This window comes from Bacteroidales bacterium, from assembly GCA_012517825.1.
Lineage (GTDB): Bacteria > Bacteroidota > Bacteroidia > Bacteroidales > JAAYUG01 > JAAYUG01.
The window spans coordinates 1-47,476 of sequence record JAAYUG010000147.1 but is presented as its reverse complement, the minus strand read 5'-3'; the positions used below and the strand labels follow the sequence as shown (position 1 = coordinate 47,476).

Genomic DNA, 47,476 nt, shown 5'->3' with positions numbered 1-47,476 from the left:
CCTTTGGTGGGGGTACGTGTCCCTACGGCAAATCCTCCCTTTCCTCCCTTGGCAATCTGCTCTTCCAAAGTTATTCGCACACTGTCAGGCGTAACCAGCATAATATCACCCGTGAGGGCTCCCTTGGAAGGAGACCGGCCACCGATAGCAAAACCACCCTTGCCCCCTTTTCCCGGAAGGTCTTCAATATAAATTCTTACCCCCTGCTCATAAACAACAAAAACAGGCTCTCCATTACGGTTTTTCACAACAAAAAGCGCCGAATCAGCGTTCATCGATGCATCACCCTGAATCTCAAACTTACCCTGGGGTGTTGAACTGCCAATACCTATCCACCCGTTATCCAGAAGAGCAAAATTTGTTTTACCGGCACTGTTCTGAAAATAAAAGCCATTCCCCGCATTCCTGGTGCGAAACTTCATTCCCTGGGAATCATAGAAAATATTGCCGTAATACCCTCCTGTGTTGGCCTCCAGCCGCAGGTAGTTGTCAGGCTGGCTTCCGGTTCCTTTTATATGCAATAAAGCAGAAGGCACCGTCTGATTGATGCCAATGTTCCCGTTGTTATCGACAACCAATGCATTGGAAGGACTTCCGTCAGGCGCTGTCAGGCTCGAAACGCCAAACGAAAGCAAGCTCACCCAGGTTGTGCCGTTGAACATATATACGGCATTCGCCGTGGTATTGAATACAAGCAAACCCACGGAAGGAGCGCTGATAGCATTCATCTGCGCTGTGGTAAGCCGGGGAAGCAAAAAGCCCCTGGAGGTAGAATTCACGTCCAGTATGGCTGAAGCATGCGGACTGTAGCCATCGACATCGGTTACAGCAACATTCTGCCCGAAAGTCACACCTGAATGCAACAAAATACAGCAGAAAACTATTGCCGCGAATGTCGAACCTGATAATAAACGGTAAATGTTTTTCATATCCGGAAATTACAGTTTGTTTAAAAGTACCCAAACTGCCTCGTTTTCTATCCGTCATTCGTAAAAAATTCGGTCTAAATTAATTTAAATACTAAAATACTTATTTTCAGTACATTACCTCAAAAAACCTATTGGAATTTAATTTTCATTCAAATACATATTTACGATGTTCGTCACATTAGGGCTGGTTTTATGGTCAAATTTCCCAAAATGATTTACATTCGTAAAGGTTCTGTTGCTGTTTATGATATTTCTGTCCAGAAAAGCGGTCTGTTTTATCCTGTTGCATTTCCTGTTACTTGCTGTGAATGGCCAGGGAATCAAGATTTCGGCAGGAAGTGAACAGGCTGTCTTGCTAAAGGAAAATGCAGCGACAGGCAAGGAACTGGTGTTTTTAACTCCCTCCCTGATCCTGGATACTGTTAAGGTTTCGGGGCAAACTTACTTCACAGTGCATAGCCGGGGCATGGGAAAAGACGACCTTCCGGGGCAGCCTTTTTTGCCTGTCTTTCATCAGCTGATATCGTTGCGGAACATAAAAAACTTTCACTTTGTAATTGAGTCTGATACACTCCTTTCCCTGCCGGTACCCGCTGTTCCGCTGCTTCCCATTCCTCAGCCGGTGTTAACCGGAGCCGAAAGCAGTTCACCTCTTTTTACCGCAGATATCAGAACCTACCAGCGGGATGCATGGTACCCTGACTCCGCCTGTGTGACAATGATAAAACAGGGCACCTTGAGCGGGGAGCCCATAGGATTGCTTACCATCAGGCCGGTATATTACAATCCGGTACAAGGCACGCTCCGTATTATCCGAAAAATAAGAATTCAGCCGGAAGAAGGCTTCACGCCCTCAGAAGGTGCAAAGTCGGCTCTCATTAACAAGATGCTGCAGCACAAGATATTATACCTGGGGCAGCAACTGAAAGACACCATGACGCGTATGCCCATATCCTACGTAATTCTGGCCGACACCATGTTCCGGCAGGTTCTGCAGCCCTTTATCAAATGGAAGAAACAGATCGGATACCACATAACCGTGGTGTACAAAGGAGAAAACGGGGTCGGGAATACCGCGGAAGCTATGCACGAAAAGCTCAGGGAAATTTTCATGAATTCCTCTGCCGACAATCCGCCCCCCACCTACCTCCTGATCTGCGGAGACCATGAGGTAATTCCTGCCTTTTACGGAAAAACATCAGGCCATCTGACCGATCTCTATTATGCAGAATATAACGGAAACAACGATTATCTGCCGGAAGTCTATTACGGACGCATGTCAGCCCGCACGCCTGAGCAACTTAAAAATCAGCTCGATAAGACAATTGAATACGAAAAATGCCTCCTTCCTTCAACAGAGTATCTTGATACAGCCATGCTGATAGCCGGGGTTGACTATACCTATGCTCCTACTTATGGAAACGGACAAATTAATTATGCATCCGCAAATTATTTCAATTCCTCCAACGGGGTGAATGCCCACCTATTTCTTCATCCCGAATCCGGCTCCCTGCGCGATTCCATTCTTAAGCTGATGAACCGGGGAGTCGGGTTTATTAATTATACCGGGCATGGAGAAGACGACCGCTGGATGAATCCCAACATCACCACCACCGACCTGGATTCCCTGAAGAACTGGCATAAATACCCGGTAGTAATTACCAATGGCTGCAGAACCAATGCATTCGGGTATGAACAGAGTTTCGGCGAGGCACTTCTTCGCCCGGCCGGCAGAGGAGCTGTGGGCCATATCGGAGGGACCAACGACACATACTGGGATGAAGACTATTACTGGGCGGTGGGAGTTGGCACCATATCGGCCCATCCCGAATATGAAAGTACTTCGCCGGGGGCATTTGACCGTCTTTTCCATACGCATGGAGAGGATATCACGGAGTGGTATACAACTCTGGGGCAGATCATTTTTGCCGGGAATCTGGCCGTGATGGAAAGCGGATCATCCCGTACACGGTATTACTGGGAAGTTTACCATCTTCTGGGTGATCCCTCCCTGCCGGTATATCTTCGCAAACCTGAACCTCAGGCTTGTCTTTATCCGGAATCCCTTCCGGAAGGCATTAACAGCCTGACCCTTCCTGCAGAACCGGATGCCTATGCATCTCTTAGCCTGAACGGGGAACCATTTGATGCCACAACCACCGGGAAACAGGGGCTTGCGTCCTTTTCCTTTGAGCCGTTGCATGCAGGCGATACAGTGACTCTCTTTGTCAGCAAACCAAACCGGAAACCCGTCATTGCAGGGATTCCGGTTACCAGTCTTTCCGGTGCCTGCATTGTTTACACCGGTGACACACTGAACGAACTGCAGAGCGTTTCTTACAACCATAGGGCCGAACGCGGCGAAGTCCTCTCCATGGGAATCCGCATAAAGAACATTGGCAAGAGCGAAGCAGCCAACCTGAAACTCACCCTTCATTCGAACGACAGCCTGCTTCGTGTAATTGATTCCGTCCTTGTGATCAATTCCATAATGGCCGGACAGGAACTTTTTTCCGATACCGGCTTTCGGATCAAGGTTTCGGATATTGTACCCAACAAGCATGCCGTATTGATGCACCTCACAGCATCCGCTACTGCCGGGTCATGGACATCCCTGTTCCCGCTTACCCTGTACGCACCCAAACCCGAAATTTGCCGGATCATTTATGACGACAGCCAGACAGGCAACGGAAATTATTCACCCGATCCCGGAGAGCATTTCTTCCTGAACGTCCTTGTGACCAACACCGGAAGCAGTCTGATGAACTCCTGGCCATTTGCTGTTGCTGCACTCAACGACGGAGTAACACTTCTCTCCCAGACAATTACGGTACAATCACTTGCGTCCGGCGATTCTGCCCTGCTAACGACCGGGGGCGTTGTTCATGAAAGCCTCTCAGAAGGCGATTCCGTACAACTTAAGGTTTCATCCGACGTGGACGGATACCCAACCGAAAAGACCCTTACCCTTTTCACCGGCGGTATCAGCGACGACTATGAATCGGGTTCACTGCATCATCTTCCCTATGTTATGGGAGGTGATTCCGACTGGATGCCTGACACCTGGATGCCCTATGAAGGCCGCTACTGTGCCAGATCGGGAGTAACCGGCGATTCGAAATCCTCTGTCATGCAAATCCGTGTATTTTATCCTGAAAACGGAAAGATTGCTTTTGCCTATCGCGTATCATCAGAATCAGGCTATGATTTCTTTGATTTTCTGATGGACGAGGAGAAAGTCCTCCGCAGGAGCGGAACTATCCCCTGGACCAGCGCATCATGGCCGGTAAGTCAGGGATGGCATACTTTTACCTGGAAATACAGCAAAGACAATAACACCAGCCGGGGAAAGGATGCTGCATGGATTGACAATCTGCTGATGGTTCCCGCCATTACCGATACCACAGCCAATCTGCGCCTCGCTGAAATACTCCGGCCGGCAAAAGACTCCTCCTGGGGCGAATTTGTCCGTCCTCTAATCCGTATTCTTAACCGAAGTCAGGTACCTGTCAGCAATCCGACAGTTTACATATCCATTAACAACGGTGACCCTATGATGGCCGTGGCGGAACTGGAGCTTCTGCCCGGAAATTCCTACGATTTTGAGTTTCCTCAACCCGTTGAACTCACTGTCGCCGGCGATTATCTCCTTACAGCATGGCTTAGCCATCCCCGGGATGCCTTCCCGCAGGACGACACATTGCAGGTAACCTTCAGAAGAACCGGCATTACTCCGCCGCCTGACACCACCCCATTTACCCTCTGGCCTGTGCCTGTTTCGCAGGTACTGTATGTCTCCACCAGCGGACTGAACGAAAAACTGCTGTTCCGGATCATCAGCATTACCGGAAGAACCATACTGGAAGGAAATCTCCGCGAAAACTGCCTTTCCTATCCAATCTATGTCGGAAATCTTCCCAACGGGATTTACCTCTTACGGCTGAATACCTCGCAGGGAAAAACGCTGAAGAACAAATACTTTGTTGTACAGCATTAACCCTTCACACTGCTTTTGCCTCAGAAATACTTTGCCAATGCTGCCGGAGAAGTGCAACCCGACATTTCCAGCAGCTTGTCCATCGGCAGGTTTTTTTGCTTTAACCGGTACAAAAAAGTTCGCCGGGCAGATTCCATGGTGACCAGTTTCCAGAAAGGAAATTCCCTCACCTGTGGCTCTCCCAGTTTATTCCGGATCTGGGTAACATTTCTTTGCAACCCGGCCTTCAGGGCACCACTGCGCAGCATTGCATTCAGTTTTGCCTGATAAGGACGGCCGTAATATCCGTCGGCAAGAAACCCCAGAAACAATCGTATGGTATCTTTTTCATTTTCTGAAAGATAAATATTTCTTTCCCTCTTTCCCGGCACATGGAGCACTGCATCCGAAAGAGAATCCCTTTTCAACAGCCGGATTTCTTCAGCCCGTAAGCCTGTATAGCAGACAGTGAGAAGAAGAACTGCCTCCGGTTGATTTACCCCGCTTTGAATGAACTCCTGCAATCTGGTCACTTCCTCTTCAGTAAGCCAGATCTGTTCGTTCTTATTATATCCGGCAGGATAGAGCAATCCGCGAACATCGTGACGCGGAGTATCTGTCATGTACCCGTGCTTTCCCGCCCATTCCAGAAAGGAGCCCAGCATTCTGAAATAAGCTGCTACAGTTTGGTCACTCTGATCACAGACATGAAAAAGATAGGAACGGAAGGATGTAAGAAACGATGCATGCATGCCGGGAAGAGTCAACGTTCCACCTGACGTTGAGGCGAATTTTTCCAGCAAGCCCAGCAGGGATTTCCACTTCCGTACGGTTGAAAGCGTATAACCCCTGCTCCTTTGCTCAAGAAAGTTCAGAAAGGCTTCATGAAAGTCGGTCTGCCTCCGGGCAATTTCTTCCTGCAAGAGCTTATGAAAGGTTTTTCTGTATTCCAGCGCGGACGGATGTTGAACACAGATTGCTCTGATGGATTGTTCAGCCATATTAAGATATCCGTTGATCAGGGGAGCTCCGGGGACCCGACCGGAAACCCTTCCCGACTTTCGGTCCCAATGTTCCACCTGTACCTCCCTGTTCAAACTGAATACACGAACTCTTTCTCCGCATCTTACCCGGCAGTAAATCTTTTTTGTACCCTTTTTGGATGGTATGTTGGAAGAATAATATAAAAAATAGCTTATTTTCGTATTCATTTTATATTATTTAAATAATTTATATAACAAAAATAAAAATTTATATTTTGATTTATAATATTTTATAAAATTTTTCTTAAATATTTTATTAGATTTTTATAATCTAATAATTTATCATTAAATCAGCATCTTTCGTAAACAAACTGCTGCCAGCTCTTTCCTTAGTCTGACCAGGATGTTTACATTTGCAGTTCAATGGCTCATTCAGATCAGCAAAAAATAGTACTGACGGCTGATGGCTCACACAGTATTGCCGACAGCCGGACGGGGGAAACCTATCATTCCGTCCACGGAGCCATTACTGAGTCGTTACATGTATTTCTCCGGCATGGTTTTCAGGCAATTAACAAAAAAGAAATTTTTCTGCTGGAAGTTGGGTTCGGGACGGGACTAAATGCATTGCTGACCCTTCAGGAGGCAGCCCGAACAGGGCAGAAGGTGCACTATGTGGCACTTGAACCTTTTCCTTTATCCATGGAAACGGTTCGCCTGCTGAACTACCCTGCCCTGCTGCCTGGTGATCCGTCTGCCTGGTTTATTAAGCTTCATGAGGCACCATGGGAAACAGAAGTATCTATTGTTCCTGATTTTTATCTGATAAAGCACAAAACCCGGCTGGAACATTTTGAGACGAATCACCGTTTTGACCTCGTGTATTTTGATGCCTTCTCACCGGTTGTACAGCCTTTATTATGGCAGAAGCCCATTTTTGACCGCCTGCATTCCCTCATGGCGTCTTCCTCCATTCTGGTTACCTATGCTGCCAAAGGCCAGGTAAGGAGGAATATGCAGGAAGCAGGATTCCGGACGGAGCGCCTGCCAGGGGCGCCCGGAAAGCGGGAAATGCTGAGAGCAAGAAAGATATAGCCAATGGTTGAAGGAAGAGGAAAAAAAACAGCCGACTTTCTATAAAATCCCGAATAAATTCGCTTCCTTTACATCTTCATTTTAAATGCTACTTGATTCATGAAAAAATCCATCATCCTCATGCTTCTGATGGTTCCCTGCATCCTCTTTGCGCAGAAACCATCAAAAAAAGGGACCATCCAGCTTAAGAACGAACTCGATTCCGTTTCGTATGCCCTTGGTTTAAGTCTGGGAAACAGTCTTAAGCAAAACAACCTCAGCAATGTCAATACAGATTTGCTGGTAACCGGAATCCGGCAAATGATTTCGCAGGATGCAAAGCCTTTGTTTGACGAATCGGCTGCCAATGATATCATCCGGGCTTATCTTACAAAAACTTTTGCTGCTGAAAATGCTGCCTATCTGAAGGAAAGCAAAAAGTTTCTTGAGGAAAACAGCAAGAAAGAAGGCGTGGTAACCCTTCCCAGCGGATTGCAATATATGGTTCTTAAGGAAGGTACCGGTGAGAAACCTCTGGAAACAGACTATGTAACCACGCATTATACCGGCATGACCACCGACGGGAAGGTTTTTGACAGCTCTGTGGAACGCGGCGAACCCGTTACTTTCCCTCTGAACGGAGTAATCCGTGGCTGGACTGAAGCACTTCAGCTGATGAAGGTTGGATCCAAATGGAGAATTTTCATTCCTCCCGACATGGCCTATGGAGAAAATCCTCCGCCAAACAGTGGCATTAAGCCCAATCAGGTGCTCATTTTCGATGTCGAACTCATTTCGGTTCAGAAGAATGAAACACCTGTCGAAGAAGAACAATCACCAAATCAATAATCTGTAATTAAAATTTCAACGTATTATGAAGCATTATTCTCTTATTCTGGTATCATTATTGGTATTAAGTTCCTGCGGCAATAAAAAGATTCCCAGTGTAGCCCTTAAAAATGCAGAAGATTCTGTAAGCTACTACATTGGTGTTCATCTGGCCAATCAGTATCTGCTTACCAATGGAACGGACTCCTTTATTAACATTAACGCCTTTGCTATGGGGGCAAAGGATGCTCTTGATAAAAAGGTGACCACCGACAAGTCGCAGGTATTAATGTACATTCAGGAGTACTTCACCAAGAAGTTCTACAAACAGGCTGATGACAATAAAAAGGCTGCCGAAGATTTTCTGGCAAAAAATAAGGAAGCAGAAGGTGTTATGACTGATTCAACAGGATTGCAGTACAAAGTTGAACGGCTTGGTACCGGGCCCAAACCAGGACCTGAGGATCTGGTAACCGTGAAATATGAAGGTTCTCTTTTGAACGGCGAGGTATTTGACAGCAATATGAACGATTCTGTCCCGGCCCAGTTTCATTTGAACCAGGTTATACCCGGCTGGTCGCGCGGACTTCAGCTGATGCCTGCCGGCTCACGCTACAAATTGTTCATTCCTCCTGATATGGCATACGGAATGAGACCTCCTACGGAAAAAATTGCACCCAACTCCCTGCTTATTTTTACCGTTGAACTGCTTGATGTAAAAAAAGCTGAAACACCTAAAAAGAAATAAATAGCCTGACACTTTAAAAAACGCTCCGGGAACCTGCCAGAGCGTTTTTTATTTAATGTTTTCTCCTAATGAATTGCCTTATCAGATAATCTTCAGAAAGGTATACAATCAACGATACAAAGCTCAGAAATACCGGCCAGAGAGGAAAATCAGGCAATGGAATTCTGACCACCGGCAGGTTCTGCAGTACGTTATTTATGAAACCGGTGATGAAACCGGACGAGCCGGAAGTGTTTTTCCCGAAGAAACCCGCCAGAAGCAGGCTCAGAGTTGCCAGGAGTGCTATGCTATACCAGATGCCGCGGCTGATGACAGGAGAATCTGTTTTTACCGGTTTCTCTGATTCAGCCGCAATCAGGTTCATGAGCCTCCCGGAAAATCCCTCAGGAGCTTCCCGTATTCCCGCATTAAGGAAGATTTTTCTCAATTCATCATCCATATCCCTGGTTTTTTGGCTATTTTTCATAAACATAACAGGATAAAATTTCGTACAGCTTTTTTCTGGCTCTGAACAAACGAATCTTTACGTTGGAAGGAGAGAGTCCTGTAACCCCGCACAAAGTCCTGACATCGTAATCCTGAAGATAGTACAGGGAAACAATTACCCGGTCCGTCTCATCAAGCTTCAGCAGGGCCTTATCCAGTTGATCCCGGCCAATCTCGTCCGTACCATCCCCCTCGTCCTCGGTCAGCTCGCTCAGATTAGTGTTTCCTTTCTGCTCGATGGAAACAAAATGAATTTTCCGTTTCCGCACGGCCGAAATAGCTGAATGATAAACAATACTGTAAAGCCAGGTTGAAAAATGCGCATGGTTTTTCAGGCTTCCGAGTGATTTGTAGGCTTTCAGAAAGGCATCCTGACATACCTCTTCTGCTTCCCCTTCGTCATTAAGCACCCTGTATGCCAGCGTAAATGCCATATGCTGGTAGCGATCAATCAGATACTTCAACGCTCCGGTATTGCCGGCAAGAACCTGACCAATATAATATGCATCAGACTGCTTTTCCATTCTCTCAGTATAGACGCATAAAAATTCTTCCGGTTACACTTCTCTTTCAAAGGTACGCAATATCCTCCCAAAACGTTGAAATTATGAAAATGCATTCCGTTTGAGGAATGTCTCAAAACTTTTTTCGACTTCAGACCCCTGCCAAAGTGTAATGCCCATCGACAAAGGCCTGCATTAAAGAACGAAAGCCGAAAACCAAACAATGTAACCAAACCGGAAAAGATGCGTCAAATAGGCAAAACCATTAAAACATATAACTATGGATCATGTTGTTGCAGTACTTGTTTCGCTGGCTTTTTTTGCCACGATTTTCGGATGGGTTTATGTGTATTATACCACACGGCACAGAGAAAGGATGGCTTTGATAGAAAAAGGGGCTGATGCAAGCATCTTTTCCGGAAAGAACACTTCCTTCTTTGGCCCTCTTTCTACCCTTAAACTGGGTATGTTTTTAACCGGTATTGCTCTTGGTATTCTTGCCGGCAGTCTTCTTACAACGTATACCGGTATAGAAGAGGGTATTGCATATATATCCATGATTTTCCTCTTCGGCGGTCTGTCGCTGGTATTGTTTTACTTCTATGCCAGGAATAAAGAAAAGTAAGCTGTGTAAAACAATCAGAAAACTTTCTGAACAGCCTCCGGTTTTTCAGAAAGTTTTTTATTTCTCCAGCCATCAGTTGTCTGAGATAAAATTCACCATGCGGGTAATGGCTCTTTTGCATACCGGGCAGAAGCCATCGTTCACCACCCCGCGCATGGAACAGTTAATCCATGGACGGTAGATGCCTTTCGCCATGTATCCACCTCCCTCAAAAACACCTATCTTGTTTTTATACTGATCGGAAGGCGGTGTCGGAACAGGGGTTCCCGGTTCGAGCATGTCCTTCCATTTCTTTTCAAATTGAACCAGGGTTGTGATATTGGGTTCCCATGGTTCCTTTTTCAGGTTATAAAAACCCTCGTAGGCAACCTCCGAATCATAATACTCATCAGCCAGGCCGGCAAACGCATGACCAAATTCATGACAAAAAACAAAATAAGAAGCGTTGTTGTCGGCAGTACAAACGGTGTAAAAATTAAAAATACCTCCTCCCCCGTATTTTGTGGTATTAACCAGCACGCAAACAGCATCGTACGGAACCACGGCAGCCACATCATGCATCTTCCAGATATTTTTCACAGAGAGATACCGTTCCGTGCCAAATGTATAAAAATGGGTATCAAAAAGGGTTCGCTTCCATATGGAATCACCCGGAACATCGGTGCCGGATTCATCAGAAGGAGCAAAAACATAGCGAAAGCGTATCTTTTTGCGTAAATCCCTGTATGGAGCCCACGAAAGTAAATTATCAGCAAACCGGGTTGCGTCTCTGATGAATTTTTCCTTTTCGGCCGATGTATACCCCTCGGGCAGAATCACTATATCGAGGGTATTTTCAGCAAGTCCTTCACCGGTTATCGTTCCTGAGGAATAGGCAGGAAGCTGATCCCGGATAATGGCCGGTGAACCCGGATCAATAACCGTTGAGAACAAAGGCTGAAATTCCTGTTCCTTATCGCGCTGGTAGAGAACCACTTTTACCTTTTCCCTGGGGAACGGCAAAAGGATACTTTCCTCAAAAGCAAAAACTTCCGTCCTGGCCTGAGGGGTTGTAAGCCACTCATTAAACAATGTGGAAAATCCACGGCTGTATAACAATGCATTCGTATTCAGATCAAACATTTTCACCATGCATTCGCCGTAGTTGAATGTATCGATCAGGTTTTTCACAGGTCCTCCCCAGAAAGGCTCTTCGATGAGCCGGTACAATGAAATTTCTGATTTCCCGGAAGAACCTGAATGGATATAATCCATGCGCAACGTCCGGCGCAGGAACCGTGCATCAAAGTTCTGGGCGGCAAGAACCGAAAAAACAAGGATTCCGCTCAGTAAGGCCGCAATTCTTGGCCAGGGTATTCTTCTCATAAGAAATTTATTTATCAGGTTTTCTATTCCTTTACCGGTAATGCAAGCCAAATCCAAAAGGAAAGAGCGGATTTTCCGAATCATACGGGAGATCCTCCTTCTGATTTCTCACTGCTTCCATTGAAGAGGGCAACTCAAACGGCAATTTTCCCTCCGGCTGGAACTTGCCGAATATCACATCCAGTACAGCCTCATCATTGGCGCCAAAGTCAGCCAGCAGGGCTACGGCATCAGCCGCAATTTCAGGAATTACGGCCGGCCGGTCAAGATATATGTCAACTATGGTCGGCACCTTGTTCAGTAATCCGAGGATTTCTTCCTTTTGTTTCCCTTTAAAATCAAGATCACCATGATGAAACATCTGTTCGAGAAAACCTTTGCGGGGTTCATAAGGAGCATCAAGGCGAAGAATTGCTATATCGGCCATTTTGGGATCATCCACTACCTCAGCATAACGCGAAGCCACCGCGGGACTGATATTCCGGACGTATATTTTCAGTTTCCCTTTCAGGGGGAGAATGTTGCCTTCACCCACAGTATCATTTTTCAGCAAGGTAATAGCCTTTCGCTGGGAAAGTTCAGCCCATCTGCGGAACTCTTTGTTCCCGACGATCTCAGAAGCTTTTTCCACGTCCACAAAGGGCTGGTCGAACAAACCCAGCTGAAATTTCATTCTCAGCAGGCGTCTTACGGAACTGTCGATGCGGGCTTCGCTGATTTTGCCTTCCTTCACCAGTTTAACCAGAACTTCAGGAATTGCCTCACCGCCAAACTGATCTACTCCAGCTTCTATCACTTTGAGCATGCGTTCTTCGACCGTCTTGTGCATCATACCGTGTGCCCTGGCAGGCAGGATGGTAATGCCAAAAGCTTTGGAATCGGTAAGAAGACCCCAGTCGGTGCAGACAATACCATTAAAATGGTATGTATTTCTGAGCAAGCCGGTAATGATATCCTTGTTGAATCCCATCCCAACGTCTTCTGAAGTTTGGCCAACGGGAATACCGTAATAAGGCATGATTTCAGCCGTTCCTGCCCTGAAAGCGGCTTCGAAGGGGATTAAATGGTATTTGAAATTATTTCCTGGATAAACCTGACCTTTGGTGAACTGAAAGTGGGGATCAAGACCTTCTTTCTGAGGGCCGCCTCCGCTGAAGTGTTTGGTCATGCAGGCTACGCTCCCCGGACCGATACTATCGCCCTGAAACCCTTTGATATACGCATACACCATGCGCGAAGCCAGGGTGGCATCCTCTCCGAAGGTTCCGTTGATACGCGGCCAGCGAGGTTCGGTAGCCAGATCAGCCATAGGATGAAGGGCTACACGGATTCCCACAGCCAGGTACTCCTGCCGTGCAATATCACCATGCTTCCAGGTAAGGAATGAATCACCAATGGCAGCAAAGCCAATGGGCTCGCACCATTGCGAAAAAGAACCTGCCGGTGCTCCGGCCAGAAAATTCTTTGTATAGGCATTCCTCGGGTCCGAAGCAATGGTGACCGGAATCCCCAGACGGGTGCGTTCGGCCAGTTTCTGCAGCCGGTTATACCATACTGCCATGGACCGGGGATCCATGGAGGTATAAATATTAAAATGATTCATGCGCTTTGTGAGCACCATTTCCGAGGTGGGCGGCAAAGCGAACGAAAACGGATCACTGAGAGTGGGTTTTTCCAGCAGGTTTCCATTCTTCCCCATCCCGATCATGGTAATGAACATACATCCGGCCTTTTCTTCCAGTGTCATCTGTGCCAGAAGATCATCCGTACGCTCATCAATTGTACGACGGCTGTCTTCATATACATCCAGCTTCCCGTTCTTGTTCAGGTCGCGGTATTGAAAACCATCATCGGCGGTACGGAACGGCGCCTCAGGCGTCAGAAACTGATAACTCTGCTTCACCGCTTTTGAAGCTTTTGAACCGGTGTGAACCAATGTGCCGGCTACAAAGAGTATCAGCACAAGCACTGCACCCAGAATCACGTAAAGGATAATGCGCAGAATCGTTTTCATACAATACTGGTTAAAGTTTGATAAATATTTTTTTGCGGTACAGAAGCCAGGCAGGAATAAAGATGATGCACACATAAAGGAAGGCGTAAAGGGCACTGACCAGCTGGGGCGGAAGACAGGCTCCGGTAAACAACCTGAAAAAATGCATGTTCAGGCTGTCTCCCCCGACTTTCAGTTGGTAGAACAACGGGGAAAGGATGCCGGCCAGCACATAAACCGTAATCGCATTGGAGCCAAAAATGACGCCCGGTTTTGCAAAACGCACATACCCGAGCACATCCACAACAAACATCGTAACGGCAAGTGTCATAGCAGCCAGTCCGGAGGTAAACAGCACAAAGGAACTGGTCCACAGGTTTTTATTGATGGGAAAGAACCAACCCCAGATGCGGCCGAGTATGAGAACACAAAAACCGGCACTGAACAGAAGAATAATCTTTCGTTCCTGTGTCTGGTCGCTTTTAAGAAGGATTCCGGCCAGCACACCGGTCATTCCCGTAACCACAGCCGGGAAGGTACTCAGAATACCTTCCGGATCCCATGTACCCTGCCACATGGCGCCCGGCAAAAGTTGATTATCAACCCAGGCAGCCAGATTTACCCCCGGTTCGAGCATGGGAATCCCTGCTCCGGGAACGGGAACAAACATCATCACAATCCAGTAAACAACAAGAACCGCCGCTCCGATGATTACCTGCCAGCGAAGTGAAACATGCAGAAAAAGGAAAGAGCAGATAAGATACACTATTGCTATTCGCTGTAAAACACCGGTAATACGCAATTCCGACAGATGGAAATCAGGGATCAGTCCGAGCGCATTCAGAATCAGCCCGACAGCAAAAATTTTCACCGCCCGCCAGATGATTTTCCGGTGAAGGGGTGACATTGAACCGGCCTGCTGTTTTCGTTTTGTTAGGCTCAGTACGATGGAAACACCAACTATGAAAAGAAAAAAAGGAAAAATGAGGTCTGTCGGCGTCCACCCATTCCAGCGGGCATGCTCAAGGGGAGGGAATACATGTTCCCCGTTTCCCGGAAAATTGACAAGGATCATGGCGGCAATGGTAAATCCCCTGAAAGCATCGAGGCTGACAAGACGACCGGACGAATTTTCTTCCGTATTCATGATATGACGAATTTCGTTGTAAATTAGAAACGAAATTTACACGTTTTTTTTAATCTCCTGTTGTATGAAGAATTGTTTTTCCCTCGTTATTCCGGCCGTATTGTTTCTCCTGCTATACGGCTGTTCCGGCATGTCTTCCGACCCGTTTGACAAACTTTCTGTTGAATGGAAATTGTACAGTAATTCTCCCGACCAGGGTGGTACCTGTCATACGGCATTTATTTTTCACAATCGGGGAAACAAAGAGTTTACCGGTTCTGACTGGATGCTGTATTTCAACCAGATGGGGGCCATACCGCGCAAAGACGCTCCGGCCCAGGCGGCATCGGTGGAACACCTGGGAGGAGATTTTTACCGGCTTGTGCCGGCCGCCGGTTTCAGGATTCCTCCTGCCGATTCGCTGATTGTTCATTGCTATATGCGCGGATGGGTTCTGAAAAAAACTGACGCACCCTCAGGGCTTTATTTTGTGGTCCATCAGGGCGGCAAAGAAAAGATTCTTCGGGTAAAAGATTTTTCTGCTGCCGGGTTTCCTCATCCCGACAGCCTGAATCCCTTCAGAGGAATGATAACCATGCCCGATGCAGGTTCCCTGTTCAAAGAAAATGCGTCAATAAACCAGGGTACCGTCAGTGAAGGAAAGGTATGCATTGTACCAACACCGGTTCAGCAGAAAGAACTGGACGGAGAGCTTGAAATTTCGGCTTCTGTCAACATCTATTACATGAAAGGACTGGAAAATGAGGCATCCTACCTTTCTGCCCTGCTCGAGAAAATTACCGGCGTACGGATTGGAAAAACTGAGGGTAACAAACCAGGCCCAAAATCCATTATTCTGAAAAAAGGAAATGTGCTGCCGGAAGAAAATAACCCGGAGGCATATCATCTTACGGTATCACCTTCGGAAGGGGTTGTGGTAGAAGGAAACACTGCGGCAGGAGTTTTTTACGGAATTCAAAGCCTGCTCAGGTTGATTCCCCTGAATGCAATGCAAAACAGGGTAACTACATTCCGGATACCTGCCGCAGAGATCACGGATGCGCCCAGATTTGGATACCGGGGACTGCATTTTGACGTAGCCCGCAATTTCAGCAACAAAGAAACCATACTCAAACTGATTGACCTTCTGGCATTTTATAAACTGAACACCCTGCATCTGCATCTTACCGATGATGAAGGGTGGAGAATTGAAATACCCGCCCTTCCTGAACTGACATCCATCGGAAGCAAGCGGGCTCATACGCTGACGGATGCCAACTGGCTGCATCCGTCGTATGGGTCAGGACCGTATGCCGATCCGGCCAGTTCCCGAGGCACCGGCTATTACTCGACACGGGAATTTGTTGAGATTCTCCGTTATGCCACCGAACGGCATATTGTTGTCATTCCTGAAATTAACTTTCCCGGCCATGCCCGCGCTGCCATCAAATCTATGGAAGCCCGGTATAAAAAACTGATAAGCCAGAATCAACCCGAAAAAGCAGAAGAATTCCGTCTGATCGACCCGGCCGACAGCTCGGTGTATCTTTCAGCTCAGGCATACAACGATAATGTGGTATGTGTGGTGCGCGAATCGGTGTACCATTTTTATGAAACGGTAGTCAAAACGCTGGCCGAAATGTACCGGCAGGCCGGGGCCCCGTTCCAGTTCATTCATACAGGAGGGGATGAAGTTCCATCCGGTGCATGGACAAAATCTCCTATGTGCGCAGTATTTCTGGGTCAGCACCCTGAAATTGGCGGACCGGAAAATCTTCAGGCATACTTTTTTGAACGGCTGGTCAGCATCCTGAAGCCCTACCATCTGATGATCGGCGGATGGGAAGAAGTTGCCCTGAAACGGGGCGGCGAAAGAGGGTACATGCCCAATCCTTCTCTGACAGGCCAGCAGGTTGTTCCATACGTATGGAACAGTCTGGGTGATAACCTTGACCTCGGGTACAGGCTTGCCAACACAGGTTACCCGGTAGTTCTTTGCTTCGTAAAAAATTTCTATTTTGACCTGGCTTACAGCGCTGACCCGGAAGAACCCGGACTCTACTGGGGCGGTTTTGTCGACGAAAAGAAGCCTTTCTTCCTGATGCCTTATGATGTCTTCCGTTCAACCTTCTGGGATGATTTTGGCCGGCCGGTTGATCCTGAGAAGGCATATGCAAAACTGGAACGCCTGAAACCTGAAGCAAAGAAAAATATACTCGGACTGCAGGCCGAATTGTGGAGCGAAACCCTCCGAAAACCCGAAATGGTTGAGTACTACCTGTTACCCAAGCTTATTTCATTTGCCGAACGGGCATGGTCGCCTGCTCCTGCCTGGGAAAACCTTGCCGGCACAGAAGAAAGAATAGCCGGAATGATGGCCGACTGGAACAGGTTTTCAGCCAAAATAGCTGCCTGTGAGTTTCCAAAACTTGATGTTCTGAACGGTGGATTTATCTACCGGGTACCCCCTCCGGGCGCTGTTATTGAAAACGGTATCCTGAAGGCAAACACAGCATATCCTGGTCTGCAGATCCGCTACACTGCCGACGGATCAGAACCGGGAACCACATCACCGCTCTACTCAGGCCCGGTTCAGGTAAACGGTCCAGTGCGCCTTAAAGCCTTTACCGCCTCGGGAAAAGAGAGCAGAACTGTAACGGTAATGCCCTGAAAAAACAATTTATTATTTACAACCTATGAGCGGGAAGTTTCTTTCACTGCTGCTTGCTGCAGCCCCACTTTTTTCTTTCAGCCAGGAAAAAGACTTTGTTAACGATGTTTATCACTTTATTGAAAATCCGGCGATTCTGGAAGTAAACCAGGAACCTGGCCATGCCTTTCTTGTGCCGTTCAGAACCGTTGACGAGGCGATAAGGAAATCAGCCGGCCAATCAGAATTTTTTCTTTCACTCAACGGACGTTGGAAATTCAACCTGGCTGAATCACCCGAAAAGGCACCGGCAGATTTCTATAAAGAAACGTTCAATGACACGAACTGGCCTGAAATAGCTGTTCCCGGAAACTGGGAAATGCAGGGTTTTGGCGATCCCCAGTTCCGGAATGTAGCCCAACCATTCCGGTCTGATCCCCCCAAAATACCCCATGCTGATAACCCGACCGGTTCCTACCGGAAAACATTTATTCTGCCAGCCGGATGGAAAGGAAAGCAGGTTTTCCTGCGGATTGAAGCTGCTACTTCGGCCTCATTTATATGGATCAATGGAAAACAGGCAGGATTTAACAAAGGTGCCAACGAACCGGCCGAATACAACATTACTCCCTTTCTGAAACCCGGAAAAAACCTGATCTCAATTAGGGTGACAAAATATTCTGACGGCACTTATCTGGAAGATCAGGATTTCTGGCGGCTGGCAGGAATTTTCAGAGATGTACGCCTGGTGGCAAGAGAAAATATCTTCCTGCGCGACTGCTTTGTTATGGGCGATCTTGACCCGGATTACCGGAACGGGATTCTCCGGGGAGAAGCAGAAGTGGCCAACTATGGAATAGCGGATGCTGAAGGATATCAGCTGAGGGTAAGGCTTTTCGACCAGAATTACCAGGAAGTCATCCAACCTCTTTTGTATCAGTTTCCTGTCGTAACCAGAGGAAAAACCGCCATTGTCCCATTTCAGACCCCGGTTGATAATCCGGTTAAATGGTCGGCCGAGTACCCCAACCTCTACATCACAGCCTTTGAACTGATTGACAGGAAAGGAAAGACATGCGAATCTGTTTCGGTAAAAACGGGGTTCAGAAAAATTGAAGTGAACCACCAGGTATTGCTCCTGAACGGAAAACCATTGAAACTGAACGGGGTGAACAGCCATATGCAGCATCCCGACCTTGGGCATGCGATGGACCGGGAAACCATTATCAGGGATTTTACCCTGATGAAACAGTTCAATATCAATTGCGTACGCACCTCCCATTATCCTCCGGTAATGGACTACCTGGAACTGGCTGACGTGTTTGGAATATATATTGTGGACGAAACCGGAGATGAAGCACATGCAACCGAATTTTTGTCAGGAAGACCCGAATGGCGCGCAGCATACGTAGAGCGGGCCAACAAAATGGTTCTGCGCGACAGAAATCATCCCTGTGTCATTTTCTGGAGTGCAGGTAATGAAAGCGGTGAGGGAGAAAACATCTGTGCCGTCATAGCCGAAGGAAAACGGCTTGATCCGACCCGCCTGTGGATGTACGGAGGAAATACCGATGATGTGCGCTGGAAAAATGAAGTACCCTGCGAAGATATTATTGGGCCGAGGTATCCGACACCCTATGAGATAAAGACACGCATTGCCATGGTTCCGGAAAGCCAGGATCCAAGGCCATCGTTTATGGATGAATATGTGGCGGCCACAGGAAACGGAGCTGGCGGCCTGGATGAATACTGGGACATAATCTGGAATTATCCCCGCTGTGCCGGAGGAGCTATCTGGGACTGGATGAGTCCGGGCATCAGAGAAAAGGTGCGCCTGATAGAAGATGCCTCTCCCAACAAGATCCAGTGCGCCATCAAAGGAAGAGCACAGCTGGTTTCTGGTCTCTCCGGCCAGGCAGTGCAGCTCAACGGCCATGACCAGTGGATTGATGTGTACCGGCACCCGATTCTCGATATATCAGGAAATGAACTTACTTTAACGCTCCGGGTTAAACCGGGAAAATGGAACGGTGACGGGCATTTCCTCACCAAAGGCTCCTGGCAATATGGCATCATTCAGTCTGAACCCGACTCTCTGGCCTTTTACCTTACTACCTCCGGAAAACATGTATTGAAGGTGCCGGTTCCCCGTCCATGGGAAGAGAAATGGCATCAGATTGCCGGCGTTTATACCGGTTCGGAAATGCTTCTTTACGTCGACGGGTTCCTGGCCGGCAGAAAAGCCTGTTCAGGCCCTGTTGCCAATAAACCTTTCCCGGTGAATCTGGGCCGGGATGCCGAAATTGACGGGCAGGAATACCCCGGGTCAACAAACAACGCCACCTTTGATGAAGCCGGCATCTTCAACCGGGCGCTGAGCGAAAAGGAACTCTCCTCGGTGAGCAACCTGAAAAAGGACGCTTTGCTGTGGCTTGACTTTGAAAAGGAAATTCAGGCCGGTGATTTTTTCAGCACCGGCATAGGAGGCCGAACATACGGACTGGTGTGGCCCGACCGAACACCACAGCCTGAGCTCTGGCAGGTGAAGAAAAGTGCCCAGCCGGTTTCCGTAAAACTGGTTGATCAGGATGCTCTCCGCTTTGAAGTATGGAACCGGTACCTTTTCACCCCGCTGAGCGAACTTGAAACCCGCTGGGAATTATGGGAAGATGGTGCTATGCTTGCCGGAGGCATGCTTCCTTTGAATGTACCGCCACAGAAAAGGGATACCTTCTCCCTTCCGCTGGCCAAACCTGAACTGAAACCCGGCTGTGAATACAGGGTTCGCATCCGTTTTCTCCTGAAAAAAGACCAGATCTGGGCAAAAGCCGGCCATGAAGTTGCATGGGATGAAGCCGAACTACCCTGGCATGTTCCGCAGGAAACTCCGGCCGTGCTGAACGGAAAAGTGAAAGTTGAGGTTGATTCAGGCAGGATACAGGTGCTCGGAAGTAATTTTTCCTGTGCTTTCAACCGGCAGACAGGAATTCTTGAATCGATATTATACGACGGAAAAGAATATCTGCGAAACGGTTTCGGGCTGAACGTATGGCGTGCTCCCCTGGCCAATGAGAAAGATGCCTGGACCATCTGGAAAGCACATCTTACGGATACCAAACCCGGCATGGGAATCGATGCCGCCAATGCATGGAGATCCCTTGGTCTGGATCACCTGCAGTCATATCCTGAAAAAATTACCTGGAAAACCAATGCCGACGGTTCCGTAACCGTAACCGTCGTCTCCCATTCAGAAGGAAATGATTTTACCACCGCCTTCGACAACACCTTTTCCTGGACCATCTATGGCAACGGGCTGATCAGACTGAGGCACAGGGTCATTCCGCAGGGTATCATGCCCCAGTGGATTCAAAGGATGGGAATACAGTCGGTAGTTTCCGGAAGTCTCTATAAAGTAAGCTGGTACGGTCGAGGACCCTTTGAGAACTACCCCGACAGAAAAAGCGGTGCAAAAACCGGAGTTTATTCCTGTACAACGGAAGACATGGAAGAACCCTACCTTATTCCTCAGGATCATGGCCTGCGATGCGACGTACGCTGGCTTACCCTGGAAAGTCCCGACGGATACGGTATAAGAATACAAGGGAAAAGCCTGTTCAATTTCAATGTGTATCCATACACTACCGAAAACCTCACACGTGCCGCCTATCCTTACCAATTGGTCCGCCAGGACGGGTTCACGCTGAACATTGATTATGCGACCAGCGGTGTGGGATGTACTGCTGTATCGGTTCTCAACCAGTACAGGGTGCTTCCTGCTCCTGCTGAGTTTGAGCTTGAATTCTTTCCTTACAGGAAGCAGTAATGACAGAAAAACATAAAAATCCTTCAATATATTGAAGGATTTTTATGTAATTCCTTCATTAAACTGACGTATTTTTATAAAATTGCGTCAGTGTATTGAAAGAATTTTATAGAATGGCAACTGTTACTCTTCAAATAATCTGGTAAAAAGTTGCAGCCACAGCTTGTCATATTTCTCCCAGCGCTGGAGGTTAATGCCCCAGTGGGGAGAAGCACTGGTGGTAAAAGCAGAAGCTTTTCCCTTTCCGAATCGCTGAGCTGCCAGCAGAGGATACCATTTTCCGTCATAGCCAATTTCCAGAATGCAATCGGCTCCCGGCCTGAGTGAAGTTTCATTGAAACCAAGAATGGGAGGGATTTCATCAAAGGGAATTCCTTCAATAACCGGATGACCGGGATGAGGCGCACGGACAGGGAAACTGGCCGTTGATTCGATCAGATCGTCACCCTGCAGGCAAACAACAGGCAAGACATTGTGAAACAGGCTCCTGCCCCATCCGCCTTTGCCCATCTCGCCGCTGAATGAATTCCAGCCACCCAGCATATGAAAATGCCCTCCGTTATTCACCCAGTCTTTCAGTAAAACAAAGCGGTCAGGAAAGGTTACATATTTATCCCATTTGTTTCTGTTGAAAAAATCGGGATGAAGATGCAGGCATTTGGTTTCGACATCACCAAATACAATGGTGGTAGCCCATCGCAGTCGTTCGTCAAATTGTTCGGGCGACATATTATACAGGTTCCATGACGGTTCCGATATAACCTCTGCGCCGGGAATCTTTTTCAATGCCTCAACAAAATTTTTTGCATAGTTCAGAAATTCAACTCCTTTTGTTGAATGAAAAAAAGGAGATTCAATGTAGGTTTGACCGGTGTGAAAGCACCAGTTGCCTACATGCCAGATTCTGAGTCGTTTCATCATAATAAAATTGATTTTCAATGGTATGATGGAATCCACATGTTCGTCATTTTATTACCACTGTGTTCGAGCTTGCAAAACATATGGGTTTCATAGCAATTATTCTTTTGTTTTGCAAAGGAATGCCCCAAGGGAAGGCTTGGTGCCAATAGCCGGCACGGATCCTGTGAAATCAGGAAAGGGACCGGGAAGGTTAACGCCGGCATTGCATACCGGAGAGCCGGGTGCCGGTCGGAACCAGGCAATCTCTTTCAGAAACCTGACATCCATTTTCAGACTATCGCCCTGCGGAGGAAGGTTCAGCAACGGATCAGCAATCAGTGCTTCCCTGTCAAATGAGGCATCAGGCTGGAGGAGATTGCGGCTCTGATGCCATTGCGACCAGTAGAGGTTATGACGAAACGTCGATGTAAGCGAATCCCCTCCGGCCATCCTTTTTTCCCCGCTACCCACAAGGAAGATGTTGTTATAGAACAGCATGCCGCGGTAGCTTCCTGGCTGAAAATTACAGCCATATCCGGCATCATTGATAACGGTATTGTTGAAAATATAAGCAGTCCCCATGGGAACAGCATAGGGGTCGCACCAGACAAAGACTCCGGCTTTCCCGTTTTTCTTTCCATCGAGGTAACTTATATTGCAGTAAATCGTATTGTTGTTCCATTCAGTGGCACCGGCATACTGGAAAAGGCCATAGCCGCCTCCTTCATTGAAGGCCGAAAGGTTCCACCGGACTACGGAATTGGTAACCCCTCCGTCGAGGTCAAATCCGCCTCCGTCGGCACCAGTGGGAGAGGTCTTATTGTGGTGAGAGTAGCAATACTGAATTACGATGCTGTCGCTCATATAGGTCCATATTCCCACCGGGCCGTTTCCTTCGCGGGGCATATCCCATCCGTTGTTCATGGCTTCGCAATATTCAATCACCCCGCGGGTAACTCCTCCCAGAAGAATTCCGTTTCCGCTGTGATTGTTCAGCACCATGGGTGATCCGGGATTATTTTCAGCGGTACAATATCCAATGTACACATCGTACACCGATTTTGTTCCGGAACACGGCAATCCTGCACAGTCTCTTCCTCCTGACTCGACATTGATACCGGCAAATCCGTTATCGTGAGCATACACATGGGTTATGGAGATATGGCTCCCCCCGGTAACCCGGACGCCGCACCAGCCAAAACCCTCTGCTTCCAGGCTGTCGACTGCGGTATAATGAACCTCATAAAGATCCACACCACTGCCTGCATTGCCTTTCAGTCGACCGGCACCCTCTACCCGGATATTCTTCACCACCACATGTGAACCACCTTTGATTTTAATTGCAGTACCTTTATCTGCCATAATTATAGCTCTCCCCCCGCCATAGGAAGATATCGCGATTTCATTTCCCGGCCGGCCATTTAGGTTTTCCAGGATCAGACTATCATTAAATACCTCCCCTGCGGCCAGAAGAATCGCATCCCCCGGCTTCAGACAGAGTGTTCGCGCCCGGCTGAGCGTGCGAAAAGGATTTTGCTCCGACAACCCGTCATTCCGGTCATCGCCGTTTGCCGGACTAAAATAATACCTGTGGCCGGAAGAGGAACATCCGGCCAGTAGCAGAAGCACAAACAGAAAGCTGATACTAATGCGCATATACATGAGGATCTTTTTCACCTGCAGTAATTTTTACCGATAACAGATTTTCTTTCGGGGGCAAGGGACATGTAGCATAGGGTGTAAAAGCACAGGGAGGATTGTATGCCCGGTTGAAATCAAGAACAACCTTTCCGGTTAAGTCGGGTTCGTCGGCCTGAAGGAACCTTCCCGCCCCGTATGTTTCTACGGCACTGGTTCCATCGCCAAAAATGATAAAAAACCCCTGCCCTTCCTTGAATGGGAGAAGGGTCTGCTTTCGCCCCTCCAGTTCAAATATCAGCTTACCCGGTACAGTATATTCTTCAAGCGTTCCGATTACCGTATGCACATACATTTTTTGGGGTTTTTCAAAAGGATGGAATTGTGCTGTTATTTTCCATGCGCTGTCAGGAGGATAACAGGGAATTGAATCGAGTGAAGAAGAAAGAGGGCTGTTCAAATCGCGCAACCTTATGCCCAGAAGCGTGTCCCTTTTTATGAGGTAAAATACCAGAGATCCCATTCTGAGAGCAGTCGGATGTCCGGTAGCATCAGACTCAAGAACAACAGACCGGACCTGTTTGCCTTCCGATTCAATGACGACACCGGGATGGACTTCCAGGGTGACCAGTGAATCTTTTCTGATAAATTTTCCTGCTACCGGAGGGGCCGAAGGCGGGAAAACCAATGCACAGGAACTGTCGCTTCCAAATGGATTGATCCCTTGCTGAAGCCAGTAAAGTCCAGCCAGGTTCAGCCATCCGTTTTCGCTTTTCAGGCGTTCCATACGGTTCTTTTGCCATGCTTTCCATGACTGAACAAAGGCAGGTGTGGTAGGAGGTTTATGCCCGGAACAGGAGCAAAGCAAGAGCATCAGGAGGAAAAAGGGTACCCGGAAAATACTTTTGCTGATCATATTAGTTGATAGGATGAAAAATTTTCAGTTCGTCAGCAGTAAAAATAAGATATTTCCCATAATCCGATTCATTTGGGATAACATGAAAAAAATTTACCTTTGCAGCTCTCAGGAGAGATGCCGGAGTGGCCGAACGGGGCGGTCTCGAAAACCGTTGTCCCGCTTCCGCGGGACCGAGGGTTCGAATCCCTCTCTCTCCGCAGCCGCAATTTCCCGCTGAAAGCGGGATTTTTTTATAGGACTGAGTCCGACGCAAGCTCGCTTGCACGAGGACGAAGGACTATAAAAAAAGCAGCCGGAGCGAAAGCGAAGGATGCCATTGCGGCTGCTGGATCCCCCCAATCAGGGATCATCCCGCAAACGATGAGTTACGAAAACTGCAACAGACAGAAAGAAGAATTACTGCGGTTTATCGGGCTTCTTCACTTTCACCGACTTCTGCCATACAATCATTTCCCTGGCATGACGGTATAACTCTTCGGCCATTTCCTTGTTTCCGTCCTCTTCCAGTAATTTTGCATAATAACGTAAGGTTGCAGGGGCGTATTTATCCTGGGCACGCAAAAGGAAAACCGGTTCATCATCAGGAATCTTGCCTTCCTTGTCGATGATGCGCCGTATATAGTCTTCACGGGTAAATTTCATATCATTGATTTATTTTCTCCAGCAAAGCGACACTTTCAACATGCATGGTATGGGGAAACATATCAACCGGCTGAACCTTCGTAAGCCGGTACAATGAGGACAGCAGTGCAATATCTCTTGCCTGCGTGGCGGGATTGCAGCTTACATAAACAATTCGTTCCGGCGAGGCCTTCAGCACTCCCCTGAGCACATCCTCATGCACACCATTCCTCGGTGGATCCATGATCAGCACATCGGGCCTTCCCTCTTTTTGCAGAAATTCATCTGAAAAAATTCTTCTGATGTCGCCGGCATAAAACACTGTATTTTCAATGTTGTTAACCGCCGCATTGATTTTTGCATCCTCCACCGCTTCGTTCACATATTCCAGACCAACTACCTTTCCGGCCTGTCGCGAAAGAAACAAAGCGATTGTTCCGGTACCGGTGTAAAAATCATAAACGGTTTCTGATCCTTTAAGCCCTGCATATTCCCTGACAACGCGATACAGGTTCAGTGCCTGACGGGTATTGGTCTGAAAAAAAGATTTTGGACCTATCCTGAATGTAAGATCCTCCATCTGTTCGGTAAGAAACTCCTTTCCTTTATAATGGATGACATCCAGATCAGACCAGGCATCGTTGAGCTTGGGATTGATAACATACCAGAGGGAAACAATCTGCGGAAAACGTTGGGACAGTTCATCGAGAAAGGCAGTACGGCGTTCTTCATCCTCATGTTTCAGCATCACTGCCACCAGAAATTCGCCTGAAGCATTGTTCCGGATCAGAAGAGTCCGCAGTAAGCCCTCATGTTTTTTCGGATCGTAAAACTCCATATTCAGTTTCAGGGCAATCTCTTTTGCCGCTCTGCGTATAGCATTTGAAGGTTCCGGCTGAAGGAAACATTCTTCGATGTCCAGAACTTTGTCGAATTTTCCAGGAACGTGAAATCCCAGAGCGGGTAAACCGGATGAAGGAATCTCTTTCCCGATCTCGTCGTCATAAAGCCACCGGAGAGGATGAAAGGTAAATTCCAATTTGTTTCGGTAGAAAAGGGCTTCCGGTGACCTGAGGATGGGTTGCAAGGGTATATCATCTATTTTTCCGATCCGTTCCAGTTGTTCCTTTACCTGGGTTTCTTTAAAAAGAAGTTGTTTTTCATAGGACAGGTTCTGCCAGGTACAACCTCCGCATATTCCGAAATGGCGGCAAAAGGGTTGTGTACGAAAGCTGCTTTCAGTAATGACTTTTTCAATAACACCTTCCCAGTAATTCTTTCTGCGGCGAAAAATGCTCACATCAACCACATCACCGGGAACAGCTCCTTTTACAAACACCACAATATTTCCGTATCGTCCCAGGGCTTTTCCTTCGGAAGCATACGAAGTAATTTCAAGCCGCAAGGTATCTTCCTTCTCAGTTTTTAGATTCATGCAATAATTTAGCAGTATCTCCGTTGGCAAAGATAGTTTGATTTTGCCAGAAGCAGAGAATCAGGAAAAACTCTTGCCGGGCAGATCAGGTGTCAGCCCAGTTCTCGGACGGCTGTAATAAATTCTCTAATGTTTTCAGTGGGTACATCAGGAGGCATCCCACCACCGCATGACCAGATAATCCTTGTTGTATCAACAACTGAAGCACCCGCTTCTCTTACATGTTTTCGTATTTCTTCGGCCGAACCATGAGCAAGAATATCCCGGCCCGGAATATTTCCCAGAAGGGTAACTTTATTTTGTGTCAGCTTTTTCATTTCGTCCAATCCATGTTCATGGCTGAAATTAAACAGATTGATTCCCATTTCATGCAGATAGGGAGCACAAATCAATCCATAAGCGTCGTTATGGAAAAACTTTACCTTTACCGGGAAACTTTCATAAATTTTTTTCAGATAAGGATAGGCAAACTCCTTGAAATTATACTCGTCAAGAAATCCAACGATATCGTCCAGGATGAGGATTCCGTCAATCTCCCGGAAGGTTTCCATCTGAAAAGATATCCAGTCGATGATGAATTCAGTAATCACATCGAGACCTTTCCTCGTTTCTTCAGGAGTCATGGTGACTGCCATCAGGAATTCCGTTGTTCCTGTGAGGAATGATGCAATATTGAGAGGTCCCCGTGAAACGGCAAATTTAATCTCATGGCCTGTAGCACGGATTCTTTCCTGGTTATGCACCAGGCGTTTGATGACGAAAGGAAGCAAGCCTTCTTTCCTGACATCCGGTTTGAGAAGTGAACCAAAACCCTTTTCCGCATCATGAATCTTTCCGGGGAATGGAAAATCATTTTCCGGCCAGATAAGCTTTGCTCCGAATGCTGATGGTTCGGTACACATACCAAATTCTGACCAGAAACCAGGGAAAAATAATACTTCGGAAAAATCCTGTACCACTTTGCGATTGGCCTCAAACCAGACTTCAGGATTGACGTAGTAATCCAGTATGGATACTTTGTACCAGCCAGGGATCCAGGGACTGTCAATAATAAATCCGATCAGTTTTTCCTTAGGTTTTTCCCCGGCAATTACTTTAAGCAATAATTCCCATTGATCTAAGGTCATTTAATTCAAGATTTGCGTTAACTGATTTAACCTTTTCTAATCAGAGGTCAAAGCTCCCTTTTTTCTTGCTTCAGACTGAGATTTTGATGAAGATTTACCCAATCTGGCAGAAGATTCCCGAATGATAAGTGAATGGCTGAGAATAATGGTGCTAAGAATTTCGGATTGTCTGTTAGTGAGCAGGTTAATGAGGGAACCAGCTGCAATCTCGCCCATTTCACGTCCCGGATAATGGATCGTCGTAAGATGAGGTTCAACTACACTGGAAATAGGATCATTGTTAAAACCCACTACCGCAACTTCCTCCGGTATTTTTACACCGTTCTTCTTTAGTTCACAAATCAATGAAACAGCCGAGGTGTCATTGGCCGCAAAAACTCCGTCGGGAAGTTTTTTCCAATCAAGCATCTGCCGGGCGACTTCTTCTCCTGACTGTCGGCTCAGATCGCTGTAAATAATCAGATTTTTATCGGGTTTGATTCCATGGTCCATCAGGGCCTGTATATACCCTTTGTAACGTTCAGAATATACATTCCGTAACATGCTCCCGCCCAAATGAACAATTCGTTTGCAGCCCTGATTTATCAGATGTTCTGTAGCCTCATACCCCGCCTTGAAATTATTGATTACCACACTTTTGCATTTAGGATGATCACAAACACGGTCAAAGAATACCACAGGAATACCTTTTCTGAAAAGAATACTCAGATGTTCGAGCGACTGTGTTTCATAGGATAAAGAAATCAGTAATCCATCAATTCTGCTGTTGTAAAGGGTGTTGATATTGGCAACTTCTTTTTGCGCAGATTCCTGCGATTGGCTGATAATGAGCTGATAACCTGCCTGATTGGCAACCTTTTCCATACCTGAAATCACGGTGGACATAAAGTAGCTGTCGAGCCGGGGAATGACGACCCCAATGGTATGCGTCCTCCGCTGCCTTAAATTACTGGCAAATTTATTCTGCTGATATCCTAGCCGTTTTGCAATTGCAAGAATCTTCTTCTTCAGTTCCGGCTTTACATGGGGATGATCTTTCAGTGCCCTGCTAACAGTTGATGCAGAAATACCAAGTTCTTCAGCAATATCATATATGGTTACATCCTTACCGGTAGTCATCGTCTGTGATTATAATGCAAATTAAACACAAAATTTAAATTAAGGAAAATTTTTTCAAAATATTTTGCAATCGGTTGCAATATTTTTATTTTATCTTTAAAAAAAAAAATTTCATATGAAGAAGTTCTGGATATTGCTATTTCTGAATTTGATAACACTCTCTGTCACGGGGAAAATCCGCCTTCCACGACTGGTCAGCAATGGCATGGTTCTTCAAAGGAATAGTGAGATAAAAATATGGGGGTGGGCCGATCCCGGGGAAAAAATTACTGTTGCATTTCTTGGAAAAGATTACTCAACGAAAGCAGATGCGGTAGGAGATTGGTCTGTTGACATTATGCCCGCCAGCGCCGGAGGGCCTTACTCCATGACGATTATGGCTTCGGACACAGTGGAAATCAAAAATATCCTTCTGGGCGACGTATGGATTTGTTCCGGCCAGTCGAATATGGTACTGCCAATGGAAAGAGTCCGTTATGCTTACCCTGAGGAAGTTGCCCACGCAGAAAATAATTTTATCAGGCAATTCCTCATAAATACCAATGCTGTCTTTTCAGGCCCACAGACAGATGTCCCAAACGGAACATGGGTTCCTGTCAACCCAGGCACAATACTCCGGTTCAGCGCTACGGCCTATTTCTTTGCGAAGAATCTGTATGAGAAATACCATGTGCCTATTGGAATTATTAATGCAAGTGTAGGAGGCACACCCATACAGGCCTGGATGAGCAGGGATGCTCTGAAGAATTTTCCCGTGTACCTCGAAGAGGCAGATCAATGCAAAGACCCTGAATACATCAGTCGCATCATGGAAAAGGAAAAGAAACAGGCCCGGGAATGGTACAATACCATCAAGGCATCCGACAAGGGCTTGCTTCATAGCCCTCCCTGGTATGATCCCTCATTTGATGATTCCCAATGGCCTGTTATGACGATTCCTTCTTTCTGGGAAGAGAAAGAACCGGCACAAATCAACGGAGTAGTATGGTTCCGGAAAACTATTGTTTTACCCGAAAACTTTGTCCATAAACCAGCATCTCTGCTCCTGGGCAGAATCGTAGATTGCGACTCGGTCTATATTAACGGTGTCTTCATAGGAACCACATCTTACCAGTATCCTCCCCGCCGGTACAATGTACCCGGAAATATTCTGAAACCAGGTGAAAACACAATCGTTATCCGGGTTATCAATTTCAGAGGCAGGGGAGGCTTTATTAAAGACAAACCCTACCAGCTGATTGCAGAAAATGACACCTTTGACCTGAAAGGAGAATGGCATTATATGATCGGTATAGCAATGCCACCCCTCCCCGATCAGACCTTCTTTCACTATAAGCCGACCGGCTTGTATAACGGAATGATTGCTCCTTTCATCCGATATGCCATCAAAGGAGTTGTTTGGTACCAGGGAGAAAGTAATGCGAATAACCCATCGGAATACAGCCTTCTGTTCAAAAACATGATTACCGACTGGAGAAAGAAGTGGGGACAGGGGGATTTTCCGTTTCTGTTTGTCCAGCTTCCCAATTTTATGGAACCAAAAACAACTCCCGGAGAAAGCCGATGGGCTGAACTGAGGGAGGCCCAGGCAGAAGCACTTGAACTTCCCTGCACAGGGATGGCCATTACCATCGATATTGGAGAATGGAATGACATACACCCCCTCAACAAGAAAGATGTGGGAAAAAGACTGGCCCTGGTGGCAGGCTCAGTTGCTTACGGAGAAGGAAAATTAACCAGTTCCGGTCCATTATTTTCCACATACAGAATTAGAGACAAATACGTAATTATAAAATTTAAGAACACTTATGGAGGGCTGACAACAAAAAACGGCCTTCCGCTAAGGCAGTTTGCCATATGTGGTTCTGACCACAACTATATCTGGGCGCAGGCTGTCATCCGGCATAACAGGGTCATTGTATGGAATGATCAAGTGCCACATCCTGTTGCCGTAAGGTATGCCTGGGCTGATAATCCAGAAGGTGCCAACCTGGCCAGTAAAGACAGACTTCCTGCTTCTCCTTTCCGGACAAGCAAAAAGTACTGATAATGAATTCAAAATTGAAAAAAATGAAAAGAATATTTATCTCCATTCTCTTTGCAGGTATTTATCATATTTCATTTGCCCAATTTGACAAAGAAACGATGGATAGCCTGAGGCGGCTGACTGAGATGGATTATCAGTATATGCTGCACGAATTGCAAATCAACAATGTACGACCAGGAGCTGACGGAAACAATCCCTCAGCTCCGAACGCAGCCAACTACGATGAAAGCAAAGCGAATCCGTATCCATTGCTTCCTGATCCGTTGATTATGAAGAACGGGGAAAGGGTTGTTACTCCTGAAATGTGGCAGCAAAAAAGGAGACCAGAAATTCTGGAAGATTTTGACAGGGAAATATACGGGCGCATTCCTGAAAATGTGCCTTCGGTCCATTGGACAATTACTGGTACAATCCATGATACACTAAATGGTATTCCTTCAATCAAAAAGAGTTTAGTGGGCACGGTTGACAACTCTGCATACCCTGCTATTCAGGTTCAGATAAAAGCCGAATTGTATATCCCAAAAGCTTTAAAAAAACCGGTACCGGTAATGCTTGAATTCGGATTCATACTTTCTCCTGAAAGGATTAACATAATGAGGCAAAACGAAAAAATGAGACAATATATTCCAGACTGGCCCGGAAAAATATTGGCCAAAGGGTGGGGTTATGCTGTTCTGGATCCAGTTTCCATTCAGGCAGATCATGGAGCAGGGCTTACGCAGGGCATCATAGGACTTACCAATAAAAGCCAGTTCCGAAAACCTGATGACTGGGGAGCATTACGTGCATGGGCCTGGGGAGCCAGTCGTTTACTTGATTATTTCGGATCCGACCCGGATGTGGATGCCCAAAAGGTTGGAATTGCCGGTCATTCCCGTTACGGGAAAGCCGCTCTTGTTGCGATGGCTTATGACCAAAGATTTGCCATAGTGTATTGCAGCTCTTCGGGAGAAGGAGGCGCAAAGCTTCACCGGCGCAATATAGGAGAAATTGTTGAAAATCTTGCCAATCCAGGAGAATACCATTGGTTGGCAGGGAATTTCATTCGATACGCAGGTCCATTAACCTGGAATGATTTGCCGGTTGACTCGCATGAATTGATAGCACTATGCGCTCCACGTCCCGTATTTATTGGATGTGGCTCCCTGGGCGAACGCTGGGTGGATCCCAAGGGTATGTTCATGGCAGCCGTAGCGGCCGGACCTGTATATGAACTTATGGGGAAAAAAGGTCTTGAAACCTCGGAATTTCCTCCAGTCATGACTGCTCTTACCAGTGGCGACATTGCTTTTTATCAGCATGACCAGGGACACACCCCGGCTCCTGGCTGGCCTGTTTTTCTTTCCTATGCGAAAAGGTATTTTGAAAAATAATCTCAGCTGTAATATGATCCGTTATCTAATCATTTTGCTGTTAGCCGGCAAGACATTGCTTTTAGATGCAAAAACCTACCACCCTAAAGAAGATCTTGTTTCCGAAAAAAATGCAAAAGGCTGGTTCCCTCTAGCCGAAAAAAAGAGAACGGCAGCAATGATGGTCAGCTCGGAAGATTATCCAGGTGTCATTAGGGCCTTTAAAGACCTGCAGGATGACATCAGAAAAGTTACCAGTATCCTTCCCTCCATGTACGAAGACAGGTTACCCTCCTCAAAGTTCATCATCCTTGCCGGAACCATCGACAAAAGCCCAATAATTAAAAAGTTATCCGATGAAGACAAAATTGACGTCCACGATATACGCGGAAAATGGGAAGCATTCGTTATCCAAACCATCCGAAATCCTTTTCCCGGTGTCAAACAGGCATTGGTCATAGCAGGAAGCGACAAACGCGGAACCATTTATGGCATTTATGAACTTTCGGAACAGATAGGGGTTTCACCCTGGTACTGGTGGGCTGATGTTCCCGTTCAACATAAATCTTCTCTTTATATCAGACCGATAAGATACCAGGAAGGAGAGCCCTCGGTAAAGTACCGCGGAATTTTTCTCAATGATGAATATCCGGCTCTCACGAACTGGGTAAGGGAAAAATTTGGAACAGCAGAAGCAAGAAATGATCCTCCTGTACCCCCTGGTGTGGCAAATTATGGTCACGCATTTTACAGTCGGATTTTTGAACTGTTGCTTCGTCTTAAAGGCAATTATCTTTGGCCGGCCATGTGGAATAACGCTTTCAACGAAGACGATCCTGAAAATCCCAAATTGGCTGATGAATATGGTATAGTTATGGGTACCACCCACCAGGAACCTATGTTAAGAGCACAAAAAGAGTGGGACCGAAGGTATCTCAAGACACTTGGCCGGTGGAACTATGCACAACATCCCGACGTTCTTGAAGAATTCTGGAGGGAGGGCATTCGACGGAACAAAAACTATGAAAGTATAATTACCATCGGACTGCGTGGTGCAGACGATACGGAAATGATGCCCGGCGGTCCTTCGGTGAATATTCCGTTCCTTGAAAAAATCATTTCCAGGCAACGACAAATCATCTTTGAAGAAATGCAGCAGGATATAACCAAGGTGCCCCAGCTATGGTGTTTGTATAAGGAAGTACAGGAATATTACGATCAGGGACTTCGGGTTCCTGATGATGTTACCCTCCTCTGGTCCGACGACAACTGGGGAAACCTGCGTCGACTTCCTACGGCCGAAGAACGTAAGAGAAGTGGCGGAGCCGGAATATATTACCATTTTGACTATCATGGGGGCCCCCGCAGTTATCAGTGGATCAATACCAATCCCATTCCCAGGATCTGGGACCAGTTGGCTCTGGCTAAACAATATGGAGCCGATCGTATTTGGATTGTTAACGTCGGCCATTTTAAAGGATACGAGTTCCCCACGGAATTCTTCCTCAGGATGGCATGGAATACAGAAGAATTTAACGGAGAAAATCTCCGTAGCTATACAGAGTGGTGGTGCCGAAAACAATTTGGCGAACAGTTCGATAAAGATATTGCTGAGCTTATCGCACTGTATACCAAATACAACGGCAGAAGAAAACCCGAGCTTCTGTCGCCCATAACATACAGCCTGGTGAATTATCATGAGGCAGACCGGGTAGTCGAAGAATACAAAATCCTTGAAGAAAAAGCAGAGAAAATTTACCACCAGTTGCCTGTGGAGGCAAGGGATGCTTTTTATGAACTTGTGATGTTCCCCATACAGGCATCCTCCCTTGTTAACGAACTATATATTGATGCTGGAAAAAACAATCTTTATGCACGACAGGGAAGAACCAGCGCCAACGATATGGCATCAGAAACCTGCAGGCTTTTTGAGGCTGATACTGCACTAATGGGTTATTTTAACAGAAGTTTTGCCGGAGGCAAATGGAACCATTTCATGGACCAGGCACATTTGGGTTACACTGGTTGGGCGGACCCTCCGTTTAACAGTTTACGGGCTATTACCTTGCTTCATACCAAACCCTCTGACACGGCAAACATGGGAATCAGTATTGAGGGAACAGAAAAGGTCTGGCCCGACCATGAACCGGAAGCGGTACTTCCCCTGTTTGATTCCTATAACAGGCAGAGGTACAGCATCGATATTTTCAACAGAGGAAAAACATCTTTCTTTTTCAGTGCCCATGTCTCCGATCCGTGGATTGTCTTGAGCGATACGGCAACCATCGTGGAAAAGGACAAAAGGATATGGGTGAGCATTGACTGGAACAAAGCACCCGAAGGAATTTCCACCGGAACGGTTTGTATAAACGGACCATACCAGAAAGTAACCATACAAGTTCACGCACGTAATACAGAAATACCCTCCTGTGCAAAAACATTTTTTGTTGAGGGTGACAAGTACATCTCCATAGAAGCCGAACATTATGCATATAAAACTGATTTCAAAGAAAGACGATGGGAACGTATTGAAGATTATGGCCATACCTTATCGGGTATGCGGGCCACGGCCGAAACTGATCTTCCACCTGCCGTGAAGATGGAAAACTCTCCCTGCCTTACTTACGGTACTTATTTATTTTCTTCTGATACAGTAAAAGTTACGTGTATATTTTCTCCATCACTAAACGTCTTTCCGGGAAGGGGGTTACATTATGCAATTTCCTTTGATGACGCAACGCCGTTGGTTCAGACCTTGGTTCCTGAAAAATATAATGCAGGGAACGGAAACAGGGATTGGGAAAGTTGTGTCATGAAAAATGCGCGCTATAGCAGTTCGATTCATTTTATCAACAAACCCGGGTACCACACACTAAAGATCTGGATGGTAGAACCCGGAGTAGTACTGGAAAAAATTCTGATAGATGCTGGGGGTTTGAAACCAAGCTATCTGGGACCTCCCGAAAGTTGCCGCATCGAAACACATTAAACTACCCTTCAGAGCAGGAAATAATTGAAAATAACGCTGGCCAATGTGTTATTCTACAGGATGACGCAGAATCTTTATTTAACGATATCAGCCGGTTGGTGCTATGCTCCAACCGGCTGATATGCATCTGTAGAGAGTGTCAAAAACGTATCTTCTGTACTCCCTCAATGTCAATCAGACACTGAATCAATAGCCGGGATTCTGGTAGGCGGCTTTTTCATCAGCGCTCATTTCAAGGGCATCAATCTGGCCCTGTGGAATAGGACGCAGGTAATGATATGGCTGGATGTCGCGTGTATAGGTTGCCGGAGTATGGTCTCCCCAGGCAGTTCCACAAATTTCGTATGAAGCCGCTACTGTTGCCCATTTCTGTGTACGGACCAGATCAAACCAGCGGTACCCTTCACCAAAATATTCGCGGGAACGTTCCTGAAGAATATAATCGATTGTTATGGTTGTAGGAGTAGCTGCCACCATTTCTGCGCTATGATCCTCCACCTTTGCGACATTTCCGTTATTATACCAGCGCCATTTTCCGGCACGTGCACGGATAACATTAATTAAATCATAAGCTGTTTTCCCGGCCTGCGTTGTGGCTCCCTTCACGGCAGCTTCAGCTGCTATAAAGTACAATTCGGAAAATTTGGCAACATTGAAAGGACGTGTGCTGCCCGCATTAGGCTGCCCCAGGCCGGTACCGTTGTCGGTACGATAAGGTCCAAGTTTCCAGAGGCCCGGGTAGCAAATCCTGCTTATGCCGCTTGGTGCAATCACAAAATCCGATCTTCCTGGCAACACACCTGCCCCTATGTTGCTCTTGTAAACTGAATTCGAGTAATCGATTGTCTCCGCCGGATCGTCATCAAGAAATGTCAGGATGGGTTCACCCGGATAAACTACCATATTGTTGGCATTGTACACAAAGGGGATGTTGACATAATTTCCTCCTCCTTTGGGCCAGTTACCGCGATAAACGGTGGTAAAAGTACCATCATACCGTGAATCATTTACTTTATCAGCAAAGGTATTTTTGAATACGCCAATAGGAGGAGCCATACGGGTCCATGGGCGCCCAAGATGCTGCTCGGCTTCCCTTTGAACGGAGCTAATCACCGTACTCCAGTCAGTGGCAGTAGCACTTCTAATAGTTGTATAATTCCATGTCATCATCCAGCCGGCAAAGTTATCTGGAGCTGCTCCACTGCCGTACGTAAGACTACCTCCATTATAATATTCGCTTTTCTCGGTATGATCTGCATACAACAGGCACTCATTATTACGGTCATTCTGGGCAAGATTAACATCATAGAACGTTGGCTGAAGCCCATACGGGCCTGGATTGTCAATTGCTTCTACAGCAACATTATACGCTTGCTGGAAGTACCACTGTGCGTTGTGTCCATCTGGATCAACCCTCTGGCATTCAGGATAGGTAGGTATGTTGTTGGGGTTTTCGAGCCACCAGCCATAGGTTAGATAAGCTTTTGCGAGGAAAAGACGGGCAACGGTTTTGGTAACAGCACCAGTCACACGCGGGGTTTCAGGCAGGTCCTGCACTGCTTTGAGCAGGTCAGGGAATATGGCTTTTGTATAAACTTCTGGCACAGTATTCCGCACGGAAGTTCTTACCGGTGAAGTGTTGAATTTGAGTTCTCCTGAACCCAGGTTAAGGGGAACTCCGCCAAATGTCTGCACCAGAAGGAAATAATCGAAAGCACGGAAAAATCTTGCTTCAGCAACCAAAGCTTCGGAAATCGTACCCACAGCAGAAGCATTTTCAATGACCCCGCTTGCCGTATTGATGTTCGAGAATGCCGTTCCCCATAACACATCCGAACGGCTGCTGGTGGGAGTAAGTGACCCAACTCCCGACATATCATGATCCTTAAAGTTGGCATCAGCACTCTGAGCCCACGTCGCTTCATCCGTGCCCGTCTGGCAGGCATTGTAATAATAAGCCTGCCCGTAAATGTAACGCAGATGAGCGTACATGGCCGTCAATCCGCCCAAAACGCCTTTCTCAGTTTTAAAGAAGCCTGGTTCATAGATACTACGCGGCTGTTCCTCAAGAATATCAGAGCACGCGAACAGGAACACCATCATCAGAGTTGTTCCTAACAAATTTTTCATATTTATACGTTTCATTATTATCCGGTTTTAAAATGACACATCAATACCTATCAGATAATTGCGGGTTGAAGGAGTATTGGTGCCAATAGTCAGCAAACGCCGCAAATTGTACGAATATGGTACCGCCGCATTTTCATTGGCGTATGAGTTGGTTTCGGGATCCATGCCTGATTCCTTATAATAGGGTGAGAACATAACCAGGGGATTTTGAACCGTCACATAAAGGCGCAATCTGTTAATCCCAGCATTCTTAACCACTCCGATACGATCCAGGTTATAACCAAGGGTCAGTGTACGAATCTTAAGATAAGAAGCGTCAAAATATTCAAGAGTACTTGCATATTTCGGATTATCACCGCTCAAAACACCAGCCGGATTCGGATATTTGGCATTCGTATGCTCCGGAGTCCAATAATCGACCTTGACATTATTCCTGCGACCAGTCATCATGTTCAGATATCCCGCTCCGGAATAGAGGGTGCTGATCAGAGTCCCTCCACTCTTGAATACTCCGACGGCAGTAAAATCGAACCCTTTATAAGAAACGCGGGTATTGAATCCACCCTGAAAATCAGGTTCCAGGCTAATAATCTGCCTGTCAGCAGGTCCAATCTGCCGGGTAGGAGTTCCGTCAGGATTGTAATCGCCGGTATATTTCACCTTGATCATACCAGCATTTCCTCCGGGTTCCAAAATATCCCGATAAGGATCACTTTCCTGCCAGAGTCCGATTTTTTCATAATCGAATACGCAGTCAATCGGATACCCGACAAACCACCAGTTTGCTTCATCTCTTTCCTGGCCCGAAGCCAAAGCAACCAGCTTATTGCGGTTGGCATAAAAATTAACCCCTGCTTCCCATGTTAACCCACCCGGGGTATTCAATATCACACCATCAAGAGAAAATTCGATACCCTTGTTCTGCGTCTCGCCAATATTCGCCATATAGCTTCCCACCCCGGAAGTACCCGGTAGGTTTACGCTCAGTAAAATGTCCTTTGTATTGGTAATGTAGTACTCAACGGTACCTGATAGACGATTATTCAAAAGACTGAAGTCCAAGCCGAAATTATAGGTGAGTGAATATTCCCATCCCAGATTGTAGTTGGGCAACTGTGAAACATAATAACCTGTTGAATACGTATTTCCAAAGTTATACGGCCTGGTACTCAAACGACCCAGAGTGGAATAGGGATCGACTGACTGGTTTGAGGTTTGTCCATAACCTACGCGAAGTTTCAACAAATCAATCAGTGCCACATTGCGCAGGAACTGTTCGTTTTTCATATTCCAGCCAAGTGACACAGCCGGATAGGTATGCCATTTATGACCGGGCGCCAGTCGGGATGAAGCATCAGAACGAAGGGTGGCTGTAATCATATAACGGTTATCAAAAGAATACATTGCCCGCCCCATCCAGGATATCAGTCCGGTTTCATAATAGTTCTGGTTATCGGGGTTAACAGTAATTTCGCCCTGGGCCCGGCCGATATTGTAAAACTGGAATGCATCGGCCGGAATATCTTTTGCCGAAATATAGGAACTATGATAATGCGTTTTTTCGGCCGAATACATTCCTACCACATTCAGTCTATGTTTTAGGGCGAAAGTATGATCATATGTCAGCAGATTTTCAACTACCCAGTTGGTAGAAAGTGAATTACTCACAGATGCAACGGAAGGATTTGTCGGGTTGTAGCTGAATACCCCTTCGCCTGTATAGCTACCGCCAGTACTCATGCGAAGGTTTGCTCCCACATTGATACGGTACCGCAAGTCCTCAATGCCTGGGACTTTAAACTCTCCGAAAAGATTGTTGTAAGTACCAAAAGCTTTGGTTTGATCTATCCATTTGTCGCCAAGCGCTTCAACTGTTTTCCTGGTTTGCACCCAGTTCTCGTCCAATGGCATTTTGATAGTGCGTTTCAGACTCCCGTCTTCATTGTACGGATTGGCAATCGGGCTGCTGCTCAGGACATTGTATAGTCCCAGGTTGTAACCGTTGCTGATTGAATAGTTGTTATTCGAAACGAATCCGAAACGGAAGAATTTTCCAATTCCCTGGTCAAGGGCACCCCGCAACGAAAACCGATTAAAGTCCTGGCCTGGAATAACAGCTTCATCCCTTATGTATCCTACACTGAAATTATAGTTTCCTTTTTCTGTACCACCCAGTATGGCCAGATTATGGTTAGTCGTCATTGCTTTCCTGTAAAAAAGATCCTGCCAGTCAATATTCACATCGTCCGACTCATCCACTCCATTGGTATATTTGCCAGCTGCCTTACGCAGCGCAACAAACTCCGGCCCATTCATCATAGGGTAGGGAGCAAAGACTGTCTTTTGTCCAACATAACTGGAATAGGAAATCTGCGGTTTCTGCCTGTCCTGTCCTTTGATGGTTGTAATCAGAATAACCCCGTTGGCCCCTCGTGAGCCATAAATGGCCGTTGCTGAAGCGTCCTTCAGAACGTCAACACTTTTGATGTCGTTCAGGTTGAGATCGCTGATGGATCCGGAAAAAGGAATCCCATCAACAACCAGCAGGGGATCGTTACTAGCATTTAAGGACCGAGTACCACGAACGCGGATCTGCATGGAAGCCCCGGGTTTTGTGGATACCTGCGACAACTCAACGCCTGGCACACGCCCCTGCAGCGAATAGGAAATATTCGACGAAGGAATATCCCGCATAACATCGCCGCTGAGTGAAACAACCGATCCGGTTACATCCCTCTTTCTGGCTGTACCATACCCAATTACTACAACTTCATCCAGCCCGGACACTGACTCCCGCATGACCACATTAATTGTCGTTTTGTTTCCCACAATGATCTCCTGTGTTTCATAACCGATGAACGAATATACCAACACTGGTTCTTTGGTGATGGTAGTGATGGAATAATTCCCGTTTACATCAGTTGAGGTCCCGTTAGTTGTTCCCTTTTCGATAATATTCACACCGGCCAGTGCCTCTCCCTTTTCATCGGTAACAGTACCGGTAACCACAAGCTGGTAAACAGGTGACAAAGACCCTTCGGAACCGTTCCTGCCGGAATGACCACCTTTCAGTCCCGGATCCGAACCGGAAACCGAAATGCTCATACCGGACAAAACGGTTATGAGCCATAGGCCCAGTAACATTTTCTTCATGTCCTCCCTGAAAAAAATGCGCTTCATGGTTTTTACTCTCATAGAATTTTTGATTTTGAGGTTAATTTGGTTTAGTTAGTAAATGATCATATCTGAAAAAATTACGTTTCTGCCCATAAAAAACAAACTGTAGTCAATGGATAATCACCATTTCGGCTTATCCTCACACCCTCCCCTTGCCTATATACTGCTTTCTCGCTGCCTTAATCGAATCCAATCGCCTTCAGTTCTTTGATATGGTAAATATAAAAAGAAATTTTTTATTTGCAATCGGTTGCAGATAAAAAAATTTTATAAAAAAGCAATTAACTATCATACTTTATAAGAATTTATATTGTGTATAAAGAATATTTAATGCATTATTTCTGCAATCGATTGTTTTATTGAACGGATTTTCGAATTCCCGGAATGTTGATGCATTTTTCCGGCAGCTAATCCTTCACCTATTGAAAAGTCTATTAATCAGCTGGTGGATTACATTTATCAATCAACTGATAACTAAGAAGTTAAATACAGAGCGTTTCAGTCCCAATGGCGTACAGGCAGCGGAACGAACTAATGCATGGAGGGTTATGCATCATGCAGTATCTTTAGGAATAGAAACGTAAAATATGGTTGAAATCCACACTTAATATTGTGACAAACGATTCTGATGAGAATTGAGATAATATTCTTACCGTACAAGCAGGAAAAGCAAGGCAGCCAGTGCGGCCCCCGTACAGGGTCCTGCTATTGGAATCCAGGAATAGGTCCAGTCGCTGGTTCCTTTTCCCGGAATGGGCAAAAGGGCATGCATTGCACGCGGAGCCAGGTCGCGGGCCGGGTTGATGGCATATCCCGTTGCTCCGCCCAGGGCAAGTCCAATAACCCACACCAGCAAAGCCACCGGCAAAGCACCTAGAGAACCCAGTCCGACCTGCGTGCCCTCAACATTTTCCAGGTGGGCACCCTGAAATGATAGAACAACAAAAACCAGCACAAACGTACCGATTACTTCGCTGAGAAAATTGGACCAGTAATTTCTGATAGCCGGAGTAGTGCAAAAGATAGCAAGTTTTCCAGCCGGATCATCAGTAACGGCAAAATGATCACGGTAAAACACATACACAAGGAATGCCCCGAGGGCAGCTCCGACCAGCTGGGAAAATGCATAGCCCGGCACGAGGCTCCAGGAAAACTGCCCTGTAATTGCCAACCCAATACTGACGGCAGGATTAAGATGTGCTCCGCTATACGGACCGGCCACCACAACTCCGATAAAAACACCCAGAGCCCATGATGTGGTAATCACTATCCATCCTCCGTTGTTTCCTTTGGTACCTTTTAAAATTACATTTGCAACCACTCCGTCACCCATCAGGATAAGGAGCATGGTTCCCAGAATTTCAGCAATATAAGGATTCATATACAGGAATTTGATAAAAAGGTTATGCTTCAATCCATTGCCGGGATCTCTCCACAGCTCTGTGCCATTGTTTCATTAGTTGGTCGGCCTGAATGCGGGGAAGAGAAGGATGAAAGAGCCGGTCTTTTTTCCACTGATACTCCAGCTCACCGGTATTTTTCCAGAAACCCACCGCCAGGCCGGCAAGGTAGGCAGCACCGAGTGCTGTGGTTTCCAGTACTTCGGGCCGGATTACGCGGCATTGCATGACATCAGCCTGAAATTGCATCAGCAGGTTGTTGACAACAGCACCTCCATCGACCCGCAGCTCGGCAATAGCTTTTCCTGCGTCAGCTTCCATGGCTTTCATAACATCTGCGCTCTGATAGGCAATAGCTTCCAGAGTTGCGCGGGCAAAATGCGAAGCCGTTGTACCCCGTGTTATGCCAACAAATGTACCCCGCGCATACGGATCCCAATAAGGTGCCCCCAATCCTGCCAGGGCTGGAACAAAATAAACTCCGCCATTGTCAGGAACTTCAGCAGCCAGTTTTTCCACATCCCCGGAAGACTGAATGAGTTTCAGTCCGTCGCGTAACCACTGCACGGCCGCTCCGGCAATAAAAACACTTCCTTCCAGAGCATACGTTGTTCTGCCATCGAGTTGCCAGGCGACAGTTGTTAAAAGATTATTACGTGAATATACCGCCTCCGCACCCGTGTTCATCATAAGGAAACATCCGGTACCATAGGTATTTTTTACCATTCCTTCTTTCAGGCACAACTGACCAAACAAGGCAGCCTGCTGGTCTCCGGCAATTCCTCCGATAGGTATTGCCCCGTTCAGCTGAGCGATGCCGGTTTCAGCAATTACTCCGCTGCTGGATACAACCTCCGGCAACATCGATCGGGGTATATGAAGTATATCAAGAATTTCCTGGTCCCACTGCAGGGTATGAATATTGAACAGCATGGTACGACTGGCATTTGTTACATCCGTACAATGGACCTTTCCGCCTGTCAGATTCCAGATAAGCCAGCTGTCAATGGTTCCAAAACACAATTCTCCTGCCTGGGCTCTCTTCATAGCACCAGGTATGTTCTCCAGTATCCAGTGCACCTTTGTTCCTGAAAAATAAGCATCTACCACAAGTCCGGTCTTCTTTTTGATGGTTTCCTCATATCCCTGTTGTCTGAGCTGATCACACAATCCGGCTGTCCGCCTGTCCTGCCAAACAATAGCATTGCATACCGGCTTTCCATTCTTCCGGTCCCAAACTACCGTAGTTTCCCTCTGGTTAGTTATTCCCACGGAAGCAACTTCTTCCGGTGAAACGCCGGCCTGCTGCAGTGCTTCAATAGCAACAGAAAGCTGCGTATTCCATATTTCTGCAGGATCATGTTCCACCCATCCCGGTTGCGGGAAGATCTGCTCAAAAGGTTGCCGAGCCATTGATTTAATAGCTCCTGTTTTGTCAAAGAGAATGGCACGTGAACTTGTAGTGCCCTGATCGAGGGCCAGGACATACTTTTTTTGTAGCATATTGACTTGTTATTTAGATGGGACAAACCGGGAAGCAACTTCCCGAAATGCTTGTATCTGATTATCAATCCATGTTTTGTCTTTTTTCAGCTCAGCGGCCATAATTTCAGCAACTGCTGGTGCACACTGCAGGGCGGCCTTTGCATCGAGAAACAGTATACGGGTGCGGCGTGCCAAAACATCTTCAACCGTGCGGGCCATTTCCTCGCGCACAGCCCAAACTACTTCAGCAACCGTATAAGGAAAATCGGGATGCAAAAAATGGTCACTATCAGGATATTTTTTCATGAGTTCCCTTATTGGTTCCGCCTCGGTTCCGTAAACATGAAGCGGATCGGTCCAGTCGGGGTTTTTCATGTATCCGTGTAAAGGGATCTTTTTTGTAATGCAGGGACGGGAGGGGAGGAATCCGTTTTTAATAGCAAAATCAAGTGTTTCCTCGGCCATCCTGCGGTAAGTCGTCCATTTTCCTCCGGTGATGGTAATCAATCCTCCGGCAGAAAGATCAAGTTTATGACGCCTTGAAATTTCCTTCGTTTTCTGCTCCTTCCCTTCCGAAACAGCCAGCGGACGCAATCCGGCAAAAACAGCCAGAATATCGTTACGGGAAGGCGGACGGACAAGGTATCTGGCTGCTGTTTTCAGGATGAAATCGATTTCTTCCTTCAGGGCTGCAGGTTCAATGTTGATTTGATCTACCGGTGTGTCAGTGGTGCCAACAACCACCTTTCCATGCCAGGGAATGGCAAAAAGAACACGCCCGTCATCCGTTCGGGGAATCATCAGCGCGTTGGTTCCATGCAGAAAAGATGCATCTAATACAATGTGAATACCCTGGCTGGGCCTGATCATTTTTTTAGCCTGAGGATCTTCCTTTTTTCTCAGTGAATCGGCAAACACTCCGGTAGCATTGATCATACAACGGGCATGCACTTCAAACATCTTTCCTGATTCGGAATCCTTTGCCCATAATCCGGTAAGTTTTCCGTTTTCATCTTTTATAAAATCTGTAACAGGCATATAGTTAAGAAGGCAGGCGCCATGTGCAGCAGCTGTTTTTGCCAGGGCCATGCCCATCCGTGTATCATCAAACTGACCATCATGATAAAGAATTCCACCCTTAAGTCGCCCGGGTAATACTGAAGGCAAAGCCATGCGGGCCAGTTTTTTTCGCAAAAAAACCGAGCGGCCGAAACTCCATTTTCCTGCTAAAAGGTCATAGAGTTTGAGCCCGATAGTATAGAAAGGACCCTCCCACCACCGATCGGCCGGAATTATAAACGTCTGATCCTTCACCAGATGAGGCGCATTACGCAGCAGGATCCCCCTTTCCTTCAAGGCCTCCATCACAAGGAAAACATCTCCCTGGGCCAGATACCTAACCCCCCCGTGTACCAGTTTGGTACTCCGGCTTGAAGTACCTTTACAGAAATCAAATTCTTCGAACAGTACAACGGAAAAACCGCGCAACGCGGCATCAACGGCAATACCCAACCCTGTAGCTCCTCCTCCGATCACAGCAACATCCCAATACCTGCGTGTAGCAAGCACTTCCAGAAAATGTTCCCGGTTCATAGTCATTGAAATTTAGCATTGAAAGATAATTAAAGGAATGGTCCGTTATTTAGTTTCTTCTGTTTTTAACAACATTTTGTTACCTTAGAGCCCTCCAAAGGTATTCTCTATGCGTATTGGCGTTGACCTGGGCGGAACCAACATCCGCGCTGCTCTCTGTAGTGAAGGGAATATTATTAATCAGCAGAACCATGAGCTTGTTCATAAAGAATCACTCGAAGAAACCCTGGAACAGCTGAAAACACTCCTTCATGCTGTTTTTCATCCGGAGATAAAGGGAATCGGCATAGGTGTGCCATCCGTGGTTGACATACAGCATGGAATTGTTTATAATGTTACCAACATTCCTTCCTGGAAAAGGGTTGAACTGAAAGATTACCTTGAAAAAGAGTTTCATGTTCCTGTTTACATCAACAATGATGTAAATTGTTTTGCGTTGGGTGAATATCACTATGGGATGGCCAGGGGATATGATCCTGTAGTAGGTCTTGCCATCGGAACAGGGCTGGGTGCGGGCATCATTACCGACGGAAAACTTTTTACCGGAGCAAACTGCGGGGCAGGCGAAGTTGGCCCTATGCCTTACCTTGGCAAAACGTTGGAATATTACTGCAGCGGAAACTTTTTTAAGGTTTTCTGGCAGTCTTCAGCCCGGGAAATGGCAGAACAGGCCGGTCAGGGCAAGCCTGCTGCCATCAGGGCATGGGAAGAATTCGGACATCATTTTGGAAACGCCATCAAAATTGTTGCCTATGCTTATGATCCGCAGGCTATCATACTGGGCGGAAGTATTTCGAGAGCCTTTCACCTCTTCGAAAAAAGCATGAATCGTTCGCTTACTGAGTTTGAATTTCCCGAATCCCTCAAAAAACTAAAGATTCTTGTTACAGACAATCCCGATATCACTATTCTTGGCGCTGCTTCATTAGTCCCATAATTTGTTTTTTACACTTTCTGAATTCGACCTGATTGACTAACCAAATACAGTAAACCATGAAAACCTTCCGGAAAAAAACTTCGATTTTCCTGATTCTTCCGGGCCTTTTGCTTGCGATAGTTTCCTGCAGCCGCAGCCCGCAAAGTATGATTACCGAAATAACCCTGTCGGATAACTGGTTTCTGGCACCCGACAGCCTGCTGAAAGCTGACGGCAAATCCATCACCCAAAGCGATTTTTCTTCAGCCGCCTGGGTACATGCAAAAGTACCTTCCACTGTTCTTGGAGCTCTTGCCGATGCCGGCGTGTACAACGATCTCTATTTCGGAAAAAACCTCGAAGTGGTGCCACGTAAACAGTTTAGCCAGCCATGGTGGTACAGAAAGGAATTCGAGATAACTGACAGCACGGCTTTCCCCGTCAACAGACTTCGTTTTGAAGGAATCAACTATTATGCCAATATCTGGATAAATGGTCGGCTTGCTGCAGCAGCTGACACCATTAAAGGAGCATTCCGCACATTTGATATTGATATCAGCCCGTTTGTGCATCAGGGAAAGAATATTCTGGCTGTTCAGGTACTCCCTCCCAAACCAGGCGATTATTACATGGGGTTTGTCGATTGGACTCCCCGACCCCCGGATGAAAACATGGGCCTGTTCCGGCCGGTAATCCTGCGCAGAAGCGGCGAAGTCTCCATCAACAATATCAGCATCCAATCGAAAGTGAATACCCAGACCCTGGCAGAAGCATTTCTCACTGTAGAGGCTGAAGTAGTGAATCATTCGACAGGCAAAGTAACAACGATTGTTTCGGGCGAAATTAACGGAACCGCATTTCAGAAGAAAGTCAGCCTGAAGGCCGGTGAAAGACAGAAAGTACTGTTCACAGCCGACAAATACAAAGCATTGCACATTAAGAACCCCAAGCTCTGGTGGCCATACCAGTATGGCGATCCGGCACTATACACCGCATCGTTTGGTTGTTTTTCGGGAAAAAAACAAACCGACTTCCGGCAGGTAACCTTTGGTATACGGCAGGTGGAAGATTTTCTTAATGAATACGGCAACCGCGCTTACAAAATCAACGGGAAGTACATTCAAATCAGGGGCGGAGGCTGGGCTGACGATCTGCTGCTACGAGAAGATACTGCGAAACTGGAAGCCCAGGTGCGGTACACCCGGCTAATGAATCTCAATACCATCCGTCTGGAAGGCTTCTGGGGAAGCAGCCATGCCCTGTACGACCTATGTGACCGGTACGGGATTCTTCTGATGGCCGGATGGAGCTGTCAATGGGAATGGGAACCCTACGTAGGAGGAAAGCCATGCGATGAATTTGGTGCCGTAAAATCACCCGAAGACATTGCTCTCGTCTCCCGGATGATGCATGATCAGGTGACCATGTTCCGTAACCATCCCAGTATTTTCGTATGGGTTCATGGAAGTGATAAACTTCCCCGGCCGGAGCTTGAGAAAAGATACTTTGACGACCT

At 46.8% G+C, this 47,476-nt stretch carries 31 protein-coding genes and 1 tRNA gene; 13 read left to right on the top strand and 19 right to left on the bottom strand.

What is annotated here, in order from left to right; translation table 11 throughout:
• On the bottom strand, window positions 1–929 hold a 929-nt coding region (locus tag GX419_10390; protein NLI25101.1), incomplete at its 3' end, for a hypothetical protein.
• Window positions 930–1,173: 244 nt separating this feature from the next.
• Here GX419_10390 and GX419_10385 point away from each other — a divergent pair.
• On the top strand, window positions 1,174–4,926 hold the full coding sequence (locus GX419_10385) for a hypothetical protein (GenBank protein NLI25100.1): 3,753 nt from the start codon (window positions 1,174–1,176) through the stop codon (window positions 4,924–4,926).
• Between the two features lie 20 nt (window positions 4,927–4,946).
• Here the strand turns inward: GX419_10385 and GX419_10380 are convergent, their stop codons facing one another.
• Window positions 4,947–6,116 (bottom strand): hypothetical protein, encoded by a 1,170-nt coding sequence (locus GX419_10380; protein NLI25099.1) that lies wholly within the window; start codon window positions 6,114–6,116, stop codon window positions 4,947–4,949.
• 195 nt (window positions 6,117–6,311) lie between these two features.
• Between GX419_10380 and mnmD the strand changes: the two genes are divergently transcribed.
• The 3 genes from mnmD to GX419_10365 all read left to right on the top strand — a co-directional run bounded on the left by mnmD (window position 6,312) and on the right by GX419_10365 (window position 8,538).
• A complete protein-coding gene (gene mnmD, locus GX419_10375) occupies window positions 6,312–6,983 on the top strand; it encodes a tRNA (5-methylaminomethyl-2-thiouridine)(34)-methyltransferase MnmD (GenBank protein NLI25098.1) in 672 nt (223 codons plus the stop codon).
• A gap of 129 nt (window positions 6,984–7,112) precedes the next feature.
• Window positions 7,113–7,811, top strand: a complete 699-nt coding sequence (locus tag GX419_10370; GenBank protein ID NLI25097.1) for an FKBP-type peptidyl-prolyl cis-trans isomerase — start codon at window positions 7,113–7,115, stop codon at window positions 7,809–7,811.
• A gap of 25 nt (window positions 7,812–7,836) precedes the next feature.
• Complete coding sequence (locus tag GX419_10365; protein NLI25096.1) at window positions 7,837–8,538, top strand: FKBP-type peptidyl-prolyl cis-trans isomerase; 702 nt, start codon at window positions 7,837–7,839, stop codon at window positions 8,536–8,538.
• A 52-nt stretch (window positions 8,539–8,590) separates the two neighbouring features.
• Here the strand turns inward: GX419_10365 and GX419_10360 are convergent, their stop codons facing one another.
• Together GX419_10360 and GX419_10355 are read right to left on the bottom strand one after the other, a co-directional pair.
• Window positions 8,591–8,977 carry a hypothetical protein gene (locus GX419_10360; GenBank protein ID NLI25095.1) on the bottom strand — a complete coding sequence of 129 codons (387 nt, stop codon included), beginning with the start codon at window positions 8,975–8,977 and terminating at the stop codon, window positions 8,591–8,593.
• A 16-nt stretch (window positions 8,978–8,993) separates the two neighbouring features.
• On the bottom strand, window positions 8,994–9,548 hold the full coding sequence (locus tag GX419_10355) for an RNA polymerase sigma factor (protein ID NLI25094.1): 555 nt from the start codon (window positions 9,546–9,548) through the stop codon (window positions 8,994–8,996).
• A 259-nt stretch (window positions 9,549–9,807) separates the two neighbouring features.
• On the opposite strand from GX419_10355, the gene GX419_10350 reads away from it, so the two are divergent.
• Window positions 9,808–10,152, top strand: coding sequence for a hypothetical protein (locus GX419_10350; GenBank protein NLI25093.1), 345 nt, complete (start codon window positions 9,808–9,810; stop codon window positions 10,150–10,152).
• A gap of 72 nt (window positions 10,153–10,224) precedes the next feature.
• Here GX419_10350 and GX419_10345 read toward each other — a convergent pair whose 3' ends face one another.
• The 3 genes from GX419_10345 to GX419_10335 are packed head-to-tail and all read right to left on the bottom strand — an operon-like array spanning window position 10,225 to window position 14,657.
• A complete protein-coding gene (locus tag GX419_10345) occupies window positions 10,225–11,517 on the bottom strand; it encodes a peptidase M64 (GenBank protein ID NLI25092.1) in 1,293 nt (430 codons plus the stop codon).
• A gap of 31 nt (window positions 11,518–11,548) precedes the next feature.
• Window positions 11,549–13,531, bottom strand: a complete 1,983-nt coding sequence (locus GX419_10340) for a glycoside hydrolase family 3 protein (GenBank protein ID NLI25091.1) — start codon at window positions 13,529–13,531, stop codon at window positions 11,549–11,551.
• A gap of 10 nt (window positions 13,532–13,541) precedes the next feature.
• Window positions 13,542–14,657: a DUF1624 domain-containing protein gene (locus GX419_10335; GenBank protein NLI25090.1), complete on the bottom strand. Its 1,116-nt coding sequence runs from the start codon at window positions 14,655–14,657 to the stop codon at window positions 13,542–13,544.
• Between the two features lie 64 nt (window positions 14,658–14,721).
• On the opposite strand from GX419_10335, the gene GX419_10330 reads away from it, so the two are divergent.
• Window positions 14,722–17,307, top strand: coding sequence for a family 20 glycosylhydrolase (locus tag GX419_10330; GenBank protein NLI25089.1), 2,586 nt, complete (start codon window positions 14,722–14,724; stop codon window positions 17,305–17,307).
• A 25-nt stretch (window positions 17,308–17,332) separates the two neighbouring features.
• Window positions 17,333–21,109: a DUF4981 domain-containing protein gene (locus GX419_10325; protein ID NLI25088.1), complete on the top strand. Its 3,777-nt coding sequence runs from the start codon at window positions 17,333–17,335 to the stop codon at window positions 21,107–21,109.
• Window positions 21,110–21,232: 123 nt separating this feature from the next.
• Here the strand turns inward: GX419_10325 and GX419_10320 are convergent, their stop codons facing one another.
• From GX419_10320 to GX419_10310, 3 genes are all read right to left on the bottom strand, one after another.
• Window positions 21,233–22,030: a hypothetical protein gene (locus tag GX419_10320; protein NLI25087.1), complete on the bottom strand. Its 798-nt coding sequence runs from the start codon at window positions 22,028–22,030 to the stop codon at window positions 21,233–21,235.
• 96 nt (window positions 22,031–22,126) lie between these two features.
• Window positions 22,127–23,686 (bottom strand): right-handed parallel beta-helix repeat-containing protein, encoded by a 1,560-nt coding sequence (locus GX419_10315; GenBank protein NLI25086.1) that lies wholly within the window; start codon window positions 23,684–23,686, stop codon window positions 22,127–22,129.
• Window positions 23,655–24,563, bottom strand: a complete 909-nt coding sequence (locus GX419_10310) for a DUF1684 domain-containing protein (GenBank protein NLI25085.1) — start codon at window positions 24,561–24,563, stop codon at window positions 23,655–23,657. Before GX419_10310 ends, GX419_10315 begins: the two co-directional genes overlap by 32 nt.
• Window positions 24,564–24,674: 111 nt before the next feature.
• Here GX419_10310 and GX419_10305 point away from each other — a divergent pair.
• Window positions 24,675–24,763, top strand: a tRNA-Ser gene (locus tag GX419_10305).
• Window positions 24,764–24,962: 199 nt separating this feature from the next.
• On the opposite strand, the gene GX419_10300 is transcribed toward GX419_10305, so the two are convergent.
• The 4 genes from GX419_10300 to GX419_10285 form a co-directional block, all read right to left on the bottom strand.
• Entirely contained in the window at window positions 24,963–25,208 is a 246-nt protein-coding gene (locus GX419_10300) for a hypothetical protein (protein NLI25084.1), read from the bottom strand.
• 1 nt (window position 25,209) lies between these two features.
• Window positions 25,210–26,622 carry a 23S rRNA (uracil(1939)-C(5))-methyltransferase RlmD gene (gene rlmD, locus GX419_10295; GenBank protein NLI25083.1) on the bottom strand — a complete coding sequence of 471 codons (1,413 nt, stop codon included), beginning with the start codon at window positions 26,620–26,622 and terminating at the stop codon, window positions 25,210–25,212.
• Between the two features lie 92 nt (window positions 26,623–26,714).
• Window positions 26,715–27,749, bottom strand: a complete 1,035-nt coding sequence (locus GX419_10290; GenBank protein NLI25082.1) for a uroporphyrinogen decarboxylase — start codon at window positions 27,747–27,749, stop codon at window positions 26,715–26,717.
• A 36-nt stretch (window positions 27,750–27,785) separates the two neighbouring features.
• Window positions 27,786–28,868, bottom strand: coding sequence for a LacI family transcriptional regulator (locus GX419_10285; protein ID NLI25081.1), 1,083 nt, complete (start codon window positions 28,866–28,868; stop codon window positions 27,786–27,788).
• 115 nt (window positions 28,869–28,983) lie between these two features.
• Between GX419_10285 and GX419_10280 the strand changes: the two genes are divergently transcribed.
• Genes GX419_10280 through GX419_10270 form a run of 3 tightly spaced genes read left to right on the top strand, consistent with a single transcriptional unit; the run spans window position 28,984 to window position 35,259 of the window.
• The gene (locus GX419_10280; GenBank protein NLI25080.1) at window positions 28,984–30,915 is read left to right on the top strand and encodes a sialate O-acetylesterase; all 1,932 of its coding nucleotides are present in this window, start codon (window positions 28,984–28,986) and stop codon (window positions 30,913–30,915) included.
• Window positions 30,916–30,929: 14 nt separating this feature from the next.
• Window positions 30,930–32,291: an acetylxylan esterase gene (locus GX419_10275; GenBank protein ID NLI25079.1), complete on the top strand. Its 1,362-nt coding sequence runs from the start codon at window positions 30,930–30,932 to the stop codon at window positions 32,289–32,291.
• A gap of 13 nt (window positions 32,292–32,304) precedes the next feature.
• Complete coding sequence (locus GX419_10270; GenBank protein ID NLI25078.1) at window positions 32,305–35,259, top strand: glycosyl hydrolase; 2,955 nt, start codon at window positions 32,305–32,307, stop codon at window positions 35,257–35,259.
• A gap of 186 nt (window positions 35,260–35,445) precedes the next feature.
• On the opposite strand, the gene GX419_10265 is transcribed toward GX419_10270, so the two are convergent.
• From GX419_10265 to GX419_10245, 5 genes are all read right to left on the bottom strand, one after another.
• Entirely contained in the window at window positions 35,446–37,404 is a 1,959-nt protein-coding gene (locus tag GX419_10265; GenBank protein NLI25077.1) for a RagB/SusD family nutrient uptake outer membrane protein, read from the bottom strand.
• A gap of 12 nt (window positions 37,405–37,416) precedes the next feature.
• Entirely contained in the window at window positions 37,417–40,533 is a 3,117-nt protein-coding gene (locus GX419_10260) for a TonB-dependent receptor (GenBank protein ID NLI25076.1), read from the bottom strand.
• 682 nt (window positions 40,534–41,215) lie between these two features.
• Window positions 41,216–41,947 (bottom strand): aquaporin family protein, encoded by a 732-nt coding sequence (locus tag GX419_10255; protein ID NLI25075.1) that lies wholly within the window; start codon window positions 41,945–41,947, stop codon window positions 41,216–41,218.
• Between the two features lie 22 nt (window positions 41,948–41,969).
• Entirely contained in the window at window positions 41,970–43,469 is a 1,500-nt protein-coding gene (gene glpK / locus GX419_10250; GenBank protein NLI25074.1) for a glycerol kinase GlpK, read from the bottom strand.
• 9 nt (window positions 43,470–43,478) lie between these two features.
• Window positions 43,479–45,044, bottom strand: coding sequence for a glycerol-3-phosphate dehydrogenase/oxidase (locus GX419_10245; GenBank protein ID NLI25073.1), 1,566 nt, complete (start codon window positions 45,042–45,044; stop codon window positions 43,479–43,481).
• 109 nt (window positions 45,045–45,153) lie between these two features.
• Between GX419_10245 and GX419_10240 the strand changes: the two genes are divergently transcribed.
• Window positions 45,154–45,981 carry an ROK family protein gene (locus GX419_10240; protein NLI25072.1) on the top strand — a complete coding sequence of 276 codons (828 nt, stop codon included), beginning with the start codon at window positions 45,154–45,156 and terminating at the stop codon, window positions 45,979–45,981.
• 56 nt (window positions 45,982–46,037) lie between these two features.
• The coding region (locus GX419_10235; GenBank protein ID NLI25071.1) for a glycoside hydrolase family 2 at window positions 46,038–47,476 on the top strand (1,439 nt) is incomplete at its 3' end.

What these genes read in the sequence shown, in the direction of transcription:
- GX419_10385 (NLI25100.1), top strand. Translation starts at nt 1,174, where the DNA reads ATGATATTTCTGTCCAGAAAAGCGGTCTGTTTTATCCTGTTGCATTTC.
- GX419_10380 (NLI25099.1), bottom strand. Translation starts at nt 6,116, where the DNA reads ATGAATACGAAAATAAGCTATTTTTTATATTATTCTTCCAACATACCA.
- mnmD (NLI25098.1), top strand. Translation starts at nt 6,312, where the DNA reads ATGGCTCATTCAGATCAGCAAAAAATAGTACTGACGGCTGATGGCTCA.
- GX419_10370 (NLI25097.1), top strand. Translation starts at nt 7,113, where the DNA reads ATGGTTCCCTGCATCCTCTTTGCGCAGAAACCATCAAAAAAAGGGACC.
- GX419_10365 (NLI25096.1), top strand. Translation starts at nt 7,837, where the DNA reads ATGAAGCATTATTCTCTTATTCTGGTATCATTATTGGTATTAAGTTCC.
- GX419_10360 (NLI25095.1), bottom strand. Translation starts at nt 8,977, where the DNA reads ATGGATGATGAATTGAGAAAAATCTTCCTTAATGCGGGAATACGGGAA.
- GX419_10355 (NLI25094.1), bottom strand. Translation starts at nt 9,548, where the DNA reads ATGGAAAAGCAGTCTGATGCATATTATATTGGTCAGGTTCTTGCCGGC.
- GX419_10350 (NLI25093.1), top strand. Translation starts at nt 9,808, where the DNA reads ATGGATCATGTTGTTGCAGTACTTGTTTCGCTGGCTTTTTTTGCCACG.
- GX419_10345 (NLI25092.1), bottom strand. Translation starts at nt 11,517, where the DNA reads ATGAGAAGAATACCCTGGCCAAGAATTGCGGCCTTACTGAGCGGAATC.
- GX419_10340 (NLI25091.1), bottom strand. Translation starts at nt 13,531, where the DNA reads ATGAAAACGATTCTGCGCATTATCCTTTACGTGATTCTGGGTGCAGTG.
- GX419_10335 (NLI25090.1), bottom strand. Translation starts at nt 14,657, where the DNA reads ATGAATACGGAAGAAAATTCGTCCGGTCGTCTTGTCAGCCTCGATGCT.
- GX419_10330 (NLI25089.1), top strand. Translation starts at nt 14,722, where the DNA reads ATGAAGAATTGTTTTTCCCTCGTTATTCCGGCCGTATTGTTTCTCCTG.
- GX419_10325 (NLI25088.1), top strand. Translation starts at nt 17,333, where the DNA reads ATGAGCGGGAAGTTTCTTTCACTGCTGCTTGCTGCAGCCCCACTTTTT.
- GX419_10320 (NLI25087.1), bottom strand. Translation starts at nt 22,030, where the DNA reads ATGATGAAACGACTCAGAATCTGGCATGTAGGCAACTGGTGCTTTCAC.
- GX419_10310 (NLI25085.1), bottom strand. Translation starts at nt 24,563, where the DNA reads ATGATCAGCAAAAGTATTTTCCGGGTACCCTTTTTCCTCCTGATGCTC.
- GX419_10300 (NLI25084.1), bottom strand. Translation starts at nt 25,208, where the DNA reads ATGAAATTTACCCGTGAAGACTATATACGGCGCATCATCGACAAGGAA.
- rlmD (NLI25083.1), bottom strand. Translation starts at nt 26,622, where the DNA reads ATGAATCTAAAAACTGAGAAGGAAGATACCTTGCGGCTTGAAATTACT.
- GX419_10290 (NLI25082.1), bottom strand. Translation starts at nt 27,749, where the DNA reads ATGACCTTAGATCAATGGGAATTATTGCTTAAAGTAATTGCCGGGGAA.
- GX419_10285 (NLI25081.1), bottom strand. Translation starts at nt 28,868, where the DNA reads ATGACTACCGGTAAGGATGTAACCATATATGATATTGCTGAAGAACTT.
- GX419_10280 (NLI25080.1), top strand. Translation starts at nt 28,984, where the DNA reads ATGAAGAAGTTCTGGATATTGCTATTTCTGAATTTGATAACACTCTCT.
- GX419_10270 (NLI25078.1), top strand. Translation starts at nt 32,305, where the DNA reads ATGATCCGTTATCTAATCATTTTGCTGTTAGCCGGCAAGACATTGCTT.
- GX419_10265 (NLI25077.1), bottom strand. Translation starts at nt 37,404, where the DNA reads ATGAAACGTATAAATATGAAAAATTTGTTAGGAACAACTCTGATGATG.
- GX419_10260 (NLI25076.1), bottom strand. Translation starts at nt 40,533, where the DNA reads ATGTTACTGGGCCTATGGCTCATAACCGTTTTGTCCGGTATGAGCATT.
- GX419_10255 (NLI25075.1), bottom strand. Translation starts at nt 41,947, where the DNA reads ATGAATCCTTATATTGCTGAAATTCTGGGAACCATGCTCCTTATCCTG.
- glpK (NLI25074.1), bottom strand. Translation starts at nt 43,469, where the DNA reads ATGCTACAAAAAAAGTATGTCCTGGCCCTCGATCAGGGCACTACAAGT.
- GX419_10245 (NLI25073.1), bottom strand. Translation starts at nt 45,044, where the DNA reads ATGAACCGGGAACATTTTCTGGAAGTGCTTGCTACACGCAGGTATTGG.
- GX419_10240 (NLI25072.1), top strand. Translation starts at nt 45,154, where the DNA reads ATGCGTATTGGCGTTGACCTGGGCGGAACCAACATCCGCGCTGCTCTC.